The organism is Pseudochelatococcus lubricantis (genome assembly GCF_011762225.1).
Taxonomy (GTDB): domain Bacteria; phylum Pseudomonadota; class Alphaproteobacteria; order Rhizobiales; family Beijerinckiaceae; genus Pseudochelatococcus; species Pseudochelatococcus lubricantis.
The window spans coordinates 576243-632898 of the sequence record NZ_JAASQI010000001.1 but is presented as its reverse complement, the minus strand read 5'-3'; the positions used below and the strand labels follow the sequence as shown (position 1 = coordinate 632898).

The 56656-nt window shown below is 67.7% G+C and carries 49 protein-coding genes (2 of these 49 only partly in view); 23 read left to right on the top strand and 26 right to left on the bottom strand.

The features are described from left to right. Positions 1-467 carry the 3' portion of an ABC transporter ATP-binding protein gene (locus FHS82_RS02735; RefSeq protein ID WP_166948432.1) on the top strand. It extends 250 nt beyond the left edge of the window, so 467 of the gene's 717 nt are visible here — the last part of the coding sequence; its start codon lies beyond the left edge, outside the window; its stop codon occupies positions 465-467. A gap of 24 nt (positions 468-491) precedes the next feature. Then, positions 492-1604, top strand: coding sequence for an NAD(P)/FAD-dependent oxidoreductase (locus tag FHS82_RS02730; RefSeq protein ID WP_166948430.1), 1113 nt, complete (start codon positions 492-494; stop codon positions 1602-1604). Between the two features lie 340 nt (positions 1605-1944). On the opposite strand, the gene glmS is transcribed toward FHS82_RS02730, so the two are convergent. Further along, positions 1945-3771 (bottom strand): glutamine--fructose-6-phosphate transaminase (isomerizing), encoded by a 1827-nt coding sequence (glmS, locus tag FHS82_RS02725; RefSeq protein ID WP_166948428.1) that lies wholly within the window; start codon positions 3769-3771, stop codon positions 1945-1947. Between the two features lie 84 nt (positions 3772-3855). Next, positions 3856-5262 carry a bifunctional UDP-N-acetylglucosamine diphosphorylase/glucosamine-1-phosphate N-acetyltransferase GlmU gene (glmU, locus tag FHS82_RS02720; RefSeq protein WP_166948426.1) on the bottom strand — a complete coding sequence of 469 codons (1407 nt, stop codon included), beginning with the start codon at positions 5260-5262 and terminating at the stop codon, positions 3856-3858. A gap of 673 nt (positions 5263-5935) precedes the next feature. Here glmU and FHS82_RS02715 point away from each other — a divergent pair. Then, a complete protein-coding gene (locus tag FHS82_RS02715; protein WP_166948424.1) occupies positions 5936-7630 on the top strand; it encodes an OpgD/OpgG family glucan biosynthesis protein in 1695 nt (564 codons plus the stop codon). Positions 7631-7673: 43 nt separating this feature from the next. After that, the gene (gene mdoH / locus FHS82_RS02710) at positions 7674-9899 is read left to right on the top strand and encodes a glucans biosynthesis glucosyltransferase MdoH (RefSeq protein ID WP_246224983.1); all 2226 of its coding nucleotides are present in this window, start codon (positions 7674-7676) and stop codon (positions 9897-9899) included. Between the two features lie 98 nt (positions 9900-9997). Here the strand turns inward: mdoH and FHS82_RS02705 are convergent, their stop codons facing one another. Further along, on the bottom strand, positions 9998-10579 hold the full coding sequence (locus tag FHS82_RS02705) for a L,D-transpeptidase (RefSeq protein ID WP_166948422.1): 582 nt from the start codon (positions 10577-10579) through the stop codon (positions 9998-10000). A 600-nt stretch (positions 10580-11179) separates the two neighbouring features. On the opposite strand from FHS82_RS02705, the gene FHS82_RS02700 reads away from it, so the two are divergent. Beyond that, complete coding sequence (locus FHS82_RS02700) at positions 11180-12391, top strand: NADP-dependent isocitrate dehydrogenase (RefSeq protein WP_166948419.1); 1212 nt, start codon at positions 11180-11182, stop codon at positions 12389-12391. A 306-nt stretch (positions 12392-12697) separates the two neighbouring features. Here FHS82_RS02700 and FHS82_RS02695 read toward each other — a convergent pair whose 3' ends face one another. Continuing rightward, on the bottom strand, positions 12698-12850 hold the full coding sequence (locus tag FHS82_RS02695; protein ID WP_166948417.1) for a hypothetical protein: 153 nt from the start codon (positions 12848-12850) through the stop codon (positions 12698-12700). A gap of 493 nt (positions 12851-13343) precedes the next feature. On the opposite strand from FHS82_RS02695, the gene nudC reads away from it, so the two are divergent. From nudC to der, 3 genes are all read left to right on the top strand, one after another. Next, a complete protein-coding gene (gene nudC, locus FHS82_RS02690) occupies positions 13344-14324 on the top strand; it encodes an NAD(+) diphosphatase (protein ID WP_166948415.1) in 981 nt (326 codons plus the stop codon). A 119-nt stretch (positions 14325-14443) separates the two neighbouring features. Continuing rightward, a complete protein-coding gene (locus FHS82_RS02685; RefSeq protein ID WP_166948413.1) occupies positions 14444-15121 on the top strand; it encodes a tetratricopeptide repeat protein in 678 nt (225 codons plus the stop codon). 38 nt (positions 15122-15159) lie between these two features. After that, on the top strand, positions 15160-16521 hold the full coding sequence (gene der, locus FHS82_RS02680) for a ribosome biogenesis GTPase Der (protein WP_166948411.1): 1362 nt from the start codon (positions 15160-15162) through the stop codon (positions 16519-16521). A 249-nt stretch (positions 16522-16770) separates the two neighbouring features. Here der and FHS82_RS02675 read toward each other — a convergent pair whose 3' ends face one another. Genes FHS82_RS02675 through guaB form a run of 3 tightly spaced genes read right to left on the bottom strand, consistent with a single transcriptional unit; the run spans position 16771 to position 20125 of the window. Then, complete coding sequence (locus tag FHS82_RS02675; protein ID WP_166948409.1) at positions 16771-17253, bottom strand: shikimate kinase; 483 nt, start codon at positions 17251-17253, stop codon at positions 16771-16773. Between the two features lie 27 nt (positions 17254-17280). Then, positions 17281-18612 carry an RsmB/NOP family class I SAM-dependent RNA methyltransferase gene (locus tag FHS82_RS02670; RefSeq protein WP_166948407.1) on the bottom strand — a complete coding sequence of 444 codons (1332 nt, stop codon included), beginning with the start codon at positions 18610-18612 and terminating at the stop codon, positions 17281-17283. A 19-nt stretch (positions 18613-18631) separates the two neighbouring features. Further along, a complete protein-coding gene (gene guaB, locus FHS82_RS02665) occupies positions 18632-20125 on the bottom strand; it encodes an IMP dehydrogenase (protein WP_166948405.1) in 1494 nt (497 codons plus the stop codon). A 444-nt stretch (positions 20126-20569) separates the two neighbouring features. Here guaB and FHS82_RS02660 point away from each other — a divergent pair, with 444 nt between their 5' ends. Both FHS82_RS02660 and FHS82_RS02655 read left to right on the top strand, forming a co-directional pair. Continuing rightward, entirely contained in the window at positions 20570-22459 is a 1890-nt protein-coding gene (locus tag FHS82_RS02660) for a coiled-coil domain-containing protein (protein ID WP_166948403.1), read from the top strand. Positions 22460-22694: 235 nt separating this feature from the next. Beyond that, positions 22695-23363 carry a response regulator gene (locus FHS82_RS02655; RefSeq protein WP_166948401.1) on the top strand — a complete coding sequence of 223 codons (669 nt, stop codon included), beginning with the start codon at positions 22695-22697 and terminating at the stop codon, positions 23361-23363. 18 nt (positions 23364-23381) lie between these two features. Here FHS82_RS02655 and FHS82_RS02650 read toward each other — a convergent pair whose 3' ends face one another. Next, complete coding sequence (locus tag FHS82_RS02650; RefSeq protein ID WP_166948399.1) at positions 23382-24371, bottom strand: alpha/beta hydrolase; 990 nt, start codon at positions 24369-24371, stop codon at positions 23382-23384. 252 nt (positions 24372-24623) lie between these two features. Between FHS82_RS02650 and FHS82_RS02645 the strand changes: the two genes are divergently transcribed. Then, positions 24624-24899, top strand: a complete 276-nt coding sequence (locus FHS82_RS02645) for a DUF6460 domain-containing protein (RefSeq protein WP_166948397.1) — start codon at positions 24624-24626, stop codon at positions 24897-24899. Here FHS82_RS02645 and FHS82_RS02640 read toward each other — a convergent pair. Next, positions 24893-25633 (bottom strand): transporter substrate-binding domain-containing protein, encoded by a 741-nt coding sequence (locus FHS82_RS02640; protein WP_246224981.1) that lies wholly within the window; start codon positions 25631-25633, stop codon positions 24893-24895. The genes FHS82_RS02645 and FHS82_RS02640 overlap by 7 nt on opposite strands. Before the next feature lie 275 nt (positions 25634-25908). On the opposite strand from FHS82_RS02640, the gene FHS82_RS02635 reads away from it, so the two are divergent. Continuing rightward, a complete protein-coding gene (locus FHS82_RS02635) occupies positions 25909-27753 on the top strand; it encodes a glycosyltransferase (RefSeq protein ID WP_166948392.1) in 1845 nt (614 codons plus the stop codon). Here the strand turns inward: FHS82_RS02635 and FHS82_RS02630 are convergent. From FHS82_RS02630 to recO, 8 genes are all read right to left on the bottom strand, one after another. After that, entirely contained in the window at positions 27740-28333 is a 594-nt protein-coding gene (locus FHS82_RS02630; protein WP_166948390.1) for an SCO family protein, read from the bottom strand. The genes FHS82_RS02635 and FHS82_RS02630 overlap by 14 nt on opposite strands. Positions 28334-28542: 209 nt before the next feature. Beyond that, entirely contained in the window at positions 28543-29415 is an 873-nt protein-coding gene (locus FHS82_RS02625) for a metallophosphoesterase (RefSeq protein ID WP_166948388.1), read from the bottom strand. A gap of 91 nt (positions 29416-29506) precedes the next feature. Next, positions 29507-30772, bottom strand: coding sequence for an FtsX-like permease family protein (locus tag FHS82_RS02620; RefSeq protein WP_166948386.1), 1266 nt, complete (start codon positions 30770-30772; stop codon positions 29507-29509). After that, complete coding sequence (locus tag FHS82_RS02615; protein WP_166948383.1) at positions 30769-31506, bottom strand: ABC transporter ATP-binding protein; 738 nt, start codon at positions 31504-31506, stop codon at positions 30769-30771. The genes FHS82_RS02620 and FHS82_RS02615 overlap by 4 nt, the downstream gene beginning before the upstream one ends. After that, on the bottom strand, positions 31507-31995 hold the full coding sequence (locus FHS82_RS02610; protein WP_377700234.1) for a hypothetical protein: 489 nt from the start codon (positions 31993-31995) through the stop codon (positions 31507-31509). Positions 31996-32250: 255 nt separating this feature from the next. Continuing rightward, entirely contained in the window at positions 32251-33999 is a 1749-nt protein-coding gene (locus FHS82_RS02605; protein ID WP_166948381.1) for an alkaline phosphatase, read from the bottom strand. Positions 34000-34280: 281 nt separating this feature from the next. Continuing rightward, positions 34281-36539 (bottom strand): DNA topoisomerase IV subunit A, encoded by a 2259-nt coding sequence (gene parC / locus FHS82_RS02600; RefSeq protein WP_166948379.1) that lies wholly within the window; start codon positions 36537-36539, stop codon positions 34281-34283. A gap of 100 nt (positions 36540-36639) precedes the next feature. Beyond that, positions 36640-37380: a DNA repair protein RecO gene (gene recO / locus FHS82_RS02595; RefSeq protein WP_166948377.1), complete on the bottom strand. Its 741-nt coding sequence runs from the start codon at positions 37378-37380 to the stop codon at positions 36640-36642. Positions 37381-37581: 201 nt separating this feature from the next. Between recO and FHS82_RS02590 the strand changes: the two genes are divergently transcribed. The 3 genes from FHS82_RS02590 to FHS82_RS02580 all read left to right on the top strand — a co-directional run bounded on the left by FHS82_RS02590 (position 37582) and on the right by FHS82_RS02580 (position 40519). Beyond that, positions 37582-38415 carry a BglII/BstYI family type II restriction endonuclease gene (locus tag FHS82_RS02590; RefSeq protein ID WP_343042494.1) on the top strand — a complete coding sequence of 278 codons (834 nt, stop codon included), beginning with the start codon at positions 37582-37584 and terminating at the stop codon, positions 38413-38415. Continuing rightward, a complete protein-coding gene (locus FHS82_RS02585; RefSeq protein ID WP_166948372.1) occupies positions 38412-39062 on the top strand; it encodes an MT-A70 family methyltransferase in 651 nt (216 codons plus the stop codon). Before FHS82_RS02590 ends, FHS82_RS02585 begins: the two co-directional genes overlap by 4 nt. A gap of 185 nt (positions 39063-39247) precedes the next feature. Further along, positions 39248-40519 carry a TIGR03862 family flavoprotein gene (locus FHS82_RS02580; RefSeq protein WP_343042485.1) on the top strand — a complete coding sequence of 424 codons (1272 nt, stop codon included), beginning with the start codon at positions 39248-39250 and terminating at the stop codon, positions 40517-40519. Here FHS82_RS02580 and chpT read toward each other — a convergent pair. Next, positions 40497-41147: a histidine phosphotransferase ChpT gene (gene chpT, locus FHS82_RS02575; protein ID WP_166948370.1), complete on the bottom strand. Its 651-nt coding sequence runs from the start codon at positions 41145-41147 to the stop codon at positions 40497-40499. The genes FHS82_RS02580 and chpT overlap by 23 nt on opposite strands. 237 nt (positions 41148-41384) lie before the next feature. Between chpT and FHS82_RS02570 the strand changes: the two genes are divergently transcribed. The 3 genes from FHS82_RS02570 to FHS82_RS02560 all read left to right on the top strand — a co-directional run bounded on the left by FHS82_RS02570 (position 41385) and on the right by FHS82_RS02560 (position 43722). Further along, positions 41385-42293 carry a 3'(2'),5'-bisphosphate nucleotidase CysQ family protein gene (locus tag FHS82_RS02570; protein WP_166948368.1) on the top strand — a complete coding sequence of 303 codons (909 nt, stop codon included), beginning with the start codon at positions 41385-41387 and terminating at the stop codon, positions 42291-42293. 115 nt (positions 42294-42408) lie between these two features. Next, positions 42409-43071 (top strand): DUF1134 domain-containing protein, encoded by a 663-nt coding sequence (locus FHS82_RS02565; protein ID WP_166948366.1) that lies wholly within the window; start codon positions 42409-42411, stop codon positions 43069-43071. 48 nt (positions 43072-43119) lie between these two features. Further along, the gene (locus FHS82_RS02560; protein ID WP_166948364.1) at positions 43120-43722 is read left to right on the top strand and encodes a hypothetical protein; all 603 of its coding nucleotides are present in this window, start codon (positions 43120-43122) and stop codon (positions 43720-43722) included. Between the two features lie 11 nt (positions 43723-43733). Here the strand turns inward: FHS82_RS02560 and FHS82_RS02555 are convergent, their stop codons facing one another. Then, on the bottom strand, positions 43734-44141 hold the full coding sequence (locus FHS82_RS02555; RefSeq protein ID WP_166948362.1) for a methylglyoxal synthase: 408 nt from the start codon (positions 44139-44141) through the stop codon (positions 43734-43736). 358 nt (positions 44142-44499) lie between these two features. Here FHS82_RS02555 and FHS82_RS02550 point away from each other — a divergent pair, with 358 nt between their 5' ends. Further along, complete coding sequence (locus FHS82_RS02550; RefSeq protein ID WP_166948360.1) at positions 44500-45546, top strand: CorA family divalent cation transporter; 1047 nt, start codon at positions 44500-44502, stop codon at positions 45544-45546. A 23-nt stretch (positions 45547-45569) separates the two neighbouring features. Here FHS82_RS02550 and cmk read toward each other — a convergent pair whose 3' ends face one another. Next, a complete protein-coding gene (gene cmk / locus FHS82_RS02545) occupies positions 45570-46214 on the bottom strand; it encodes a (d)CMP kinase (RefSeq protein ID WP_166948358.1) in 645 nt (214 codons plus the stop codon). After that, the gene (gene aroA / locus FHS82_RS02540; protein ID WP_166948356.1) at positions 46211-47587 is read right to left on the bottom strand and encodes a 3-phosphoshikimate 1-carboxyvinyltransferase; all 1377 of its coding nucleotides are present in this window, start codon (positions 47585-47587) and stop codon (positions 46211-46213) included. Before aroA ends, cmk begins: the two co-directional genes overlap by 4 nt. A gap of 189 nt (positions 47588-47776) precedes the next feature. Between aroA and FHS82_RS02535 the strand changes: the two genes are divergently transcribed. The 4 genes from FHS82_RS02535 to FHS82_RS02520 are packed head-to-tail and all read left to right on the top strand — an operon-like array spanning position 47777 to position 51122. Beyond that, a complete protein-coding gene (locus FHS82_RS02535) occupies positions 47777-49009 on the top strand; it encodes an argininosuccinate synthase (RefSeq protein ID WP_166948354.1) in 1233 nt (410 codons plus the stop codon). 4 nt (positions 49010-49013) lie between these two features. After that, entirely contained in the window at positions 49014-49889 is an 876-nt protein-coding gene (ygfZ, locus tag FHS82_RS02530) for a CAF17-like 4Fe-4S cluster assembly/insertion protein YgfZ (RefSeq protein WP_166948352.1), read from the top strand. Continuing rightward, a complete protein-coding gene (locus tag FHS82_RS02525) occupies positions 49882-50511 on the top strand; it encodes a DNA-3-methyladenine glycosylase I (protein WP_166948350.1) in 630 nt (209 codons plus the stop codon). Before ygfZ ends, FHS82_RS02525 begins: the two co-directional genes overlap by 8 nt. Continuing rightward, complete coding sequence (locus FHS82_RS02520) at positions 50478-51122, top strand: HD domain-containing protein (protein ID WP_377700233.1); 645 nt, start codon at positions 50478-50480, stop codon at positions 51120-51122. Before FHS82_RS02525 ends, FHS82_RS02520 begins: the two co-directional genes overlap by 34 nt. Here the strand turns inward: FHS82_RS02520 and FHS82_RS02515 are convergent. From FHS82_RS02515 to FHS82_RS02495, 5 genes are all read right to left on the bottom strand, one after another. Continuing rightward, positions 51100-51954, bottom strand: coding sequence for a TrmH family RNA methyltransferase (locus FHS82_RS02515; protein WP_166948348.1), 855 nt, complete (start codon positions 51952-51954; stop codon positions 51100-51102). The genes FHS82_RS02520 and FHS82_RS02515 overlap by 23 nt on opposite strands. After that, entirely contained in the window at positions 51954-53765 is a 1812-nt protein-coding gene (locus FHS82_RS02510) for an ABC-F family ATP-binding cassette domain-containing protein (RefSeq protein ID WP_166948346.1), read from the bottom strand. Before FHS82_RS02510 ends, FHS82_RS02515 begins: the two co-directional genes overlap by 1 nt. A 46-nt stretch (positions 53766-53811) precedes the next feature. Beyond that, positions 53812-54465 carry a DUF1254 domain-containing protein gene (locus tag FHS82_RS02505; protein ID WP_166948343.1) on the bottom strand — a complete coding sequence of 218 codons (654 nt, stop codon included), beginning with the start codon at positions 54463-54465 and terminating at the stop codon, positions 53812-53814. A gap of 24 nt (positions 54466-54489) precedes the next feature. After that, complete coding sequence (locus tag FHS82_RS21015) at positions 54490-55068, bottom strand: DUF1214 domain-containing protein (RefSeq protein ID WP_343042484.1); 579 nt, start codon at positions 55066-55068, stop codon at positions 54490-54492. 111 nt (positions 55069-55179) lie between these two features. Beyond that, positions 55180-56656 carry the 3' portion of a PBP1A family penicillin-binding protein gene (locus FHS82_RS02495; protein WP_166948328.1) on the bottom strand. It continues 794 nt past the right edge of the window, so only the last 1477 of its 2271 coding nucleotides appear in the window; its start codon lies off the right edge, out of view; its stop codon occupies positions 55180-55182.

The following is a 56656-nucleotide window of genomic DNA, read 5'->3' as shown; positions in this document are numbered from 1 at the left end:
GGCGCAGCATCTTCCGCACCCTCAGCGTGGAAGAAAACCTCGCCCTCGGCGGGATGGGGCGCGGTGATCGGGCGGGCGTCCAGCGCGACGTCGAGGGGGTGCTCGATACCTTTCCGGTCCTGCGCGCACGCTACAAGGGCATCGCCGGCCACCTGTCCGGCGGCGAACAGCAGCAGCTCGCCATCGCCCGCGCCATTCTGCAGCAACCCTCGCTCATCATGATCGACGAGCCGTCGCTGGGCCTCGCCCCCCTCATCATCGACCAGGTCTACGAGAGCCTGCGGCAGCTCAACAAGGAAAGCGGCCTGACGCTGCTGATCGTCGAGCAGTCGACGGCTCGTATCCTCGATCTTGCGACACATATCTACATCCTGCGTAACGGCCAGGTGGTCCTGAACGCCCGCGTCGACGAAATCGGCAGCGACGAGGCCCTGGAACAGGCCTATTTCGGCTACACTGCTGCGTGACGGCCGGATGAACAGGGGAAGCCGATGGAGCATGTAGACTGCGTTGTGATCGGCGCCGGTGTGGTGGGGCTGGCCGTGGCGCGCGCCATGGCCGCCGCGGGACGCGAGACCGTTGTTCTCGAACGCAACGACGCCTTCGGGACCGAAACGAGTTCGCGCAATTCGGAAGTCATCCACGCCGGGCTCTATTACACTCCCGGAAGCCTGAAGGCGCGGCTATGCGTGCGCGGTCGCGACATGCTCTATGCGTTCGCGGCCAGCCACGGCGTCGCGCACAGCCGCTGCGGCAAGCTCATCGTGGCGACCGATCTTGCCCAGCAGCCGGTGCTGGACGAAATCCTGCACCGCGCGGCCGCCTGCGGCGTCAACGATCTGCATCGCCTGAGCGCGGAGGAGACGCACGAAATCGAGCCCGAGGTGCATTGCGTCTCGGCGCTGATGTCACCGTCGACGGGCATTATCGACAGCCACGGCTACATGCTGGCCCTGCTGGGCGAGGCCGAGGCGCTCGGCGCCATGCTCAGCCTCAACACCGAGGCCACCGCCATCCGCGCCACCCCGGCAGGTTTCGAAGTCGACACCGTGAACACGGCCACCGGGGACGGCTTCACGCTGGCGACGCGCCTGCTGATCAACGCCGCCGGCTGCGCGGCGCCCCGTGTGGCGGGGCGGATCGCGGGCCTGTCTTCCGCCCATGTGCCGAAAGCCTACTTTGCGCGCGGCACCTATTACGCCCTTCCCGGGCGCCCTGTGTTCTCGCATCTCGTCTATCCGGTGCCGGAACCCGGCGGCCTCGGCGTACATCTCACGCTGGACCTCGGCGGCGGCATGCGTTTCGGTCCGGATGTCGAATGGATCGAGGAGGTGGATTACAGCGTCGACGGCGGGCGCAAGGCGCATTTCGAGCGCGAGATCCGCAAATACTGGCCGGCGCTGCCAGCCGATGCGCTGGAGGCCACCTTCTCCGGCGTGCGCCCCAAGATATCGGGACCCGGCGAGCCCGCAGCCGATTTCCGCATCGACGGAGCGGCAACGCACGGCCTGCCGGGGCTGGTGAACCTCTTCGGCATCGAAAGCCCCGGTCTCACCGCCTCCCTCGCGATCGCCGAGTATGTCGCAGCCGAGCTTGCGGAGTGAGCGCGGCCAAGACCGTGCCCCCCTCCTCCGGCACGCATGCCGGCTATAGCATTTCGACATTTCATTGAAACGCAGAAATGCTATAAGTTTTTGATATTACGCGCTTTCTTAACGCAAACCGGTATCCACTTTGCTTGAAAACGCTTTAGAGCGCGTTCCGATCAAATGGAATCATTTGATCGATCAGAATTCGCTCAAAATCAAAGAGTTAGATCATGTCAGCGTTTCGGTGAAATGCTGACATGATCTAAGGCAGACGATAGGGGCAGCCCGGTGTCCGTGCCGTTTGGATGTGCATCGAGCTTACCAAGAAACAGAATCCGTTTTTCGGTTTGATGCGCTATTCCACCGTCACGGATTTCGCCAGATTGCGCGGCTGGTCGACGTCCTTCCCCATTACGCGGGCCGTGTGGTAGGACAGAAGCTGCACCGGCAGCGCATAGAGCAGCGGCACAACGGCCGGGTGCACCTCCGGCATCACGACAGCCGTTTCGCCGGCAAGGCCAGCCTCCCCGGCCGCATGCGCATCGCCGATCAGGATGATGCGGCCGCCGCGCGCGGCGACTTCCTGTACGTTGGAGACCGTCTTCTCGAAAACCTTGTCGCGCGGCGCCAGCACGATGACCGGCATCGCCTCGTCGATGAGCGCGATGGGACCGTGCTTCAGTTCGCCCGCGGCATAGCCCTCGGCGTGGATATAGGACAGTTCCTTCAGCTTCAGCGCGCCTTCGAGCGCCAGCGCATAGGACAGGCCGCGCCCGAGATAGAGCACATCGCGGGCCTTCGCCAGGTCGCGCGCCACCTGCTCGACCTGCGTCTCGCGCGCCAGCACCTTCGTCATATGGGAGGGCACGCCGACGAGCGCGTCGACAAGTTCCTGCTCCTCCTGCGCCGAAAGAACGCCGCGCGCGCGGCCGGCGTGGATGGCGAGCGCCAGCAACACCGCGAGCTGGCAGGTGAAAGCCTTCGTCGAGGCTACGCCGATCTCGGGGCCCGCCAGCGTCGGCGCCACCACGTCGCTTTCGCGCGCGATGGTGGAGGTCGCGACGTTCACCACGGCGAGCGCCGGCCAGCCGGCCGCTTTCGCATAGCGCAGGGAGGCAAGCGTATCCGCCGTTTCGCCCGATTGCGAGATGAACAGTGCGAGCCCGCGCCCGGTCAGCGGCGGTTCGCGATAGCGGAACTCGGAGGCGACGTCGATCTCGACCGGCAGGCGGGCAAGCTGCTCGAACCAGTATTTGGCGATAATGCCGGCATAATAGGCCGTACCGCAGGCGGCGATCGCCAGCCGGTCGATGGCCGCGAAGTCGATCGCCACCTCCTCCGGCAAACGCACCGTGCCCGTCGCGAGGTCGACATAATGGGCGACGGTGCGGCCCACCACTTCCGGCTGCTCGTGAATTTCCTTCGCCATGAAATGGCTGTAGTTGCCCTTGTCCGCGAGCAGCGTGCCGGCGGGAATCAGGCTGACAGGGCGTGTCACCTCCCGGTTGCCGGCGTCGTAGACGGTGACGGCGGACCGCGACAGCACGGCCCAGTCGCCGTCTTCCAGATAGGCGATGCGGTCCGTGAAGGGCGCGAGCGCCAGCGCGTCCGATCCCAGATAGTTCTCGCCGTCGCCGAAGCCGATGGCGAGCGGGGCGCCCTGCCGGGCGCCGATCAGCAGATCCTCCTCGCCCGCGAAGAGGAAGGCCAGCGCGAAGGCGCCCTTGAGGCGCGGAAGCGTCTCGCACACCGCCTCGACAGGCGAAAGCCCCCGCTCCAGCGCATGGTCAACCAGCAGCGCGACGACCTCGGTGTCCGTCTGCGTATGGAACACGGCGCCCTCGCGGGCAAGCGCGTCGCGCAGTTCGCGGAAGTTCTCGATGATGCCGTTGTGCACCACGGCCACGCGGCCGGTGGCGTGCGGATGGGCGTTGATCTCGGTCGGGCGGCCGTGCGTCGCCCAGCGGGTGTGGCCGATGCCGACATGGCCATGGAGCGGATGCTCGGCGAGCCGCGCTTCCAGATTGCGCAGCTTGCCCTCCGCCCGCACGCGCGTCAGCACCCCGTCCTCAAGTGTGGCGACGCCGGCCGAATCGTAACCCCGATATTCCAGCCGCTTCAGCGCATCGACGAGAGCCGTCGCAACTGCCGACTTACCAAGAATAGCGATGATGCCGCACATGCACACTTCCAATCGTTGCCAGTGAATCGCGGCACATGTTTAGCCGAACCGCAGCGGACAGCCCAAATCACGTTAGATGACCGTTTATGACTTGCCGGTTTTCACGGCGGCGCGGAACTCGCGCAGTCTCGCCGCCCAGCCCTCCTTGACCACCTGCTGCGCGCGCCCCAGGGCCAGCGCGTCGGCGGGCACATCGCGCGTCACCACGGAGCCCGAACCGGTGTAGGCACCGTCGCCGATGCTGACGGGCGCGACCAGCGACGAGTTCGAGCCGATGAACGCCCCGCTGCCGATCAGCGTGCGGTGCTTGCTGTAGCCATCGTAGTTGCAGGTGATCGTGCCGGCGCCGATGTTGGTGCCCGCACCGATCTCGGCATCGCCCAGATAGGAGAGATGGCCGGCCTTGACGCCCTCGCCGAGCTTCGCGTTCTTGATCTCGACGAAATTGCCGACATGCGCGCCCGTGCCGACGTCCGCGCCGGGACGCAGCCGCGCGAACGGCCCGACATCCGCGCCCGAGCGCACCACCGCGCCGGCAAGATGCGAGAAGGCATGCACCACGGCTCCTTCCTCGACAGTGACGCCAGGGCCGAAGACCACATGCGGCTCCACGACAACATCGCGCCCCAGCGCCGTGTCCCAGGAAAAGAACACGGTTTCCGGCGCCACGAGAGTGACGCCGGCCCGGAACGCCGCGAGCCGCAGGCGATTCTGGATGACGGCTTCCGCCGCGGCGAGTTGCGCGCGATCGTTGATGCCGAGGAGTTCCTCCTCCCCGGCGACCAGCGCCTTCGCATGCAGGCCGGCGGCGCGGGCATGCGCCACCACGTCGGTGAGGTAGTATTCGCCCTTCGCGTTCGCGTTGTCGATCTTCTCCAGCAGGGGAAGCGCGTGCGCGCCGGCGATGGCCATGATGCCGCCGTTGCAGAGGCGGATGGCGCGCTCGGCCTCGCTTGCATCCCGATGCTCGCGGATGGCGACGAGTTCGCCGTCCTCGATCAGCAGGCGTCCGTAGCCCGTCGGGTCCTTCGCCTCGAAGCCGAGTACGACGACCGAGGCGCCCTTTGTCAGCACGGCCCGCAGGCGGTCGAAGGTCTGCGGTTCGACAAGCGGCGTGTCGCCGAAGGCGATGATGACGTCGTCAGCCCCGGCTTCGAGCGCGGCGCGCGCCGCCAGCGCGGCATGGGCGGTGCCGAGCCGCTCCTGCTGGATGTGGATGGTGGCTCCGGGTGCGGTGCTGCGCACCTCGGCCGCGACGTCCTCGCGCCCCGGCCCGACGACCACGGCGACCGATTCCACGCCCGCCGCCCTGACGGAGTCCAGAACGTGGGAGACGATCGGACGGTTGGCGATCCTGTGCAGGATCTTGGGAAGGCGCGAAAGCATGCGCGTGCCCTCGCCCGCCGCCAGCACCACCGCAAGCGCGCGGCGGCCTTGCGCCGGAAACGAAGCGCCGGAAGCGGCGGAGAAGGTAGCGTGATCTGCAGACATAGACCGCTCCGATGGTTCAGGAAGCTGAGGCTCCCGTCGCCGGCACGGGCCCGGTCGCCCGCAGCGGCTCAATAACGGCGGACGTTAACGTGCAGAGGTTAATGAACAAAGGAAAAATGACGCGGCGAATACGACGTAAAAAAGACCGCCGCCGTGACGGATGTGGCGCGCCGCGCAGAAGCCGGTCCGGTTTTCGCGCACCCGCGCCCGCCCTTTCCCGGCCGGTGGCGGGCCGCGATGCAGCTTCTTTTAACGACTTTGAAAATAAACATAAACGGGCCTCACATGGAGTGATTCAGACGTGCTACAAAGCGCCCGGCACGTTTCAATCCAGCAGAAATCGCGATGTTGTGTCATCCTTCAGGTCTTGCGCGTTTTTACGGTCGCGGCGGCGACAACCCCGGCGGGAAGGGCGCCAACAAGCGTTGCCGGGGGCGTCCCGGCGCGGCAAGGGCGGCGCGTTGCCTGCCGGTCTCTGTGCCACAACACGAAAAACTGTTGCAGCCCGCCCCCAAATCGCCACCAGACCCGGCTAAACAAGGCCTTCTGATGCGATGTTTCAGGATATGCTGCTTTTCAGGATATGATTTTCCCGCAAATCTCCCACGAAGCCGGATTTTTCGAGATATTCAAGTGCGACATGCCGAGGTGCGACATGCTGAAGAGTGCTGCAATGGCTGGTGAGACCGCCTCTGCCGGAAAAACCGCGCCGATTCCGGCGGCGGACGACAGCCGCGCGTTCTCCGTCAGCCGCCGTGCCGCGCTGGCGCTCGGGCTTGCCGCTGCCGGCGCGACGGTCACGGGTCTGGGCCCGGCGCGCGCGCAGGAGCCCTCCTTTCTGGAAGCCGCGCTGGCGACGGTCGGCGACGGGGAGACGTTCGATCCCGCCAGGCTGCTGGAGATCGCGCGCCTGCTCGCCAAGCGCCCCTACACCGACAGCCCGTCGGAACTGCCGGACGATTTCAGCAACCTGACTTACGACCAGTATATCGGCATCCGCGCGAAGCCCGGTTCCTATCTCTGGCACGGCGAAGGGCGCGGCTTCACGGTCGAGCCGCTGCACCGCGGCTTCATCTTCGCCAGCCCGGTGCGGCTCTACGCCGTCGACGACGGCGCGATCCGGCGCGTCCGCTATGCCCGCGACCTGTTCGATTTCGGCAAGCCGGCCACCGCCGGACAGCCGGCGCCGGGAGCGGGCGGGACGCCACCGGCCGCTGCGGCACAGGCCGCCAACGCACCCGCAGCACCAGCTGAAGAGCCGCTCGATTTCTCCGGCTTCCGCATGTATACCGACGTTCCCGGCGAGGCGCCGCAGGAAGTCGCCATCTTCCAGGGCGCGACGTTCTTCCGCGCCAAGGCACGCGGGCAGAACTACGGCGTGCACGCGCACACGCTCATGCTGCGCCCCGCGGACGCCAAGGGCGAGGAACTGCCGCAGTTCCGCGCCTTCTGGATCGAGCGCCCGCTCGCGGGCTCGGGCGTGCTCGTCATCCACGCCCTGCTCGATTCGGAAAGCGTCGCCGGCGTCGTGCGCTTCACCTTCCGCACCGGCGACACGGCGATCACCGATGTCGAGGCCACGCTCATTCCGCGCGCGCGCCTTGATCATATCGGCATCGGCGGCTCGACCGCCAATTTCCTGTTCGGCCCCATCCGTCAGTCGACCGTTCCGGATACGCGCGTCGCGGTCCACGACATCGGCGGCCTGCAAATCCACAATGGACGGTCGGAATGGCTGTGGCGGCCGGTCGACAACCCGCAGACGCTGCAGATATCCGCCTTCCTCGACGTGAGTCCCAAGGGCTTCGGCCTGCTGCAGCGCGGGCGCGATTTTGGCGCCTATGAGGACGATGTGCAGCATTTCGAGCGTCGCCCCAGCCTGTGGGTGGAGCCGTTGCAGGAATGGGGCGAGGGCGCGGTGCAACTCATCGAGGTGCCCACCACGTCGGAAGGCACGCCCAACATCATCTCCTACTGGCGGCCGACGCAGGCCATCGAGGCCGGCACCGAGGCCCGCTTCTCGTGGCGCCTGTTCTGGTGCTGGTCCCTGCCCGAGCGGCCCAACCTGGCGCTGGTGCGCGGCACGCGCATCGGCGCGCTGCCGGGCAGCCGCGTGCGCCGCTTCGCCGTCTCCTTCGTGGGGGATGAGCTTGCGCGGCCGGACATCGGCACCGCGGTGAAGGTGTCGCTGTCCGCCTCGCGCGGAACAGTTGGCAACACGCGGGTGTGGACCTATCCCGAGCGCAAGCTGGTGCGGGTTCTGTTCGATCTCGATCCCGGCAACGAAGCGAGCAGCGAATTGCGGCTGGAACTGACGGCCGCCGAAAAGCCGGTGAGCGAAAGCTGGCTTTTCCGATGGACGCCATGAAATGCCAAACGCCATGAACGACAGCGCCACGAACGATAGCGCCATGAGTGACAGCGCCATGCACGACAAGACGCCCGTCCCCCCTCCCCCCGGCGGCGTCCCCGCGACGGAGGAAGCGATCTGGCCGCCGGCGACGCCGGAAGAGCACCGGCTCGACATGCCGGTGCAATCGCTGCGTCACTGGCGGCGGGACGAAGAACGCCAGCCGGTGGGGCAGCAGCACCGCCGAATCGGCAGCTGGATCGCGCGGATCGTCATCTTCGGCGGGGCGCTGCTACTCACGGCCTATGGCGCGTGGCAGATGTACCAGGTCGTGTCCGTCAGCCGCACCACGGTGCTGCAGTGGGTGCTGCTGGTGCTTTTCACCATCAACTTCTCGTGGATCGCGCTTGCCTTCACCAGCGCCATCGTGGGCTTCGCCGTGCTGCTACGTCGCCCGCAGGAGGGTCCGCTGCCCACCGCCCTGCGGGAACGCACGGCCGTGGTGATGCCGATCTACAACGAGACGCCCTCGCAGGTGTTCGCCGCCGTCGCCGCGATCCGCGAATCGGTGGAGGAGACGGGCCTCGGCCGTCATTTCGATTATTTCATCGTCTCCGACACCACCAATCCCGATATCTGGATCGCGGAGGAGCGCATGTTCCTCGCGCTGCGCGAGCAGGCCGGCGAGGACGCGCGCATCTATTACCGGCGCAGGCCGAAGAACACGCACCGCAAGGCGGGCAACATCGCCGATTTCGTCACGCGCTGGGGCGGCGCCTATGCCCACATGGTGGTGCTGGACGCCGACAGCCTGATGACCGGCGGCGCGATCGTGCGCCTTACCGCCGCGATGGAGGCTGACCCGGACGCCGGCATCATCCAGAGCCTTCCGCTCATCATCAACCGCAATACGCTGTTCGCGCGCATCCAGCAGTTCGCCGGCCGCATCTATGGCCCGGTCATCGCCAAGGGGCTCGCCGTGTGGTCGGGGCGGGACGGCAACTACTGGGGCCACAACGCCATCATCCGCACGGCGGCTTTCGCCGCCCATTGCGGCCTGCCGGACCTGAAGGGCAAGCCGCCTTTCGGCGGACATATCCTCAGCCACGATTTCGTCGAGGCGGCGCTGATCCGGCGCGCGGGCTGGTCCGTCTACATGCTGCCGGAGATTTCGGGCAGCTACGAGGAAAGCCCGCCGTCGCTGATCGACGTCGCGGCGCGCGACCGGCGCTGGTGCCAGGGCAATCTCCAGCACAGCCGGGTTATCGGCGCGGCCGGTCTGAAGCTCGCCACGCGCCAGCACTTCGCCACCGGCATCATATCCTATCTCTCCTCGCCCTTCTGGCTGACGCAGCTCCTCGTCGGTATCCTGCTCGTGCTGCAGACGCACTACGTGAGGCCGGAATACTTCACCCGCGATTTCTCGCTGTTCCCCGTCTGGCCGCGCTTCGACTCCGAGCGCGCGCTGGCGCTGTTCGCGCTCACGATGGGCATCCTGCTCGCGCCCAAGTTCCTTGGCTTCCTGCTCGCGCTGCTCGACCGCAGCATGCGGCGCGCTTCCGGCGGCGGCGTGCTGCTGTTCCTGTCGATGCTGTTCGAGGTGTTGATGTCGGCGCTGCTGGCGCCGATCATGATGGTGATCCAGTCCGGCGCGGTGACGCAGATTCTGGCCGGGCGCGACACCGGCTGGCAGCCGCAGCGGCGCGACGACGGCTCCATCCCCTTCCGCGACATCGTCCGCCGCCACCGTTGGCATGTGCTGCTCGGCGTGGCGACCGGCATCTCGGCCTTCATGATCGCGCCGTCGCTGTTCGCGTGGATGTCGCCCACCATCCTGGGCCTCGTGCTGGCGATCCCGATCTCGTGGGCGAGCGGCAAGCTCGCCATCGGGCTTGCACTGCGGCGCGCGGGTCTGCTGATGATTCCGGAGGAAACATCTCGGCCCCGCATCGCGACGCGGGCGCAGGAGATCGCGGAAGAGTTCGCGGCGCTGGGCTATGACGACGCCGACAGCCTCGCCGTGCTGCATGAGGACGCGCAGGCGCGCTCGTGGCACGAAAGCCTGCTGCCGCCCGCACGCACGCGCAGGCGCGGCGAATTCGACACGGACCGGACGCTGGCGCAGGCCAAGCTTGTTGACGCCGAGTCGCTCGCCGATGTGCGCGCCTGGCTCTCGCCGAAGGAGCGCACGGTGCTCTACACCGACCGCGCGCTGCTCGACCTGCTGGCGCGCCTGCCGACCGCCCGGGAGGACGAGGCCGGCGCGCGGGACAGGAAGGCCGCCTGAGCCGCGCGGTCACGCCGGCGGATGCATGAAAAGGAGCGGCGATTCGAGAAAACGCCATCCCGACGCCGGAACGGACTGACGCCGTTCCGGCCGCGCGGTCAGCGCTGCACCACGACCGTGGTGCCGACCTTGACGCGCTTGTAGAGGTCGATGACGTCCTGGTTCATCATGCGGATGCAGCCGGACGAAACCGCTTGGCCGATCGTCTCCGGCTCGTTCGAGCCGTGGATGCGATAGAGCGTGGAGCCCAAATAAAGCGCGCGGGCGCCAAGCGGATTGTCGGGACCGCCGGGCATGAACCTCGGCAGGTCGGGACGGCGCTTGCGCATCTGCGGCGGCGGCGTCCAGCCCGGCCACTCGGCCTTGCGGGTGACGACCTGCTTGCCGCCCCACTGGAAGCCCTGACGGCCGACGCCGATACCGTATTTCAGCGCCTTCCCACCCGGCTGCACCAGATAGAGGCGGCGTTCCTGCGTCGCGACAATGATCGTGCCCGGCTTGTGCGGCCCCTGGTAATCCACCGTTTCGCGCGGAATGGGCGACGCGCGCGGGCCGAAGTTCTCCGGCTCCGGCAGGATTTCCCGCGTCAGCGGGTCGATCTGGTAGGCGGCGGCAGGCGTAACCGCGGGCATGACGCCAAAGGCGGCGCACAGCCCGGCAACAGCGGCAATAAGGCGCATGATGAGTAGTCCCGATTTCCCAACCCCGACGCGATGCGGACAGAATTTCCGCCAACGTCAGCCACTTGCATGTGTGAACCGAATCATACGCGGGCGCAAGGGCGTCCCCCCGCATAACCGCCAGTCCAGCGGGCCGCGAAGGCCCCACGACCCGCAAGCAGCGTATGCCACCTGAGCCAACCATCTGATACAACACAAGAATCTCGCGTTTACCATTTTGTGCAACATGTGTCGCTTGTCCTGCGTCACACTTTCACTAAACCGTGAGGGTTCCAGTGTGCCGCTTGAGGCGGAAAGGTGCGATGCCGCGCGTCTGACGCGGGTGGATGCGGCCAGGGCGGGAGGCGGGACAGCGCGCCGCTGGAAAGCACGGCGAGACATTGCCGGCCGAATCGACACGAATCGTGATGAACGGCCCCGCGCAACCTGCCCCGCGCCCACACCCCCGTTCAAAATCTCGATTTTGTCACTGTTTCATCGCCGCCACACGTGACATTCCACTGCGAAAGTGCGTATAGGCAGTCTGCCGGTGTGGGTTGCGCACGGGGACCCGCGCCGAGGCCCCCCTACGCTGTTGTCCCGTGCGAGGTGAAAAGACCCATGAGCAAGATCAAGGTGGCGAACCCGGTCGTCGAACTCGACGGCGACGAAATGACCCGGATCATCTGGAAGCTTATCAAGGACAAGCTGATCCACCCCTATCTCGACATCGACCTGAAGTACTACGACCTGGGCATCGAGCACCGTGATGCCACCGAGGATCGGGTCACCGTCGAGGCCGCCGAGGCGATCAAGCAATACGGCGTGGGCGTGAAATGCGCCACCATCACCCCCGACGAGGCGCGGGTGAAGGAATTCAACCTCAAGCAGATGTGGAAATCGCCGAACGGCACCATCCGCAATATTCTCGGCGGCGTCATCTTCCGCGAGCCGATCATCGCCCGCAACGTGCCGCGCCTCGTGCCCGGCTGGACGCAGCCGATCATCATCGGCCGCCACGCCTACGGCGACCAGTACCGTGCGCAGGACTTCCGCGTGCCCGGCCCCGGCAAGCTCACCATCACCTTTGTCGGCGACAACGGCGAGAAGATCGAGCGCGAGGTGTTCAACTTCAAGAGCTCCGGCATCGCGCAGGCGATGTACAACGTCGACGACTCGATCCGTGACTTCGCCCGCGCCTCCCTCAACTACGGCCTGTCGCGCAAGTATCCGGTGTATCTCTCCACGAAGAACACCATTCTGAAGGCCTATGACGGGCGCTTCAAGGACATCTTCCAGGAGATCTACGAAACCGAATTCAAGGCGGACTTCGAGAAGGCCGGCATCCACTACGAGCACCGCCTGATCGACGACATGGTCGCTTCCTCGCTGAAGTGGTCCGGCGGCTATGTCTGGGCCTGCAAGAACTACGACGGCGACGTGCAGTCCGACACCGTGGCGCAGGGCTTCGGCTCGCTCGGCCTGATGACCTCCGTGCTGCTGACGCCCGACGGCAAGATCGTGGAATCGGAAGCCGCCCACGGCACCGTGACCCGCCACTACCGCGAGCACCAGAAGGGCAAGGAGACCTCCACCAACTCCATCGCCTCGATCTTCGCCTGGACGCGCGGCCTGGCCCATCGGGCCAAGCTCGACGACAACGCGGAGCTGAAGAACTTCGTCGAGACTCTTGAGAAGGTCGTGATCGACACGGTCGAATCCGGCTCCATGACCAAGGACCTGGCCCTGCTCGTCGGCGCGGACCAGAAGTGGTTGTCGACGACCGGCTTCCTCGACAAGGTCGACGAAAACCTGCAGAAGGCTATCGGCTGATTGCGGCAACGGCCTTCCGGGACAGCCCCGGAAGGCTTTGGCGCCCGGACCGACGGATGGATGGATCGCGCAGGCGCCCCATCGGGAAGCCGGTCCCATCCGCAGCCGTCCCATAAACGATTACGGCACCGCCCTGCCGGGAAGCCTTCCCGCTGGTGCGATGCCGCGATCGATACATATGGAGCGGCGGACAGCCAATCGAAGCCGTATCGCCGCACCGTCTGTTTATGCCTGATCCCTTCCCGAAAGCGGGCAACGCTTTCCGGGATCACGCCTGCGTATCCGTGCGCTGCCGGGTTCCGACAGTCAGCGCGTGAAAAAGGCCGTCATCCATACTCCCATCACGGGGAGAAAGACGAGGACGAGCATCAATACGAGCAGCCACGCGACGGAACGATCGGCGCGGGTTTCTTCGTAGCTTGCAGCCGCCAGGCTGCGATTGATCTTCGCAGAGGTCATTGGCTCACCTTCCTGTCGATACGGCCGTCAACGGCCGTATCCGGGTGAGCCTGTCAGAAATCAGGCTGCCCAGAAGGCCGCAGACGGCGAACGCGATCGACTTATACTGTCGCTGGGCATGGTTTGATTTCCGATGGGATTCGTCTCGCGCAACACACGCGATGACGAAATGTATGGACGGTAAATGCGACTAACTGAGGGCGACGTCAAGGGGAAAATTCGGCCTATCCGCCCATCGGGAATGAATTGTGCGCATAGCTGCCATTCACACCGGAAACGACAGCCGGATCAACCGGGTAGCAGGCGTTCCGGAAGCCCTTCAATCGGTGCTGGAATCTGTCCTGTCTACGTTGAAACAGGACAGATTCCAGGTTCCTTATCCTGAGCGAATTCTGATCGGAACGCGCTCTGGCGTCGGGCGGAAAGCGGCTTTACGATCGCTCGTCCCGGCCGCGGCCGCAACCGATTCTCTCCCTCCGATGCAGGAAACGCAATGACGCGCGATGCCAACGCCGAGCCGGAAATCCGGCCCTTCACCGCGCGCGAACTCTCGGCGCACACGGCCTTCGCCCGCAACCGCCTGAACCGGCACTCGGAGAGGCGGGAGATCGAGTCGGAACTCGCGGCGCTGCGCGTCGACCCTCGCACGCGCGTCTTCCTCATCGTCGGCGACGCGCCCCTGCTGAAGACGGAGGGCGGTTCGGAACGGGCGCGCTTCACCTTCGCGCAGGCCGCGGAGATCGGGCAGGAGCAGGAGAGCGCCTATCTTGGCACCCTCGACGACACGCCGCTGTTCGCGCTGCTTTTTCCCGAAACAGCGACGGAGGCGTTTTCCGGACGCGGCGACGTCGCGCCCGTCGGCCTGCGCGCCATTGCGGCCGAGGGGCTGCTGCCCGCCGACGAACTCGGCCCGCTGGGCGAGGCGAAGGCGCTCATGGACTGGCACCGCCGTCACCGCTTTTGCGCCAACTGCGGCGCGCCGACCGTTACCTTCACCGGCGGTTTCCGGCGCGACTGCCCGTCCTGCGAGGCACAGCATTTCCCGCGCGTCGACCCTGTGGTCATCATGCTGGTGACGGATGGCGACCGCTGCCTGCTCGGCCGGCAGCCGCGCTTCGCGCCCGGCATGTATTCCGCGTTGGCGGGCTTCGTGGAGCAGGGCGAGACCGTTGAGGACGCCGTGCGCCGCGAGGTGATGGAGGAAGCGGGCGTGCCCGTGGGGACCGTGCGCTACCTCGCGTCGCAGCCGTGGCCCTTTCCCTCCTCGTTGATGATCGGCTGTGTGGCGCGTGCGCTGGCGACCACCATCGTCGTCGACCGGCTGGAGCTTGAGGATGCGCGCTGGTTCACGCGCGAGGAGGCCCGCCTGATGCTGGCGGACGGGCATCCGGACGGGCTGACGGCGCCTCGCCCCATGGCCATCGCCCACCACCTGTTGCGGGCCTTTGTCGAGGCGGAAGGCGACATCGTATAGGATAATGCCGGGAAACCGGCGATCTCGCTTTCCCGGCAGGGCTGTGATAATGGTCCGGCTTCATCCTTCCCGCCCGCGCCGGCGCAGCCGGGCCACCGTTGCCCATCACAGTTAGGCCAATGACCGACATTTTCCGCGAAATCGATGAAGACCTGCGCCGCGATCGCTATTCGCAGCTTTTCCGTCGGGTGGCCCCGCTCCTGATCGCCGTTGTGGTGCTGGTCGTCGTGGGTGTGGGCGGCTGGCAGGCGTGGCGCTGGTTCGACAGGCAATCCGCCGAGGACACCGGCGCGCGCTTCGAGGAAGCCTTGCAGGCGGCGCGCGAGGGCAAGACAGCGGACGCGGAGCATGCCCTTTCCACCATCGCCGCGGACGGACCGGCGGGCTACCAGCTACTGGCGCGCCTGCGCCTTGCCGCCATCACCGGCGCGAAAGACCCGGCGGCGGGTGCCGCCGCCTTTACGGCCATCGCGGACGATGGCAAGGTCGATGCTGTGTGGCGCGATCTCGCCCGGCTGCGCGCCACCCTGCTGCAGATCGACAAGCTCTCGCCGGATGAGGCGCAGGCTGCGCTGCAGCCGCTCGCGGCACCCGGCCAGCCCTGGCGGCTGACGGCGCTGGAGACGCTTGGCCTCGTGGCGCTGCGTGCCGGCAAGCTGGAAGACGCAGGACGCTGGTTCGACCAGATTCTGACCGACCCGGCCGCGACGCAGGGCGTGCGCCAGCGCGTGCAGGAGATTTATCTGGCACTCGTCGCGGGCGGCCCGTCGGCCACCGGCAGCGAAACCACCAACTGATTGATTTTTGGAAATATTCTGTTTTGTCCGGAGCATCCATGACCCCCACGGTCGCCATCATCGGCCGTCCCAACGTCGGCAAGTCGACGCTCTTCAACCGGCTGGTGGGGCGCAAGCTCGCACTCGTCGACGACCGGCCCGGCGTCACGCGCGACAGGCGGGAGGGCGAGGCGACGCTCGGCCATCTCACCTTCCCGGTGTTCGACACGGCAGGGCTTGAGGAGGCGGATGACGGCACGCTCGCGGGACGCATGCGCCAGCAGACGGAAACAGCGATCGCTGACAGCGACATCGTCCTGTTCGTGATCGACGCGCGCGTCGGCGTCACCCCCGCCGACAGACAGTTCGCGGAGCTGGTGCGCCGCTCCGGCAAGCCGGTCATCCTCATCGCGAACAAGGCGGAGGGCAAGATCGGCCTCGACGGCGCCTATGAGGCGTTTTCGCTCGGCCTCGGCGACCCAGTCCCCTTTTCCGCCGAACACGGCGAGGGCACGGCCGACCTGCTCGAAGCGCTGATGCCCTATTTTCCCGACCCCGACGACGAGGCGGAGGAGGAGAACGGCCCCGACGAACAGGGCAACCTGCGCCGGCCGCTCAGGATCGCCATCTGCGGGCGGCCGAATGCCGGCAAGTCCACGCTGATCAACCAGATGATCGGCGAGGAACGCCTGCTGACCGGCCCGGAGGCGGGGATCACGCGCGATTCCATCGCGCTCGACTGGCAATGGCGCGGCCATGACATCAAGCTCTACGACACGGCGGGCATGCGCAAGCGCGCGCGCATCGATGACAAACTGGAGAAACTGTCAGTCGCCGACGGGTTGCGCGCCATTCGTTTCGCCGAGGTGGTGGTCGTCCTGCTCGACGCCACCATTCCGTTCGAGAAGCAGGACCTGACTATCGTGGACCTGATCGAAAAGGAAGGCCGCGCGGTCATCATCGGCCTCAACAAGTGGGACCTCGTCTCCGACCAGCACGGCCTGCTGAAGGAACTGCGCGAGGAAGCCGCCCGCCTTTTGGCGCAGGTCAGGGGCGTGTCGATCATCCCGCTCTCCGGCCTCACGGGACGGGGTATCGACCCGTTGATGGAAGCGGTGATGGACGCCTACCGCATCTGGAACGAGCGCATTTCCACCGCGCGCCTCAACAAATGGCTCGCCGACATGCTGGAAGGCCACCCGCCGCCGGCCGTCTCCGGCCGGCGCATCAAGATCCGCTACATCACGCAGGTAAAGAGCCGTCCGCCGCATTTCGCCCTGTTCGGCAACCAGCTCGGCGAACTGCCGCGCTCCTACACGCGCTACCTCGTCAACGGCCTGCGCGAAACCTTCGGCCTCAAGGGCACCCCCATCAGACTGGCGCTGCGCTCAGGGGACAATCCGTACGACAGGAAGAAGTGATATAGTGCTGTGCGCCAATCGCTTCAGACGCCGACAATATGGCAATCGTCCATAACGAACGAAGCAAGCTCACCGCTGCGGGAAGCCTGAGATAACGGATATCTGGATTGTCGCTTGTCTCGTCATTCTCGCGATGGGTTACGCGGCGACGAAGCTGGACGGCGATCCGCGCACGTGCGTCCCGGCGAGTAGTAGGGCGAGAACCGGGCGGCATCCGCCGCGTGGCGGCTCACGCGCTGCGACAGGGCGTCAACGGATGGCGGCGACGAGCGCCTCCAGCGCCGCCGCCGGCTGCAGACTTCCCGTATCGACCGTAGCGTCTGCAAAGGTGCGCTCGCCATAACCTTCGCTGATCATCTCCGCGATACGCCGCCGTTCGCTCGCATCGAAACTTCGCCCGCGCGCGGGATGGACGATCTGCGCGCAGGTTGCCCGCAGATTGATGACCGACAGCACCACACCCGCATCGGCGAAGCACCGGCGGTAATAAATCCAGTTGATACAGCGTAGCGGATACGCGATCACGACGTGGTCGCCACGTATCAGTTCCGCCGTGGCGGCCTTGACGATCGCCCGGCTCGTGCGCAGGCTTGAGGCGTACCAGGGCCGGCCCGACAATGCATAGTCGTCGCCGTCGATGAAGGAGCCGCCCAGCGCCTGCGCGAGCGCGCGTCCCAGCGTGGTCTTGCCCGCGCCGATCGGCCCCGTCAGGAAGATAGCCCGCTTGACCATTCACTTGGCTACCGCCGGCATGCCGCCCTACCCTGCGGCGCCGGTTGTGCCGTTGCTCAGCACCGCCACGTAAAATCCGTCCGTCTCCGTCCTGTGCGGTGTCAGCAGCAGGCCGCCAGCCGCGGTTGCGCATGGCGCGAGGTCCGGCAATCCGGCCTGCCGGCAGACATCTTCCGCTGACAGAATCGAAAATTCGTCATGGCGCTCCAGAAAAGCCGTGATGGCGTCGTCGTTTTCCGCCGGCAGCAGCGAGCAGGTGACATAGGCGATGCGGCCGCCCGGCTTCACCAGCCCGGCCGCACGGTCGAGCACGACAGCCTGATCGTTCATGCGCTCCTTCAGCGCGCCGGGGCGCAGCCGCCATTTGGCGTCAGGATTGCGCCGCCATGTGCCCGTGCCGGTGCAGGGCGCGTCGACCAGCACGAGATCGGCGGAGGCGGCAAGATCGGCCAGCGGATCGGCAACTTCGGGGCGGCGCACCGGGTCGTAGCGTCCGCGCGGCACCCGCAACTGCACGTTGCGCGCGCCGGAACGCTCAAGCCGCGCATGGATGGCCGCGAGGCGCTGGGCGTCGATGTCGGTGGCATAGATCTGGCCACGGTTGTCCATCTGCGCCGCCAACGCCAGCGTCTTGCCGCCCGCGCCGGCGCAGAGGTCGATGACCTGTTCGCCGGGCGCTGCCAGCGTCAGGCGGCTCGCGAGCTGCGAGCCCTCGTCCTGCACTTCGAACAGGCCCTGGATGAACTCCGGCTCCGCCTGCAGCGCCGGGCCACGGCCATCGGCGTCGACGTGAAAGCGCAGCCCGTCGGGCGCCAGGGGCGTCGTCTGGGGGGAAAGGTGCGCCAGCGCTTCCGCCAGCGCCTCGCGCGAGGTTTTCAGCGTGTTGACGCGGATGTCGATGGGCGCGCGGTCGGCGAGCGCCTGCATTTCCGCGATCAGGTCGTCGCCGAATGCCCGCGTGAGCGGCTCCTCCAGCCAGTCGGGAAAGTCGCCGGCCGCCGGGGCCGACATGTCGGGCGGCGGTGCTTCGAGCCGCCCGCGCTCGTCGGCGGTCAGCGCCTCGGGTGCGAAGCGCTCGCCGGAGAACAGGCGGGCTATGTCATCCGCCTCAAGGCCGCGCCCGAGACGCAACATGCCGAGCACCACGGCGCGCGGGCTGTCGCCGCCAAGCAGGGACGCGGCCGACGCGCGCCGCCGCAAGGCGTCGTAGACGAGCGTGGCCACGGCCGCACGGTCCCTCGATCCGGCGAAGCGGTGGGTTTGCCCCCACTCGCGCAACGCATCGTTGACGGGGCGGCGGCGGACCTCAAGGTCCGCCAGAATCGCGATGGCGGCGGAAACGCGCGCGGCAGGTGTCATGGTCCGGTTCCCGTCCGCGTCAGCCGCGGGTCGGATAGTTGGGGCTCTCGCGGGTGATGGTCACGTCATGAACGTGGCTCTCGCGCAGGCCCGCGTTGGTGATCCGTACGAACTCCGCCTTTTCCTGCAGCTCGGGGACGGTGCGCGCCCCGACATAGCCCATAGCCGCCCGCAGGCCGCCGGCGAGCTGGTGCAGCACGGCCGCGACGCTGCCCTTGTAGGCGACCTGCCCCTCGATGCCCTCGGGCACGAGCTTCAGCGTATCCTTGATGTCCTGCTGGAAGTAGCGGTCGGCGGAACCGCGCGACATCGCGCCGACCGATCCCATGCCGCGATAGGACTTGTAGGAACGGCCCTGCCACAGGAAAACCTCGCCGGGCGTCTCGTCCGTGCCGGCAAGCAGCGAGCCGACCATGGCCGTGGATGCGCCAGCCGCCAACGCCTTGGCGAGATCGCCCGAGACCTTGATGCCGCCGTCGGCGATGATCGGGATACCCGCCGCATGCGCCACCTCGGCCGAGTCCATGATGGCGGTGAGCTGCGGCACCCCCACACCCGCCACGATACGGGTGGTGCAGATGGAGCCCGGCCCGATGCCGATCTTGACGGCATCCGCCCCCGCGTCGATCAGCGCCTGCGTACCGGCGGCGGTGGCGACGTTGCCGGCGATTACCTGCACGGCGTTCGACAGCTTCTTGACCTTGGCGACAGTGTCGAGCACGCGCTGGGAATGGCCGTGGGCGGTGTCCACGACGAGCAGGTCGCAGCCCGCGTCGATCAGCATCTCGCAACGCAGGAAACCTTCGTCGCCGGTCGTGGTCGCGGCGGCGACGCGCAGCCGGCCCTGGTCGTCCTTGGCCGCGCTGGGATAGGCGACCTGCTTCTCGATGTCCTTGACGGTGATGAGGCCGATGCAGCGATAGTGGCTGTCAACGACAATCAGCTTCTCGATGCGGAACTGATGCAGGAGCCGCTTGGCCTCCTCCTGCCCCACACCCTCGCGCACGGTGATCAGCCGGTCCTTGGTCATCAGTTCCGATACGCGCTGTTCCGGGCTGGTGGCGAAGCGCACGTCGCGGTTGGTAAGGATGCCGACGAGCTTGCCGTTGTGGCCGCCCGCGCCCCGCTCCACCACGGGAATGCCGGAGATGGCATGCGTCTTCATCAGCGTCAACGCATCGGAGAGCGTCTCATCCGGGTGGATGGTGACCGGGTTCACCACCATGCCGGATTCGTATTTCTTGACGAGGCGGACCTGATCGGCCTGCAGTTCGGGCGTGAGATTGCGGTGGATGACGCCGAGCCCGCCGCTTTGCGCCATGGCGATGGCCATGCGCGCCTCCGTCACCGTATCCATGGCGGAAGCGATGATCGGCAGGTTGAGCGAGATGGAACGGGTCAGCGCCGTCCTCAGGTCGACCTGCCCCGGCATCACCTCTGAATGCCCCGGCTGCAGGAGCACGTCGTCGAAGGTCAAAGCCTCACGGATGGTCTTTTCGCGGATAGCCGGCATCGCCAACCTTTCTGATTCGTATGGTTCAGCATGACCGCGAGGCCGGCACCTGTGCCGGGCGGACAGCGTACCGAGGGAAGCCGGACGCCGATCAGGCGGAAGCTGGGTTGGCGCTGACGTTTACCACGTTTTTCGGGGCAGCGTCGAGTCGCGATTTTTCCGATGCTGCCATCCCCCAAGTGCATAGCGGCGGCGCGGCAACACCGTTGTGACGATGCCCGCCCCCGGGCGTGGAAAAGGCAGCCGGCTTAACCGTCTGTTTACCGTGAGCGGCAAAAAGTCAGACGGTGGAGAACCGGTTACGGGGACCGACGTTTTCCGCGATTCGGGATCGCGGCGCGGGCTTCGGAACATGGGCCGGTCCAGCCGGATCGACACGCGCGCCGGCCAACCCGCCGGCGAGGACGGGTGCACCCCGATGCAGGAACTGGATGACGCCGGATCATGACGAGCCAAGCACAGCACGCCACGCCGCAATCCGCGCAGCAGCAGTCTTCGCAACAGTCCTGGAGCGTCAAGGGCATCGCCCCGCCGGTGCGCGAGGCGGTGAAGGAAGCCGCGCGCCGCTCCGGCATGACCATCGGCGAATGGCTCAGCCTCGTCATCACGCAGCAGGCCGACATGCAGCAGGCAGCCCGCCCGGCGGACCGGCCGAACCCGCGGGACGAGCGCTGGGCCGAGATCGCCGCCCATCTCTCGCGCCTCGCCCGGCGGGACACCGCGCGACATGACACGCCGCAGGCACCGCCGCACCCAGGAATACAGCAGGCTTTCCCCGCCTCCGCCATCGAGCGGCTGCTGCGGGACATCGCCGCCCGCAGCGAGCAGCGCAGCCGCGAGCAGGCAACGCGCCTCGCAGAGGCGCTCACCGGCCTTGCCCGCTATATGGCGAACGCCGAGGAACGGCGGCGGGAGGACGCTGTCCGCGCCGCCACGCAGCAGGAACAGGCGACAGCGGAACTCACGCGCACGCTGGCTGCCGTCGCGAAGCGCATCCGGCGCATCGAGCAGCAGACGGCGCATCGGCTGGAGCATCTGCCGAAGGACGTCACCGCGCCCCTGCAGGAGGCCGCCCTTCAGCAGACGCAGGCAATCGCCGCCATGGAGCTGCGCCTCGCGCACCAGATGCACGACATCCTGCGCCAGTTGCAGGAAGGCCGCGACACACGCGACGCGACGCCCGAGGCCGGGCAGATCGAGGTTGAGGATCGGCTGGCCCGCGCCATCGTCGACATCCGCTCGCGGCAGGTCGAACTGGCGCGGCTTGAGGCGGGCGAGGACGACGGCGCCCCGCAGCAGGCCATCATCGAGCGGCTCGAAGGGCTGTCGCGCAAGCTGGACGCGGCGCTGCGCCCGGCGACCGAGGCGTTGCAGCAGCCGGAGCTGGGCGAAGTGCTGGCGCGGCTCGACCGTATCGATTCCCGGCTGGAAGAGGATCGCCCGCCGCTGGAACTGGCACGCATCGAGGACATGGTGCGCAGCCTCTCGGAAAACGTCGAGCGTCTGCACCTCGCCGGCGCCCCCGACAACGGCGGCGAGCGGGAACTGCACGACGCCACCTCGACGGGCGTGGTCGACAGGCTGGCCGAACAGATCAGCCATCTCGCCCAGCGCCTCGACGACGTCGCCCGCCACACGCGGGAGAGCACCGCCGCAGACGGCGCGCAGCCCGTCCACGACGGGCGGCTGCAAGCGCTGGAGACCAGCATCGGCGCGCTGTCGGCGCAATTGCGCGGGCTGCCGCAGGCCGACGACGCCTCGCTGGAGCGCATGGCCCGCGTCGCGGCACGGGAGGCGCTCGCCGCCCTCTCCGCCCGGGACGACGCGCCCGACCAGCGCACGCGGGAACTGCGGGAGCGGGAGTTGCGTGCGTCGGATACGCTGGACGCCGTGCACAGCACGTTGGAACGCATCGTCGACCGGCTCGCACTGCTCGAAGAAGATCTGCGCGCGCGCGGGCTGCGCGGCAAGGGCACTGAGGAGCCGGAGCGCCGCGCCGCGCAGGCGCTTGCCCGCGCCGGCGCCACTGGAGGGCCCGGGCCGGAAACGCCGCCCGCGGACGGCCCCGAGAACCTGCTGGCGCGCGAGACGACGGGCTTGACCGAGAACGTGGGCTTCACCGCGAGCTTCATCGCCGCCGCCCGGCGCGCGGCCATGGCGGGCGCGGACGAGACGCGCAGCCAGGGCGCCGAGGGCGGTGATGCCGCCTCCGACGATGCTGCGACGGCCTCGCGGCGGCGCTCGCTGATGATCGGCCTCGGAGCGCTCATCGCGGCCACTGGCGCCGCGCAGATCAGCGCAGCGCTCATGCATGGCGCCGCGCGCCTGTCGTGAACACGCGGGCAGGCACGGCGGACGACCGGCCCCGACGCCGCCGACATGGTTGTCCGGCAACGAATTGACGCCGATCATGCTTCTGTCATCGACATCTCTGCTAATAATTTAATATAGTTCTCGACAATGGGCGCACGGCCTTGCACAAGCCATCGTCGCGGGGGGACGCCGTCGTTCGCAAGATTGTCGGCTTTTCCGTGGAAGGCATAACCATAAACATATCGGGGGAAGGTCCTTGAGTGCTGGATCATCGGCACGGATCGTCATAGCGGACGATCATCCATTGTTCCGGGGCGCCCTGCGTCAGGCGGTGGAAGCCGTCGTCTCCAACGTGGCGATCTCCGAAAGCGGCACCTTCGAGGCGCTCCTCGATGCCCTGGCGCACAGCGGGCCCGTGGATCTCGCGCTGCTCGACCTCACCATGCCCGACGTGCAGGGCTTCTCCGGGCTCATATACCTGCGCGCGCAATATCCCGACGTGCCGGTCGCCATCGTTTCCGCCAACGACGATCCGGCCGTCATCCGCCGTTCGATCGACTTCGGTGCCTCGGGCTTCATTCCGAAGTCGCTCGACGTGCGTACCATGGGCGAGGCGCTGCAGGCCATCCTCGCCGGCCAGACATGGACGCCGCCCGACGTCGATCTCTCGCAGCCGCCGGACCGCGAGACGAACGAACTCGTACGCCGGCTCTCCAGCCTCACGCCCCAGCAGGTGCGGGTGCTGATGATGCTCTCGGAAGGCCTGCTGAACAAGCAGATCGCCTACGAACTCATGGTCTCGGAGGCGACCGTCAAGGCGCACGTCTCCGCGATCCTGCAGAAGCTCGGCGTCGAAAGCCGCACGCAGGCGGTGATCGCCGCCGCGCGCATCGCCTCCGCCGCGGGCTCGACGAGCGCCGCCTGACCGGCGGACACCTCTCCGCTACAGGAAAGTCGCGAGGAACGCCTCGGAGCGCGCCAGCGCCCTGTCCGCAAGCGTGCCGGGGAAGACGACGAAGACATGCGCGCCGCCCGTCCACACGGCGAGTTCGGCCCGGTTGCCGGCCGCGACCCAGCGCGTGTGCAGGAAGAGCGTGTCGTCGACCAGCGGATCGCGGGTGCCCACGATCAGGTGCGCTGGCGGCAGGCCGGACAGGTCGGCATAAAGAGGAGAGATGTCCGGGTGGCGCGGGTCGTGTCCGCCGAGTTCCGGTCCGCCGAGGTAGCTTTCCACGAACTTTTCGATATCGCGGGTGTTGAGCACCAGCTTTTCCTCGCCCCAGTGCCGCACGCTCGGCGTGAGGCCGAGGTCGAAGCAGCCCGCCGTGAGGACGGCGCCACTGAAGGGCGACAGCCCATGCCTGTCGCGCAGCCGCAGCAGCGTGACGAGCGACAGGTGCGCGCCCGCCGATTCGCCGCCGATGAACAGCCGCTCGGCGCCGAAGAGGGCCGCACCCTCGCGCGCGAGCCAGAGCGCCGCCGCCTCGCAGTCGTCGGGACCGGCCGGATAGGGATGTTCGGGAGCGAGCCTGTATTCCACAGAGATGGCGACGAGCCCGAGGTTGTCGGCGAAGCGTTCCAGCCGCGCATCCTGCCCGTCGGCGGTGCCGAACGTCCATCCGCCGCCGTGAATGTGCAGGAAGGCGCCGCGCGCGCTATCGCGCGGCTCCACGATGCGCAGCGGAATGGCGCCGCGCGGGCCCGGGATCTCGACGGTGCGGGCACGCGGACTCAGGATCGGCGCGGGAAACGCCCCCCGTCCCTGCGCGCGCAGGTCGCGCACCTCCTGCGGCGGCAGGCTCCACTGGTCGGGCGCGGCGTTGATCAGGTCGACGATCGCCGTGTTCAGCTTCCTCGTCTCCGCGTCGATCCGCTCGGAATCGAACAGCGCCGCATCGAGCGCGGGCAGTTGGCATGGCACAGCCCCGGTCATCGTTTCCCCCGTGTTGCCTGCCGGCGCCGGCGGCGCCGGGAGCTTGAAATGCGTCGCTTGATATCGCGTGATTCGAATACAACGTTATGATAGCCCGGCGTGCCCGGCCAGCGCGAAACCGCACACGCCGGCTGCGGCCGGAGACCGTCCGATTTTTCTTCCGCTTTAAGGTATGCCGTGCTGCCGAATTATGACAAAACGGGGCAACCAGCCCCGAAGCCGACGACAGGCCCGTCCGACGGAGAGAATGTGATGTCAAATGGTTCCCTGAACCGCTTCCTTGGCGGCTCGCCCGGCGGTGTCCTCATCCGGCTGCTGTTCCTGTCGCTGATCGTCGGCGCGGTGATGTCGTGGTGGGGCGTGTCGCCGGTCGACCTTTACGAGGGCATCACCTCGCTGGTGCGCCAGTTGATCGACGAGGGCTTCGCCAGCCTGCGCAACGTGGGCATCTGGATCGGCTACGGTGCCATGATCGTGGTGCCGGTGTGGCTGCTGCTGCGCATCCTGCGCAGCGGCTCCGGTCAATAGAAGCTGACGGGAAAATGGCGCAGGTAGATTTCGGTATACGTGCCGTTTTCCCACAGCTTTCGTAGCGCGTAATCCAGTGCATCGCGCAATACGGTGTCGTCGTTTCGCACGATGAAGCCGACACCCTCGCCGAAAAAGCGGCTCTCCAGATAGGGGCCGCCGGCGAAAATGCAGCAGTCGCCCGCCGCCGCGCCGTTGAGCCACAGGGCCAGCGACATGCCGTCCGCGAACAGGTAGTCGACATCCCCCGCCTTCAGTGCCGCCTGCGCCGCCTGCAGGCTGGCGAACGGCACGCGCGCCGCCTGCGGGAAGAAGGCGGCGAGATAAGCCTCGTGCGCCGTCTCCCGCACCACCGCGACCTTGCGCCCGGTAAGCACCGCCGCCTGCAGTGGCCCGTCCGCCGGCCCTTCTGCAACTGCAGGGCGGCGTGTGACGAAGCGCGCAGGCGTGCGGTGATAAGACGCGGTGACGCTGAAGCGCTCATGTAGCGCCGGGCGGATCGGGATGGCGGCGGCCACGACATCGCCGCGGCGGTCGGCCAGCGAATCGAGTAGCGTGTCGAAGCGGCGCACCTGGATCGTGCAGCTCAGCTCAAGCAGCGCGCAGGCGGCCCGCGCCAGCTCCACCGAAAAGCCGGTCGGCTGGCCGCCCGGGCCAGTGAAATGCAACGGCGGAAATTCGTCGTCCGTGAGGAAGCGGACGACGCGCGCCCCGAGCAGATCCGGCTTCTGCATCCGTGCCTCCGCGCCCCAGAAACCGGGAACCGTCACGGTCGCCGCATCGGCGCGCGCGCACAGGCCAAGCCATGCTGCCGCAAACAGCAAAGCTGAAACATGACATATCTGTCGCAAAAAGATAAATGAATGCCGCATTGCGCCGACGATCTTATATCGAATGCATAACCGTGGAAACCGATGTTGACGCCTGACCCGACGATAAAACGCGCCTGCCCCGGCGGCCCGCCCGGCCGTCTCCCGCCGCCCGCCGTCGTGCGGTCAGGCGGCCCGCGATGAGCGGGGAACAGGCGCGGCCACCGGGCGATATTCCTGCCGACATCGCGTTTCTCGCCAGCCACGGCATTCCTCCCGCCCTCCTCGGCGATGCCGCGCGGTGGGCGCGCCATTGGCAGGTACCGGCATCCGAAGCGGTGCTTGCGCTCGAACTCATGCCTGAGGAAGCGCTCTACCGCGCCCTCGCGCGCGAACTCGGCCTGCCCTTCCTGCCGGAAGAGGTGCAGCTGGGGGCCGATGCCCACTATCCGGAGGCGCTGCACGCCGGCGCGCTGCCGCTCGCGCCGAACCGCCACGGGCTTCGCTACGCCATCGCGCCGGACGGGCGGGCCATCCGCATGCTGTTCCAGCACCGCTACCGGCTGAGCGGCCGGGGATTCGCGCTCACCACGCCACGCCGCCTCGCCCGGCTCGCCAGCGGCCGCTTCCAGCGCGAGATCGCCAGCGAGATTTCCGGCGGGTTGGCGGCGCGCATGCCCCAGTTCTCCGTCTTCCACGGCCTCGTCCGGCGCCAGCGCGCCGGCCTGCTGGTGTGCGCCGGCCTGTTGCTGACCGGGATGGCACTCTTCCCCGTTTCCGTCCTGCAGGGGCTGATGCTGGCCGCTGCCGTCGTCTTTCTGGCGATGGAAATGCAGCGGATCGCCTGTTGCCTGGAGAGGCCGCAATGGACGGCGCGAACGCTGCTGCCGCCGCTGCTCGCGGACGCGGAACTCCCCGTCTACACGGTCATCGTGGCGCTCTACCGCGAGACGCAGGTGGTGCCGCAGCTTCTGCACGCGCTGCGCTCGCTCGACTATCCACCCGCCAAGCTCGACATCAATCTCGTGCTGGAGGAAGACGATACGCAGACGCGCGAGGCGATCGAGGCCTGCGAGCCGCCGCCCCACCTCCGGGTTCTCGTCGCGCCCGCGGGCCGTCCGCGCACGAAGCCCCGCGCCCTCAACATGGCGCTGGCGACCGCGCGCGGCAGGCATGTCGTGGTCTACGACGCGGAAGACATCCCCGACCCGCGCCAGCTCAGGCTCGCGGCGACCCTGTTCCGCGCCTTTCCGGACGCCGCCTGCCTGCAGGCACACCTTGTGATAGACAACCCGCGCGACGGCCTGCTGCCGAGCCTGTTCGCGGCCGAATACGCCGCCTTGTTCGACGCCGTCAATCCGGGCCTCGCGGCCGGGCGGCTGCCAGTGCTGCTCGGCGGCACCTCCAACCATCTGCGCACGGCGGTCCTGCGCCGGATCGGCGGCTGGGACGCCTGGAACGTCACGGAAGACGCGGACCTCGGCATCCGTCTGGCGCGCTTCGGGTGGCGCGTCATGGACCTGCCCTCCGCCACGCGGGAGGAGGCGCCGATCACGGCCGGCGCCTGGATAAGGCAGCGCGCGCGGTGGCTGAAAGGGTGGATGCAGGTGTGCATCACCCATGCGCGCCATCCCCGCGCCGCCTGGCGCGAACTCGGGCCTGCCGGCTTCATCCTTGCCTCGACGTTGACCTTCGGCACGGTCCTCGGCGCGCTCGGCATGCCGCTGTTCATGCCCGCCTCGGCCTGGATGCTATGGAGCGCGTTCGGCACGACGCAGGCATGGCCGGACGCCATCGTCCTCGGCTTCTCGTCCGCCGTCTGGATAGGCGGCCTGCTGGCACTGATGCTGCCGATGGTCGTCGGGCTCCGGCGCCAACGCCGGCTGCGGCTGCTGTGGGTGACGCCGTTCCTGCCCGTCTATCTCCTGATGCTGTCGCTCGCCGCGTGGTGGGGGTTGCTCGAACTGCTCATCGCTCCCCACCACTGGCACAAGACACGGCACGGCCTCTCGCGCAGGCGCACGTCGCCCTTTACAGGCGGCTGATCAGCTCCTTGGCGGCGTCCTCAGGCGGGCGCTGCAGGTTGAACGCGCCGACGAAGCGCCCCTGCTTGTCCATCTGGTAGACGATTGCCGTGTGATCCATCGTGTAGTCTTCCGGCGCGTCGCCGGTCGGCACCTTCTTCGCGTAGACCTTGAACGCCTTGATGATGGCGTCGGTCTGCGCGCGGTCGCCGCTGAGGCCGAGGATGCGGTCGTCGAAGCTGGCGAGATAGTCCTTGAGAACCACGGACGTATCGCGCTCCGGATCGACGGTGACGAACAGCACGTGCGCGCCGTTCGCCCGGTCTCCCGCCGCGCGCAGCACCTCCGACACCTCGAACAGCGTCGTGGGGCAGATGTCGGGACAATGGGTGAAGCCGAAGAAGACCAGGGTTGGCGCGCCGAGGAAATCCTTCTCCGTCACCTGCCGGCCATTATGGTCGGTCATCGTGAACGCACCGCCGACCGCCGAGGGAGCCGGTGCGTCCGCGCCGCCGCGCAGCTGCAGCAGGATGGCGCTGCCGAGAATGAGCAGGCCGACGAGAAAGACGATCAGGGGCAGCGCCCGACGCACACCTGCCATTGCCATATCCCGAACCTCCCATGTCGTTCGCCAGATGAAGACGATTTCCGGTCGGATCGCCCTTCCGGTCCGTCTATTTGACGGAGCGCGATGCCTGTCGGCGCTCCCGGCTCCGCTTCGCCGCTGAGTAGCCGCCGGCGACGGCGCGCGCAAGCGGGATAACGCGATTGTGCAGGTCCGCACGCTGCGACATATGGCGGCGCACGGCCTTATGACACCGTATCGATCCAGTCGACGGGCACGGCATCGAAGCCCTTGCCCGGGATGCCGGTTTCCGTGACCGCCGCCTCGAACAGCGACAGCCGGTCATCGACGAAGCGGGCCATGCGCGCGCGGCCCGTGCTGTAGGAGCCGCCGTCGAGGTTGATGCGGTCGCGGGCGAGCTGCGCGTCGGCGCGCGTGACGACGTCGAGATGGCCCTGCAGGTGGCCGTGCGCAACGAACACGCCCTGATGGCCGCGCCGCCCCTCCTGCCGCGGCTCGAAACGGGCGAAGGTGTAGCGTATCCAGGCCCAGTGCAGGTCGTAGTCCAGCTTCGCGATGTCAACCTCGACCGGCGCGAGCAGGAACGCCGCGAGCGGGATGCGCGGGTTGACGCCGCCATGGACGAACAGCACGTTGCCCGATCGGAAATGCGGGCGCAGGCCGGCAAGCCACGCCAGCCGCCGTTCCCCCAGCGCATCGGCCAGCGCGAAGGGCGAGCCGATGCCGAGTTCCGCCAGAAAGCCCGGGCCGCCGTGCTGCATCCACAGCGCCCGGGCGCTGATGCAGCGGGGATCGTGCGCGGGCAGCATGGCGAGACGCAGCATTTGCTCGTGGTTGCCCCACAGGCCGACGACCTCGTCCGCCTGCACGCGCTCGCGCGCCGCGGCAGCGAGATCGAGCGTGGCAATGGACTGCGGCCCACGGTTGATGAGATCGCCGAGGAAAACCACGATGCGCCGTTTGCCGGGCAGGCGCGGCGTGCGCGCGATGCGCTCCAGCAGGTCGTCCAGCAGCGGCGCATGGCCATGGATGTCGCCGATGGCGAAAATCTCCGCATCCGGCGCGACGGAGAATGTCAAAGTGAGCGTGTGAGTCATCGAACCCGAACGTATAACGACGGAGCCTGCCGCCCCGCCGTTTATTATAGGCACAATCGATACCGCAAGCCGCCCGGAGGCAGCAATGCTGTCACGCCCTCAGCGCAGCCGCCGGCGGCTGGCGGTAGGCGAGCCACGCGGGGATGAGCGCGATCAGCGCGGCCACCAGCAGCAGCACGGCGGCGAAGCCGACGTCGCTTGCCTCCAGCGTCACCGGCAGCACGATGCCGCTCTGCACGGTGAAGAAAGAAGCTGCAACCTTCGCGCCCAGATAGCCCAGACCGACACCGAGAGCAACGCCGAGCCCGATCAGCAGCAACAGTTCCACCCACACCACGCCGAAGATCGCCGCGCGCGGCGCGCCGAGCGCCCTGAGCGCGCCGATCTGGCGGCGGCGCTGCGACAGATGCACCACCGACACCAGCACCACGGCCGCGCCGACGAGCGCCTGCGTGCCGATGGCAATGGCGGTCAGCACCAGCCGCGCGTCGCCGAGCGTCGCATAGAGGCGCGTCAGCACCTCCGCCGGGAACACGCCGACCGTCGTTTCCGCGCGGTACTCCTGCCGCAGCTGGTAGGCGGCGGCGATGGACTTCGGCTTGACGATGATTGCCGGAACGCCGGGAACGCCGGCAGACCACGGGGGGCCCAGATGGTCCGCCGCCGCGTGGTCCTGCGCACCGTCGTGATCGTGGTCGTGGTCGCCTGCGGCCGCGTGATCGCTTTCCGCATGCGCGCCCGCCGGCCCCATCCCGTGGATGCTCCAGACGGCCTCGATGGGGACGAGGATCGCCCGGTCCCACGGCGTGCCCGTCGGCGCGAGCCGCCCCACGATGGTGTAGGCCAGTTCGTCGTGGCTATGCCCACCCTCGCCCGGCAGGCCGTGAATCGGCTTGACCGTATCGCCCGGCTGGAGATCGACCAGGGCACCGGCCACAGCGTCCGTGCGCTTCTCGAAGACATGGCCCGCGAGCAACTGCCGGCGGCCCTTGTCGGTCAGGAACTCGTTCGTGGTACCCACGATGGGCGAGCCCTGGAACGAATCACCGAAGCCCACCGGCGCCGCCCAGTCGACACGCGGATCCTCGGCAAGCTTCTTCAGCACTTGCCCCGGCAGCAGTGTGAGCGGCGCCGCCTGCAGAAAGACGGAACTCAGCACCAGTTGCGTTTCGCTGCCGGCCGCGCCGATAACGACGTCAAAACGGTCCGCGGCGCGCGCGCTGCCAAGGCGCAACGCCCGCTCCTGGATGCCCACGGCGATGCCGAGCGCCGTCGCGAGGCCGATCAGCAGCACGATCACCAGCGATCCGGCCCACAGACGACGCAGGTCGGCCAGAATGAAACGGACGGGAATCATGATGTCACCTGCCCCTGCTGCGCGGTTGCGGCGGACGCGGCCGTGGGCGGCACCGCCGTCTGAGCCGTGTCCTCGACGATGCGCCCGGCAACGAGCCGCAGCCGCCGCTGCAACCGCGAGGCGAGACGCGGATCGTGGGTGACGGCGATCAGCGTGGCGTTTTCCTCGTCCGCCAGCTCCGTCAACAGATCACCCACCACCGCGCCGCTCGCCGCGTCGAGACTGGCAGTCGGTTCATCGGCGACCAGCACGGCCGGCTTGCCGAGCAGCGCACGCGCCACCGCCACGCGCTGCATCTCGCCGCGCGACATGGTCTCGATACGCTGGTCGTGCCGCTTCAGGCCCACGCGCTCCAGCAGCGCCGCCGCGCGGCCGCGCAATTCCGCGGGCACGGAAAAGACGCGGAAGCGCACCGGCAGCAGCACGTTCTCAATGGCGCTGAGGCCCGGAAACAGATGAAACTCCTGCATCACGAGGCCGACGTGCGTCGCACGCCACGCATCCCGCTGCGATTCAGTGAGGGGCACGAGATCGATATCGCCCCAGCGCACCGTGCCTTGATCGGGTTTCTCCAGCCCCGTGATGACGTTGATCAGCGTCGTCTTGCCGGAGCCCGACGGCCCCGTGATCACGACATTCTCGCCCGGCGCGATTTCAAGCCGCGGGATGTCGAGCACCGGCGCGTCGAGCCCGGGGAAGCTCACCCTGACGTCGGAAAGCTGGAGCGCGACCATCTATACGGACCTGAAGCGAGCGTCGGTGAGGCGCAACTGGCTGACGAAGCCGGTTTCCGGATCGATCCACGACCCGACTTCGAGCGTGCCGGTGACCTCGATGGTCTGGTTCGATTGCACGAAGGTCTGCTTGTCGCCGAGGTAGACAACAACGATGTCCTCCGGCCAGTCGGCGTCCGACGAGCAGAACGGGCACAGCGCCATCGGCATCTTGGTGAGCACGAAGAACTTGGACTCGGCCTTCAGCGGCGGCGCCATGAAGCCGCGCATGGAGACCTTCCGCCCCTTGAGTCGCTTGACCTGCTCCGAAAACTCCAGACCCAGCACGCTGAACTTGCCATAGAGCTGCTCGAACGTCAGCATATCGCCGCCCTGCGCGCGCACCGGGGCGACATGGCCCGCCAATGCAAGCGCGGCCGCGCCGCCCATGCCCGCGCGCACGATATCGCGGCGCGACACCGGCTCGCCTGTCCATGAGGAACGTTTCATTTCAGCCTCCGATATCCATCCCGCCCTTCCGGCGTCCGGAAGGTGGACACCTTCCCGGGCCAGAAATCGGACAAACACGAGGAAACGTCGATTCACTTTCCGTTTACTCGCAGCGGGAATCCGATAACGCCATAACGATATATCAGAACGCAGTTCCGTTTCATGACAATTATCACTTACGCGAAAACTGCCGGTATCTCAAAAACAGCACGTCCGGACGGCTTCCCGTCCGGACGAAATCTTCATATCGGATAATTACTGCTTGGCGCCGAGGGCGAGAGCGTCCACGACCACGCGATAGACGTCCGAGTTCTCCATGTAACCCTTGAGCTTCTCGGAGCCGGGGCCCTGCGACTGCAGCACCACGTCGTCGACCGCATGCACACCGGTATCGCCGCTGCGCGGGATGTTGCCGATGCGCAGGACGGCGCCGGGAACGTTCCGGTACTGCTCGTTGGCGATGTACTCGTCCTTCTCGTTCTTGATCGCGGGGACGAACGGGCCGTCGAGCTTCGGACGCCACGTCTCGTAGTAGTCCGGGAAGTTGTTAGAGAAGATGGCGAGGCGCTTGCTGACGTTGATGTCGTCAGGATAGGTGTCGCCGTCCTTGTCCTCGTAGTTCGGGAAGCCGGCGTCCTGGTAGGTGCCGACCTTCTCGCGCATGTCATCGCCCGGCTTGTTGTCGTCGATGGTGCCGACAACGCCCACGCCGTGGGTGTGGTCGGCGGTGACGATGACCAGCGTGTCGGGGTGCTTCTCGGCGAACTCACGCGCCACGCCGACAGCGTTGTCGAACTCGATCGTCTCGACAGCAGCGCGGTCCCAGTCGAGCGGATGCGACATCTTGTCGATGGAGGCGCCCTCGACCATCAGCACGAAGCCGTCCTCGTTCTTCGACAGCACGTCCAGCGCCGCCTTGGTCATGTCCACGAGACCGGGCTGGTTCGGGAACTTGTCGACGGTACCCCGCTTGAGGAACTGGCGGTCGAGCAGCACGTCCATGTTACCGGTGTGGAACAGGCCGAGGACCTTGCCGGAGTTGGTCTCGGCGGCCGACTTGATCAGGCTGTCGCGGTCCGTGGCGATCGAGTAGCCCTCGTCGCGGAACTTGGCGATGTAGTCGATGTCGTCCTTGCGCTTGGAGCCAGGCGTGCCCTGCGGCAGGAAGTAGGCCGAGCCGCCGCCGAGCAGAACGTCGGGCAGCACGGCGAAGTGCATGCCGACGATCTTGTCCTTGTCGGCGCGCTTGCGGGTGTTGGCGACGAGCGCGGCCGGCGTCGCGTCCTCCACCTCGGCGGTGGTGACGATGCCGAGCTTCTTGTTCGGGGCCGCGCGGCGCAGCGCCTGGCCGAGGGTTTCCTGCTTCGGATGCTCAAGCGAGTTCTTGGCGCGGCTGTCGTAGACGCCGAGCGCGTTCACGGCGGACTTGTGGCCGGTGAAGTAGGCGGAGGCCGTGTTCGCGCTATCGGCGGCGATCGAGTCCGTGCTCGACGTGCCGATGAAGGCGAGGTTCGGCAGGTAGTCCATGTTGAGCTTGGCGTTAGCCTTGCCCTGGGTGTTGCCGCGCGACATGATGCGGGCGGCCGTGCGGTGGGCGACGGACATGCCGTCGCCGATCAGGAAGATCACGTTCTTCGCGACAGGCTTGTCGGCGGTGCCGTACACTTCCCAAGTCACGGACTTCGCGGGCTGACCGGCGACGCTGGCCTCGATCTTGTAGGTGCCGGGCTTGGCGATGACGACGTCATTGAGACGGATCGCGGACGCATTGGCATCCTTTTCCTTCTCGGTGAACTCGGCCTTCTTGCCGAACACGGAGGCATGATCCTCACCGTTCACCAGGACCTTGACGTCGGCTTCCTTCACAACCTCGGGAAATTCGACCTTGAAGTCGAACTTCGAACCGGAAAGGATCGTCGCGCGATCGATCGGATAAATGGCTTGCGCGCCAGCGACGCCCGGCACGAGCGCCACGGCCGTCGCGACCAACCAATAGTGTCGCATGTTGCAATTTCCTTGTTAGACAGAAGTACTTCGCCCACCCCGCACAGACGCGGCCATACCCGGTCGCGGGATTGTCCGGACAGTAGGAACGCCCCATGTCAATGAGATGACCGAACATGAAAAAACGCGCCGCGACGCTCGCTGTACTTGCATAGATATGAAATAACGTTTCTAAATGCAATGTAATTACATTTCGTTTTCTTGCCGCACCACGCGAATACCCTCGCGCCCGTGGCGGAAAAACCCGCCAGCCGGCCGCCCTCCCCGCATGCCCGCTACGATTACCGGAACCTGTTGTTGCGCGGAAAGCCCTTCGGCGGCAGGCGCCCGCCATCGGCGCGGTTGCCGAGCCAGGCGCGGATTTCGGCCTCGGGCACCGTCCACGTGCGGCCTGAGGCGTCGGTCCATGTCAGTCCATCCGCAATACTGAAGACGCGCGCGTCGGAGATGCCACCGTCGCCATAGCGCTGCAGGCGCACGCCGCGCCCACGCGCCATCTCCGGCAACTGGACGACCGGGAACACCAGCAGCTTGCGGTTTTCGCCGACGACGGCAACGTGGTCGCCGTTCGCCGGCACACACAGACGCGCCCGGCCGGCGGCATCAAGGTTCAGCACCTGCTTGCCCTTGCGCGTGTTGGCGACGATGTCGTCCGCCGCCGCGATGAAGCCGCGTCCGTCAGAGGCCGCCAGCAGCAGCTTTTCGCCCGAAACGTAGGGGAAGGCGGCGACGATCGCGGCGTTCTCGTCTATATCCGCCATCAGTCGCAACGGATCGCCCACGCCGCGCCCGCCGGGCAACTTCGCCGCCTCGATGGTGAAGACGCGCCCGTCGTCGGTCAGCACCAGCAGCCGTGCCGTCGTCTCGGTGGGGAACGACAGGAAGAGCCTGTCGTCGCCTTTGAACTGCAGGCTCGACAGGTCAACGCCGTGGCCCTTCAGCGCCCTGATCCAGCCCTTGGCCGACAGCACAACGGTGATCGGCTCGCGCTCGACCATCGCCTCCGTGAGGTCGGCACCCGCCGCCTCCGGCGCCTCGGCGAAGGTGGTGCGCCGGCGCCCGAGCGCGGTTTCGGGGCCGAAGAGCTTGCGCACCTCGCGCACCTCCCCCGCCACCCTCTTCCACTGGCTTTCCTCGGAGGCCAGCAGCGCCTCGATGCCAGCGCGCTCCTCCGTCAGCTTATCATGCTCGCGGCGCAGCTCCATCTCCTCCAGCTTGCGCAGCGAACGCAGCCGCGTGTTGAGGATGGCCTCGGCCTGCACGTCGGTGAGCGAAAAGGCGGCGATGAGCGCGGGTTTCGCCTCATCCTCCTCACGGATGATCCTGATGACGCGGTCGAGATCGAGATAGATGATCAGCAGGCCGTCGAGGATTTCGAGGCGGCGCACGATCTCGCCAAGCCGGAAGCGGGAACGGCGCAGCAGTACGTCGCGCCGGTGGTCAAGCCATTCGCGCAGCACTTCCGCAAGGCTCAGCACTTTCGGAATCTGCCCCGCCGCCAGCACGTTGAGGTTGAGCGACAGGCGCGATTCGAGTTCGGTCAGCCGGAACAGCGATTCCATCATCAGCACGTCATCGACGGTCCGCACGCGCGGTTCGATGACGATGCGGATGTCCTCCGCCGATTCGTCGCGGATATCGGCGACCAGCGGCAGCTTCTTGGCGAGCAGCAGATCGGCGGCTTTCTCGATCAGCCGCCCCTTGGTCACGCCATAGGGAATCTCGGTGACAATCGCCGTCCACTGGCCGCGCGCTCCCTCCTCCCGCGTCCAGCGGGCGCGCACGCGGAAGCCGCCGCGTCCCGTGCGGTAGGCTTCGGCGATGGTCTCGCGGTCGTCCACGATGATGCCGCCCGTGGGCAAGTCCGGCCCCAGCACGAAGGTCAGCAGGGCGTCGGTGTCGGCGGCCGGATGCGTGATCAGATAGAGCGCCGCGTCGCACAGTTCGGCGGCGTTGTGGGGCGGGATGGAGGTGGCCATGCCGACCGCGATGCCCTGCGCGCCGTTCGCCATCAGGTTCGGAAAGGCCGCCGGCAGCACGACAGGCTCGCGGTTGGTCTCGTCGTAGGTGTCGCGGAAGTCGACCGCATCCTCATCGATGCCCTGCAGCAGAAGCTGCGCGACGGGTGTCAGCCGCGCCTCGGTGTAGCGCATGGCGGCGGCATTGTCGCCGTCGACATTGCCGAAGTTGCCCTGCCCCTCGATCAGCGGATAACGCTGGGCGAAATCCTGAGCGAGGCGCACCAGCGCGTCATAGATGGACTGGTCCCCGTGCGGATGGAACTGACCCATGACATCGCCGACGACGCGCGCGGATTTCTTGAAGGCCGCGCCCGGCTCAAGCCGCAGCAGCCGCATGCCGTGGAGGATGCGCCGGTGGACGGGTTTGAGGCCGTCGCGCGCGTCGGGCAGCGCGCGATGCATGATGGTGGAGAGCGCATAGGCAAGGTAGCGCTCTTCCAGCGCCTCGCGCAGGCCGACTTCCTCGATGCCGCCGTCATCGCGCCCGCCCGCCGGCGGCAAATCCGCTTTCTTGCCCATTGAACCCCTGAGAACTCCGCACCGAATCCCGTCTTATCGCGAACATATATCGAACGACACCGATCATCGCAAGCCGCCTTGCGTCGGACAGGCCCGTGCATCACGCGAGCAGCGACAGCAGGCGCGCCCGCGCGTCCGGCAGCGGTGCGTCGCGGGAGCCGTAGATGTGGCGCGCGAGGAAATGGCCGGTGAGCGCGAAGCCCGCCCGCACCGCCGCGTTGCCGGGATGGCCTGCACCCGCCATGAAGCCCCGCCCGTTGCCGGAATCGCGCAGGAAGGCCGGCAGCGCCAGCAGCCTGTCCTGGTATGGCTCGCCGGCCCGCGCCGACACTGCCCGCCCGGTTCGTGGCGATACATAGATGAGGTCCTGCGTCGCGCCCGTCACGGCGCATTGCGTGAGATCGAGACCGAAGCCGAATTCCGCGAGCAGGGCGAGTTCGAAGCGCACGAGCAGCACGGGGGCGATGCCGGCCTCGTCCAGGTGGTCGAGCACGACGAGTGCGGCGTCGTAGAGGGCAGGATGCGGATCGCGCTCGGGCAACAGGCGCAGCAGATCGGCGAGCAGGCCGAGACCGTTCAGCGCCAGCGGCGAATCGAGAAAGCGGGCGGCGCGCGACACGGTGCCCTCGACGCGGTACTGGCCGAGCTGGCCCTCGACGCGCCCGCGCCAGACGGCCTCGACCGAATTTCCCGTCTGCAGCACCGGCTGCATGCGCAACGAACGCCCGCCACGCAACAGCCCGCCGTGACGGCCGCGCGCGCGCGTCAGCAGATCGAGGATGACGCTCGTCTCCCCGTGCCGCCTGATGCCGAGTACAATGCCTTCGTCCTGCCATTGCATGGCTTTCCATAGCATGAATCGCGCGGGCAACGCACAGGCGGACAGTTGGCGCGGACCGGATCGGGGCACACGGACAGGCGGCGGCGAGAGGAAACCGGAAAGCTGTGAATCATGCCCCGGGTTGCTCGGTCCGGCCAGTCGTTCCGCTTGTGTTCTCACGGTTTTCTGTTACCAGTCAGTTGACGGGAGATGAGGTTGAGCGTGGTCGACGATATTGCCGCAGATGAATTGGCGGACGAAATCGCACTGGAAGACATCGCCCTTGCGGAAGTGGCGACGGCGCCGGGCGACGCGGCGGATCCGCAGGCGTTGGTCGACGCGATGGTTCCAGCGGACATCCGCACGAAATACGAGGTCTACAGCTACCGGAACGCTGCCGTCATCCTGAATCAGAGCCACAGGGCCGAGTACGGAGAACTGCTTGAGGCGCTGCGCGGCTTCAGCATCACGACGCAGATGATCCGCACCGCCGGCGGCAACGAATCCGATATTCCCAAGCTTTTCTCTCAGGTTCTGCGGCCGCTGAACTGGCACGAGACCGTCGTGCAGGGAGACCTGCTCGTCCGCCTGCTGTGGCGGGAGCAGAGCCGCAATACGAAAGCGGGCAGGCCCGTGTTCGAGCGCCGGCAGAAGGAGATAAGACGGGCCAACTTTCTGGACGGGCACAAGATAGACTACGTCAAGGGCAGGGTTGCATTCGATCTCGAATGGAACAGCAAGGATCAGACGTTCGATCGCGACCTCTACGCATTCAGCGCCTTCGCGCAATGCGGCGTGATCGATGCTGCCGTTCTGGTCACGCGCAGCCGCAGTCTGGATATGGTGTTCCGTCAGGTGGGGCCGGCGCTGAAAAAAGATGGGAACATAGAGACGAAGCGGAACGGCGACCCGCGCCCGACGATGGAAAAATACGGCGCGAGCACAACGTGGATGGGCAAACTCCTCTATCGCCTCAATGCCGGGCGCAATGGCGGCTGTCCTGTGCTCGCCATCGGCATCACGCCTGAGTGCGTCAGCGACTGGAGTGCGGAATGACAGGCTCCCCGAACCCCGTCGAGGAATTCCGGCAGCAGCTTGCCGGCCGCAAGTTTGCGACCATCCTCGCCGATCCACCGTGGCGATTCCAGAACCGGACCGGCAAGATGGCCCCGGAACACAAGCGCCTCAGTCGCTATGGCACCATGGAACTCGCCGAGATCGCGGCGTTGCCGGTCTCCGAAGCGGCTGCAAGCCCCGCGCATCTCTATCTGTGGGTGCCAAATGCTCTCCTGCCCGAGGGGCTTGCGGTCATGAAGGCGTGGGGCTTCGATTACAAGTCCAACCTCGTCTGGCACAAGGTGCGGAAGGATGGGGGCTCCGATGGCCGGGGTGTCGGGTTCTATTTTCGTAACGTGACGGAGCTGGTGCTGTTCGGCGTGCGGGGCAAGAACGCCCGGACGCAGGCTCCCGGCCGCAGGCAGGTCAATCTTTTCGCCGCGCAAAAGCGCGAGCACAGCCGCAAGCCGGACGAATTCTATGATATAATAGAGGCATGCAGCCCGGGTCCCTATCTCGAACTCTTCGCGCGCGGCACCCGCACGGGATGGATGGCGTGGGGCAATCAGGCCGGCGAGTACGACATCACCTGGGATACCTATGCCAATCACAGCCGGCGCGGCAATGTCGTCGCGGCGGCGGAATAGGGCGCGCTTCCTTGCCCTCAGGGCCGGGATTGCGCCTCGACAGCCAGAGAAAGCGAGGCGGCGATTCGCAAGAGGCCGCTTCACTCCATGCGGCGTTGTCTTGCGCCGCATCCGTCCGGAGAACGCCTTGTCATCGCATTTCACCATAACCATGAGCCCACCGGGCCGGCGCGGGACATTCTGCCGTGTCCGCCGATAACGAGACGAGACGAACCGTCGCCGTCGTCGGCGCGGGACCGGCGGGGTTGATGGCCGCCGGGGAACTGGCGCGCGCCGGTTGCGCGGTGACGGTCTACGAGCGCATGCCTTCCCCCGCCCGCAAGTTCCTGATGGCGGGACGCGGCGGGCTGAACCTCACGCACGCGGAGCCGCTCGACAAGTTTCTGCAGCGATACGGGCCGGCGCGCAACTGGCTGGAGCCCGCTATCCGCGCGTTTCCGCCCGGGCGCCTGCGCCGGTGGAGCGCTGATCTGGGCGAACCCACCTTCGAGGGATCGAGCCGGCGCATCTTTCCGCGCTCCTACAAGGCCACGCCGCTGCTGCGCGCCTGGCTGCGACAGCTGGAGCAGGCCGGCGTCGCCTTCTCCTTCCGCCATTGCTGGCTCGGTTTCGCGAACGGCGGCCTGCGCTTCGCCACGCCGGAGGGCGAGCGTGTCGTCTGCGCCGATGCCGCGCTGCTGGCGCTCGGCGGCGGATCGTGGCCGCGGCTCGGCTCTGACGGCGGCTGGGTGGAGGTGCTGCGCGGCGAGGGCATCGATGTCGCGGAGCTGCGCCCTGCGAATTGCGGCTTCACCGTCGCGTGGTCGGACGTGTTTCGAGCCCGTGCCGAGGGCGAGCCGCTGAAGCGCATTGCGCTACACGCGGAAGGGCTGACCGCCAACGGCGAAGCGATGATCACCGCGACCGGCATCGAGGGCGGTGCCGTCTATGCGCTGTCGACGGTACTGCGAGAGGCCATCGCCCGCGACGGCGAAGCAACGCTCACGATCGACCTGCAAACCGGCATGAACGAGTCGGAACTGGCGTGGCGGCTGGAGCGGGCGCGGTCCGGCCAGTCGGCAGCGACCACCCTGCGCAAGGTCGCCGGCCTGTCGCCAGCGGCGGCGCTGCTGGTGCGCGAGCCCGGCCCGCTGCCGACGACCGCGCGGGAACTCGCGGCGCTCGTCAAGGGCGTGCCTATCCGCCTCACCGGCACGCAGCCGCTGGCACGGGCCATTTCGTCGGCAGGCGGCATCCACAGGGCGGAGATCGACGACAACTACATGCTGCGCAAGAGACCCGGCGTGTTCGCGGCCGGCGAGATGCTCGACTGGGAGGCCCCCACCGGCGGCTACCTGCTGCAGGCCACCTTCGCCACCGGCCACGCGGCCGCGGCGGGCATCCTGCGCTATCTGGAAAGCGGGAGCGGCGAACCTCCGCCGCCGGCTGTGCCGCTCAGCTCAGGGGATCAGCGCTGATGGTGACGATGTCGCCGTCGATGGTGAAGCTCACGCCAAGCCCCGCCGCATTCGCCACGAGCCCGGTATAGAAGGCCTGGATGCCGTGCGCGTCCACCTCGCCCGTGGCGGAGCGCCCGGCGACGAGTTCCTGAGCGTTGACGGGAATGCGCGCCTGCGGCCCCTGCGCCGTGACGCGCAGACGGGTCTCCGCCGGCGCCGCGCCGAAATCGGCGTCGACCGTGATGCGCCCGCCGCGCGGAATGGCATTGGTCGCTACCAGGATGAGGTTGAGCAGCAGCTTAACCTTGTTTTTCGGCAGCAGCCGCCGTTCCGCGTTCCACACCAGCGACAGTTTGTCGTCGTGGATGAAGCCCTTGGCGACCTGCTCGGCGTCGCCCAGATCGATCTCCGCGCCGGCGGAACCGGCCGCGCCGAAGGCCAGGCGTGCAAACTGAAGGCGAGCGGAGGCCTGGCGCGCGCTCTTCTTGATGAGGTCGAGCGCGAACTCCTTCATGGAGGCGTCGTCCTCGTCCTCCAGTACTTCGAGGCCGTTGACGATGGCGCCCACCGGGCTGATGACGTCGTGACACACCCGGCTGCACAGCAAGGCGGCGAGGTCGAGTGCGTCGAGGGAGACAGAAGTCATGAGTGCTCCGCGGGCGAAAATCTGTTTCTATCCTGATGTGGCCTTGGCGCGCTGCGGCCGTTTTCCTGCGATCGGCGACACCTTGCGAAAAAAATCTGTTACACGGTGCCGCCGGGCTTGAAAAGCGGCTACACTGCACGCTAACCAAATCAGGTTAACAGATCGTCAGGTCAAGCGGCAGCCGCATCGCGCGACCCACAGGCCGGACCGGGCGGCGACACGCCCCGAGGAACCATCATGCCGACGCCTCCAGACCCGCGCGATTTCCCCCCGGACGGCGCGGCGGGCGATTATCGCCGGTGGCACGAGCCCGCCATCCGCGACCGGCTGGCGGAGCATCTGGGCGAAATCGTCCGCCTCGCCGGCGGCCTGATTCTGGAGGCGGTGGCGCGCGGCTTCGGCGTCTACCGCAAGACGGACGGGTCGAGCTACACGGACGCCGACGTCGAGGCGGAACGCTATATCCTCGACACGCTCGCCGTGCATTTTCCAAACGTACCCGTGATCGCCGAGGAACAGACGGCGGCGCGCGCCGAAGCAGGCGAGACGGCCGGCGATATAACGGCGGACAGGGCGTTCTTCCTCGTCGACCCGCTCGACGGCACGCGCGATTTCACCAGCGGCGGCCTCGAATACACGGTCAACGTCGCGGCGATCGTCAACGGCGTGCCCGTGGCGGGCGCGGTGTACGCGCCGGCGAGCGGCCTGCTGTGGATCGGTGGCGCGCACGCTGCCGCCACGAAGCGCACACCCTATGAGCCGCGCCCGACCGTGGCGGACTGGCGGACCATTCACACACGCAAGGCGCCGCCGGCCGGCCTGACCGCGCTCGCGAGCCGCCGCCACGGCGATGAGCACACGGAAGAATTTCTGGCCCGCCTGCCCGTATGCGAGCGCGTCTCGGCATCTTCGTCCGTCAAGTTCTGCGTCATCGCGCAGGGTGAGGCGGACGTCTACCCGCGCTTCGGCCGCACCATGGAGTGGGACACGGCGGCGGGAGACGCAGTGCTGCGCGCCGCTGGCGGCACCGTGGTCGATCCGGCCGGCGCACCGCTGACCTACGGGCGCGCGCGGGACGGCCACGTTAACGGACCGTTCATCGCCTGGGGCGATCCTGCTGCTGTCGGCGCCTTTTGCCGCCCGTGAGGAGGCGTGCGACGGCGATTGCCTCGCGACAGCCATTGTTGGCATAGATACTGCGCCAACCTTCACACGTCGGCCCAACAGTGCCGACCGGCGATGCCTCAGGAGGAACGGGTGCATGGATTCGTCACCGCGTGATACGAAACAACCGCAGCTCACACGGCGCAGAATGCTGGCTCTTTCGGCAGGCAGCGGACTGGCCGCGCTGCTGTCGGCAGGCCCGCAAGGCGCCCTGGCCCAGCAACCGCCGCCGCCCGGCTTCGAGCCGGCGCCCGCCTCGGGCGACACGTTCAACGTAGAGGAAATCGTCGACTCGGGACACCGCTTCTTCGGCTCCACCTCACGTGGCCTGGCGCTCGCGGTGCAGAACGTCTTCGAGCGCTGGGGCAAGCCCAACGGCTACATCCTGGGGCAGGAGGCGGCGGGCGCCTTCTTCGGCGGCCTGCGCTACGGCGAAGGGCGCGTCTACACGCGCAACATGGGTGAGCGCGTCGTGTTCTGGCAGGGGCCTTCGCTCGGCTTCGATTTCGGCGGGGCGGGCAACAGGACGATGATCCTCATCTATCACCTGCCTAACGTCGAGATCATGTTCCAGCGCTTCGCCGGCATCGATGGCTCGGCCTATCTGGTGGCGGGCTTCGCGGTTTCCGCGCTCGCGGGCCGAGGCGAAGGGACGCGGGATGTCGTTCTGGTGCCGATCCGCACCGGCGTGGGGCTTAAACTGGGTGTCAATATCGGCTACCTGAAATTCACTCCCCAATCCACGTGGAATCCGTTCTGATCGGGCTCTCCGATCCCGAATCATTATCCGAACAGGCGAGGCGCTGACGTGTTCGAAACCGTCCTGATCTTTGCGGCCGGATTCCTGGCCGCCAGCGTCCTGGCGCTGATGATCCTGCCGGGCGTCAACGCGCGCGCGGGCCGTCTCGCCCGGCGCCGGCTGGCGGCGCAGTTCCCGATCTCGATCGATGAACTCACCGCGCAGATGGACTATGTGCGGGCCGAAGGCGCCATCGCCGTGCGAAAGGTGGAGCGTCAGCTCGAAAAGGAGCGCGCCGCCCACGCGCAGGACCGGGCAGGGTCGGGCACCGTCGAGGCCGCACTGCGCCAGCAGATGATGGCCGACGCTTCCGCCCTCGCAAGCCTCCGCCGGGAGCACGATGCATCGACGCAGGAAAACGTGCGGCTCACGGCGGAACTCGACGCGATGACCGAAGACCGCGACGCACGGCGCATCGCCATCGCCGGCCTTGAGACGCGGCTCGCGAGCCTCACGGCCGGCAGCGCCGCGCAGGAAAACGCGCTGCTGCGCAAGCGCATCACGGAGGTGGCGGAGCGGATTGCCGTGCTGACCGGAACGGAAGACGCGCCTGCCCCGCCGGTCGAGGCCGACACGCCGGACGTGCCGCGGAAAAAGGCATCCGCAGGTTGAACCGCCGGCGCCTATCCCGCCGCCTCGCCGGCGGCCTTCCCGCCGCGCAAGACGGCCGCGAGAACCATTTCCGCCGTGGCGCGGTTCAGCGCCATCGGCACGTCGTAGACAAGCGCGAGGCGCATCAGCGCCTTCACGTCGACATCGTGCGGCAGGGGCGAGAGCGGATCGACGAAGAAGATCAACACGTCGATCGCGTTCTCGGCGATCATCGCGCCGATCTGCTGGTCGCCGCCGTAGGGGCCGCTCTTCAGCCGTGTGATATCGAGTTCGGGACAGCGTTCCATGATTCGCAAGCCGGTCGTGCCGGTCGCGAACAGCGCGCATTGGCCCAGAAAGACGCGATGGCGCTCCGCGAAGGAGGCGAGTTCGTCCTTGCGCGCATCGTGGGCGACGAGCGCCAGCCTGATTGCAGTCATCCTTCGTTTCCCCTGAACCCTCTGTCGGGACAAACGGCCGGGCGCGCCGCTCTTTTCGGGTATACAGCACCCGCGTAGGCCCGGCATAGACCATTTCCACGTTTCGTTGAAATGCGAAAACGGCCTATGTGTTTGCTTTTTAACAACTTACGACGCAAGAACGGCGTCCGCTTTTGCTGAAATTGCTTCAGCCCCCATCGCCGAGCGGAGCAGACGGTGCGCAGCCGGGTAAAGCACGTTTATCATATCCGTCATTCGTATGTCGGCTATTGCGCCGACAACAGAACCGGACGGCTCCGCGGGAGTGTCCCGGACGATCAGACGGATTCGCCCTGACAGGCGATGCGGAAGGCAAACCATGCAGCAGACACCACTGGCCACGATCATCAGCGACACGCGCGATACCATGTGGCTGTGCCGCTTCGACGGCAACGGCCAGGCGCATTGGGACGGCATCAGGGAAGAGGATCCGCCGGCGCTGGCCCTCGACACGCTCCTCTGCCCCGCCGACGAGGACGGCACGCGCGGCTTCGTCTGGATTCACGTCGATCTCGTCGATACGCGGGCGCGAAACTGGATCGGCGGGCTGCCCTTCGTGCCGGAGCCGTTGCGCCAGCGTTTCATCACCAGCACTGGCCGCCGATCCGTGGCCTGCCAGGACGGCGTGCTGAACTTCAGCCTGCCCGACAGCGCGCTGAACTTCGATACGCCGACCGACGAAATGACGTTCCTGCAATGCCTCGTGGGCGCGGATTTCATCATCACCGGGCGGCGGCGGAAAGTCGCGGCCGTCGCGGAGGTCGTCGCCGCGACAGACAAGGGCCAGCACTTCGCCACGCCGGTCATCCTCCTCGGCGCGCTCGTCGGCCAGATCACGCAGCGGCTGGAGGCGGCGAGCGCCGCCGCCTCCGACGAGCTGGACGACATCGAGGACCACGTGCTGAGCGAGCGGATGAAGGCCAACACCACCCAGTTGCTCGGTCCCCTGCGCCGCGCCATGGCGCGCGTCCATCGCCAGACGCTGATCCTGCGGCAGACGGTTTTCCAGGTCGAGTGCGCGGAAACGGCGATGCCGCCCGACGACCGGCGCAGGGCGCTGCATGTCTATGTGGAACGGCTCGACGTCCTCGATCATGACACGGTCTCGGAACAGGGCCGCGCCAAGATACTCCAGGATGAAATCTCGACCCGCATCGCCAACGAATCGAACCGCAGCCTCTATATCGTCACCATGATGACGACCTTCTTCATGCCGCCCGCGCTGATCGCCGGCATCTTCGGCATGAACGTCGCCAACCTGCCGCTGACGGAAACGCGCGGCGGCTTCTGGTGGAGCGTACTGCTCCTGCTGCTCAGCATCGCCGGCACCTATTACATCCTGCGGCGGTTCGTCGGGAGCCGGTGAGAGTGGCGCGCCTCCGGATCGTTTCACTGAAACGATGAAATGATCCGGTGCCTCTTGCCCTCGATGATGGCGAGCGCCGACGCCACAACGCCCGCCACGTCGAGCGCCGACGTATCGATCACCACGGCATCGTCCGCCTTTACGAGCGGAGCGGCGTCGCGCTGCGAATCGCGGGCATCGCGTTGGCGGATGTCCAGGAGGATCGCGGCTTCGTCGACGGGCTCGCCGCGTCCCGCGAGTTCCAGCGCCCGCCGCCGCGCCCGCACCTCGGGGGTCGCGGTCACGAACAGCTTGATGTCCGCCCCCGGGCAGATCACCGTGCCAATGTCGCGCCCGTCGAGCACTGCGCCGCCCGGCTGCTCGGCGAAGGCGCGCTGCAGGGCGAGCAGCGCCGCGCGCACGGGCGGATGCGCGGCGACGACGGATGCCGCCTCACCCATCTCACGGCCGCGCAGGCGCTCGTCATCGATCAGGCCCGGCTCGAAACTCAGGGCGAACCCCGCCGCGGCGTCGACGTCGTCAAGACGCGCGCCTTCGTCCAGCATCTGCCGCGCGACGCCGCGATAGAGCATGCCGGTGTCGAGATGCGGCAGGCCGAAATGCGCGGCGAGCCTTTTCGCGAGCGTCCCCTTGCCCGAGGCGGCCGGACCATCGATGGCGATGATCATGCGCCGGCTCCCCCACCCTGCAGTCCGGCGTCGATGTCGCCGCCGAGTTCGCGCATCAGCGGCACGAAGGTCGGGAAGCTGGTGGCGATCATGGTGCCGTCGTCGACGCGCATGCCCGCGCGCGCGGCGAGCCCCAGCACCAGGAACGCCATGGCGATGCGATGATCGAGATGCGTCGCCGCCGTGCCGCCGCCACGCACCTCGCCGTTGCCGCCGGTGACGATAAGATCGTCGCCCTCGATGCGCACGCCGACGCCCGCCGCCGCCAGCCCGTCCGCGACGGCTTGCAGGCGGTCCGATTCCTTCACGCGCAGCTCGTGCAGGCCGCGCATGCGCGTCTCGCCCGAAGCGAAGGCGGCCGCCACGGCCAGCACCGGATATTCGTCGATCATGGAAGGCGCGCGTTCGGCCGGCACATCGACGCCCCGCAGGGTGCCCGCGCGCACGCGCAGGTCCGCGACGGTCTCGCCACCTTCCTCTCGCGCGTTCAGCTCCTCGATATCCGCCCCCATCTCGCGCAGGGTGGCGAACAGGCCGGTGCGCAGCGGGTTGACCATCACGTTGTCGAGCACAATGTCGGAGCCCGGCACGATGAGCGCCGCAACCAGCGGGAAGGCGGCGGAGGATGGATCGGCAGGCACGGCGATGGGCGCCGCGCGCAGTTCCGGCTGGCCGGTGAGCGTGATGCGCCTGCCGTGTTGGCCGTGCGGCTCCACGACGACCTCCGCGCCGAAGTGGCGCAACAGGCGCTCCGTGTGATCGCGCGAGGCTTCCTGCTCGATCACCGTGGTCTTGCCGGGCGCGTTGAGCCCCGCGAGCAGCACGGCCGACTTGATCTGGGCGGAGGGCACCGGCGTTTCATAGACGATCGGCGCCGTCTCGCGCGGGCCGCGAATCGTCAACGGCAGCCGCCCGCCCTCGGCCTCCGACACGACCTCGGCCCCCATGCGCACCAGCGGATCGACGATGCGCCGCATCGGCCGCTTGCGCAACGAGGCGTCTCCGTCGAAGGTCGCGGTGATCGGATGGCTGGCGGCGACGCCCATGGTGAGCCGAGAACCCGTGCCCGCATTGCCGAAGTCGAGCACACCCGCGGGCTGCTGCAGGCCGCCGATGCCGACGCCCACGACCCGCCATTCGCCCTCGCCCAGCCGCTCCGCGACACCGCCGAGCGCGCGCACCGCATCCGCCGTGCGCAGCACGTCCTCGCCTTCGAGCAGGCCGGTCACGCTGGTCTCGCCGATGGCGAGCAGGCCGAACAGCAGCGCCCGGTGCGAGATCGACTTGTCGCCGGGAATGCGCGCGCGGCCCGCGAGCGGGCCGGAGGGACGGGCGGCGAGAGGCGCGGGGGCGGCATGCGGTGCGGCGGACATGAGCGGCTTTCCTTCCGGCGGACTGGTTCTCGCAGCCTCCTAGCAGAGACCGCCGCAAAGGTCATCTTTGAAGTGGAGGGTTGCGCGCGGCGCCGGTGTTACTATAGTCGCCGGATCGCAATGAGGGCCGGAATCCGGCAACGACAATAAAACCCCCCGGCGAGGGTCGCCCGCCGCATGGACCAGACAATGACAGACAAGCGTGTGAAGAAAGTTGTGCTCGCCTATTCGGGCGGCCTCGATACCTCCATCATCCTCAAGTGGCTGCAGACCAACTATCAGGCGGAAGTGGTGACCTTCACCGCCGATCTCGGCCAGGGCGAGGAGCTTGAGCCCGCCCGCCAGAAGGCGCTGTTGCTCGGCATCAAGCCCGAGAACATCTTCATCGAGGATCTGCGCGAGGAATTCGTGCGCGACTATGTCTTCCCGATGTTCCGCGCGAACGCCCAGTACGAGGGGCTCTATCTGCTCGGCACCTCCATCGCCCGTCCGCTGATCGCGAAGAAGCAGATCGAGATCGCCGAGAAGACCGGCGCCGACGCCGTCTCCCACGGCGCCACCGGCAAGGGCAACGACCAGGTGCGCTTCGAACTCGGCTACTATGCGCTGAAGCCGGACGTCACCGTGATCGCACCCTGGCGCGAGTGGGACCTTACCTCGCGCACGAAGCTCGTCGAATTCGCCGAGCAGAACCAGATTCCGATCGCCAAGGACAAGCGCGGCGACGCGCCCTTCTCCGTGGACGCCAACCTGCTGCACACCTCCTCCGAGGGGAAGGTGCTGGAGGACCCGGCCGAGGAAGTGCCGGAATACGTGTTCTCGCGCACCGTCTCGCCCGAGGCCGCGCCCGATCACCCGACCTACATCACCGTCGATTTCGAGAAGGGCGACGCCGTCGCCATCGACGGTGAGAAGCTGTCGCCGGCAAGCCTGCTGACGAAGCTCAACGAACTGGGCCGCATCAACGGCGTCGGCCGCCTCGACCTCGTCGAGAACCGCTTCGTCGGCATGAAGTCGCGCGGCATGTACGAGACGCCCGGCGGCACCATCCTGTGGTACGCCCACCGCGCCATCGAGCAGATCACGCTCGACCGCGGTGCCGCGCACCTCAAGGACGAGCTGATGCCGAAGTATGCCGAGCTTATCTACAACGGCTTCTGGTTCTCGCCGGAGCGCGAACTGCTGCAGAAGCTCATCGATGCCAGCCAGGAATTCGTCACCGGCCGGGTGCGGCTCAAGCTCTACAAGGGCGGCGTGCATATCGTGGGCCGCGAGAGCCCGTTCTCTCTCTACGATCAGGACCTCGTCACCTTCGAGGACGGCGCCGTCGCGTACGACCACCGCGATGCGCAGGGCTTCATCCGCCTCAACGCGCTGCGTCTGCGCACGCTGGCGCAGCGCCGGCGCAAACTCGGACTCTGATCCCATGCCGAAGACTTTCCTTGCGGACAGGGGCGTGGTGAAGGTGGTGGGCGAGGAAGCCCGCCATTTTCTCCAGAACCTCGTCACCAGCCACGTCGAGAATCTGGCGCCCGGCGAGGCGCGCTGGTTCGGGCTGCTGACGCCGCAGGGCAAGATCCTGTTCGACGGCCTCGCCGTCGCCATGCCGGACGAGCGCGGCGGCGGCTTCCTGCTCGACGTCGCGCGCGATCAGGCCGAGACGCTGGCCAGACGGCTGAATTTCTACAAGTTGCGTGCGAAGGTCATCGTCGAGGATCTGTCGGAGACATTGGGCGTCGGCGTCGTCTGGGGCGACGACGCGCCGCCGGCGGGGCTCGGCATCGCCTTCACCGACCCGCGGCTGGCGGAACTCGGCACGCGGATCGTCGCGGAGCGCGAGCGCGTCGCGGCGCTGGGCGATGACGCGGCGGCGTGGCACGCGCACCGCGTGCGGCTCGGCGTGCCGGAGGGCGGAAAGGACTTCCCGTGGGGCGATGCCTTTCCGCACGAGGTGCTGATGGACCAGTTGCAGGGCGTCGCCTTCGACAAGGGCTGCTACGTGGGGCAGGAGGTCGTCTCGCGCATGCACCACCGCAAGACGGCGCGCACGCGCATCGTGCCCGTCACGTTCGAGGGCGCCGGCCCCGCCGAAGGGGCTGACGTGCTGACGGGCGGCAAGGTTTCCGGCCGCGTCGGCACGGCCATCCCGGGCCGGGCGCTGGCGAGCCTGCGCCTCGACAGGGCGGCGGAGGCCATCGCCGCCGGCGAGCCGGTGACGGCGGACGGCGTCGCGCTGACCCTCGACAAGCCCGCCTTCATCCGCTTCCCCTTCCCCGGCGAGGAAGAGCCCCCGCATGACTGACCTGCCCGCCAGCGATTTCGTGAAGCTGCACCCGGACGGCAGGAGCCGCTGCCTCTGGCCGGGCGAGGACCCGCTCTACGTCGCCTACCACGACGAGGAATGGGGCGTGCCGGAATACGACGACCGGGCGCTGTTCGAAAAGCTCATTCTGGACGGCTTTCAGGCGGGCCTGTCGTGGATCACCATCCTGCGCAAGCGTGACAACTTCCGCGCCGCCTTCGCCGATTTCGATCCCGGAACGATCGCGCGCTTCGACGCCGCGAAGGTCGAGGCGCTGATGCAGGACGCCGGCATCGTGCGCAACCGCGCCAAGATCAACGGCACAGTCGAGAGCGCGCGCGTCTGGCTGGCGATCCAGGAGCGCGGTTCCTTCAGCGATTTCCTGTGGGATTTCGTCGACGGCCGCCCGCGCATCAATCATTTCCGCAATCGCGCGGACGTGCCGGCGGAGACGGAACAGTCGCAGAAGATGGCGAAGGCGCTGAAGCAGGCCGGTTTCAAATTCTGCGGCCCGACCATCACCTATGCCTTCATGCAGGCGGTCGGCATGGTGAACGACCACATGGTCGATTGCTGCCGCCATGCCGAATGCGCCGCTCTCGCCCTTCCGCCTCGCTGCTGACCATGGCCGCCCGCCCCTCCAGGACGCCGCGCGTATGGCAGCGGATGCTGTCCGGCCGCCGGCTCGACCTGATCGATCCCTCCCCGCTCGACGTCGAGATCGAGGATATCGCCCACGGCCTTGCCCGCGTCGCGCGCTGGAACGGGCAGACAAAGGGCGCGCATATCTTCTCCGTCGCCCAGCACACGCTGCTGGTGGAACTGTTCGCCGATGCCGCCGCCGACCCGGCGCTGACCCGTGAGGCGCGGCTGGCCGTGCTGTTGCACGACGGCGCGGAATACGTGGTCGGTGACATCATCTCGCCCTTCAAGGCCGTGCTCGGTGACAGCTACCGCGACGTCGAGAAGCGGCTGCTCGCAGCCATCCACATCCGCTTCGGCCTGCCGCCGCAGCCGTCGCCGGCGCTGGCGGGGGCCATCAAGCGCGCGGACCGGGCAGCCGCCTTCTACGAGGCGACGCGGCTGGCCGGCTTCGATCTCGATGAGGCGCGCGGCTTCTTCGGCAAGATCGTGCCGCTGCCACGGGGCGGCGAGGATTTCCTGCAGCCGTGGGACGCGGAAACCGCCAAGGCGCGCTTCCTCGCTCACTTCAACGCGGCGCTGAACGGCTGACCGGGTGGTGCAGGGCCAAGTGGTGCAGGGCGAGGTGGTGCAAGGCGATGCCGCTCGTGGTCGCGACATTGAGCGAATCGAACGCACCGTGCATCGGGATCGAGACCGTGCGGCAGCGTGCCAGCACGTCGTCGGGCAGACCGGGCCCCTCGGTGCCGAGCAGCAGCGCGGCGCGCGCCGGCGGCGTGAGCGCCGACAGTTCTTCCCTCCCACGCGGGCTGAAGGCCAGCACAGCGAACCCGGCGCCTTCCAGAACATCGACCAGCGCGTGGGCGGAGGCGGCGCGGAAGAACGGCACGCAGAGCGCCCCGCCCACCGACACGCGGATCGCCTTGCGATAAAGCGGGTCGCAACTCGTCCCGTCGAGCAGAACCGCATCTGCGCCGAAGGCGGCCGCGTTGCGGAAGATGCCGCCGACGTTGTCGTGGTTCGCAAGCCCCACGAGCCCGACCGCGAGCGCCCGTTCCGGCAGGCGGGAGAGAAACGCCCCTGCTTCCCCGGGCTCGCCACGCCGCCCCACCGCGAGAATGCCCCGATGGATGGGGAAGCCGGCAACGGCGTCCATCACCTCCCGGCTCGCCGTGTAGAGCGGCACGCCGTCCGGCAGGCGCGCCAGCAGACCGGCGAGCAGCGGCAGGCGCTTGTCCAGGATGAACAGCGATTCGATGGCGTGCAGCCTCTGGCGCAGCAACACGGCGAGAACCGTTTCGCCCTCCGCGACGAAGCGCCGGCCACGGCCAACGAGATCGCGCTCGCGGATGTCCGTGTAAGCGGCGATGCGGGGATCGTCCGGCCGGTCGATGCGGATGGCGGCGGGAACGGCCTCCGGCATCAGCCTTCCAGTTCCTCGCGCAGCAGTTCGAGCCGCAGCCATTCCTCCTCGCAATTGGCGCGCTCCTGCTCGGCGCGGGCCAGCAGCGTGTTGGCCTTCTCGAACTTGGCGGGCTCGCGGGTGTAGAGTTCGGGATCGGCGAGCAGCGCCTGCAATTTGGCGATATCTCGCTCCAGCGCCGCGATGCGCTCGGGCAGTGTGTCGAGCGCGTGCTTTTCCTTGAAGGTGAGCTTGCGCTTCCTCTCCGCCTCGGGCGCCACGGGTGCCGGGGCCTTCGACTTTTCGGCCGCGGGCCTGCTGTCGGCCTTGCGCGCCGTCACCCCCTCGCCGCGCTGGGCGAGCATGTCGGTGTAGCCGCCCGCGTAAACCTGCCAGCGCCCGTTGCCCTCGGCCACCGCCACGGCGTTGACGGTGCGGTCGAGGAAATCGCGGTCGTGGCTGACGAGGATGACCGTGCCGGGATAGTCGGCGATCATCTCCTCCAGCAGGTCGAGGGTTTCTAGGTCGAGGTCGTTGGTGGGCTCGTCGAGCACCAGGAAGTTCGATGGCAGCGCCAGCGCGCGCGCCAGCGTGAGCCGCCCCCGCTCGCCGCCGGACAGCACGGAAACAGGCGTGTTGAGCTGGTCCGGCGAGAACAGGAAGTCCTTCATGTAGCTGGCGACGTGCTTCACCACGCCGCCCACCGTCACCGTGTCGGTGCCGCCGCCGGTGAGCGCGTCCTTCAGGGTCGTCTCGGGCGCAAGGGTGGCGCGGCGCTGGTCGAGGAAGGCCATCTGCAGGTTCGCGCCGAGCTTGACGGAGCCGCTGTCGGGCGCGAGGTCGCCTGTGAGCATGTTGAGCAGCGTCGTCTTGCCCGCACCGTTCGGCCCCACGATGCCGATACGGTCGTGGCGCAGGATGCGGATGGAGAAATCATCCACGATCACACGGTCGCCAAAGCGCTTGCCGATGTTCTTCGCCTCGACGACGAGCTTGCCGGACGTCTCGCCCTCCGTCACCGTCATGGTGACGGAGCCTGCCGCGCGGCGGTGCTCGCGGAATGCCTTGCGCATGTCCTGCAGTTCGCGCACGCGGCGCATGTTGCGCTTGCGCCGGGCGGTGACGCCGTAGCGCATCCAGTCCGCCTCGGCGGCGATGCGGCGGGCCAGCTTGTGGTGCTCGACCTCTTCCTGCTCCAGCACGGCGTCGCGCCACTCCTCGAAAGCGGCGAAGCCCCTGTCGAGGCGGCGCGCGACGCCCCGGTCGAGCCAGACGGTGGCGCGCGAGAGGTTTTCGAGGAAGCGCCTATCGTGGCTGATCAGCACCAGCGCTGACTTCATGGCGCGGATCTCGCTTTCCAGCCATTCGATGGCCGGCAGGTCGAGGTGGTTGGTCGGCTCGTCGAGCAGCAGGATGTCGGGTTCGGGCGCCAGCGCCCGCGCCAGCGCCGCCCGCCGCGCCTCGCCGCCGGAGAGGTTCGACGGCTCCTCCGCACCCGTGAGGCCGAGCTGTTCCAGCAGATAGGCGGCGCGATAGGTGTCGTCGCCCGGCGCGAGTCCGGCCTCGACATAGGCAAGCGTGCTCCCGAAGCCGGACAGGTCCGGCTCCTGCGGCAGGTAGCGCACGGTGGAGCCCGGCTGCACGAAGCGCGTGCCGGAGTCGGCCTGCACGAACCCGGCCGCGATCTTGAGCAGCGTGGATTTGCCGGAGCCGTTGCGGCCGACGAGGCACAGGCGTTCGCCTTCCGACACGGAGAGTTCCGCGCCTTCGAGCAAGGGCGTGCCGCCGAACGTGAGGCGAATATCCTGAAGGAGAAGCAGAGGTGGAGCCATGCGCCTCCATACCCCGGATCGCGGCGGTTTGCCAGAGGCGCGCGCGTCAGGGCGCCGCTTCCTCGCAGCGAAGCGACGCAGCCGTCTCGCGCGCCTTTTCCCGCAGGCTCGGCAGCGGCGCCAGCACGCGATAGACGGCGAGGCCCGTGGTCGTCGCGATGCCCCGGTTCACCGGCGCGACGAAACGCACCTCGGCGCCGGCCTCGCCCGGGTCGTCAGCGGCCTGCTCGGGCGTGAGCACCAGCAGTACCAGCTCGCCGTCCTGCGCGATTTCGTCCGTCACCGCATAAAGCACGCCGCCGCCCTGCCCGTGCAGCGAAAGGCCGGCGAATCCGTCGCCGGCACGGGCGCTGATCCGCTGCGGGCCGCGCGTCAGGTCGAAGCGGCAATAGGTGGTGACGAAAGCGGGGTCGGGCCACGGCGGCACGAAGCCGCCAGCGCCGATTTCCCCCGTCTGCGCGGATGGCACATCCGGCGCCAACTCGCGCGACAGACGGCTGACGGCGTCGCTCGATCCCACCAGCGGGATGGCGAACACGGTCACGATGTGAACGAGCCCGCCAAGCGCGAGACCGAGCGCCAGCGCATAAAGCATCGTGCTCGTCAGCCACGCCACCGCCCGCCGCAAGCGCCCGCCGCGCGCCGACCGGCGCGCCGGGCCGCCCGGGATGTTGGGCTTGAGGACTCTGGTGCTCTTCATGCGCGCGCTTTCATCGTCACGATCTCACGGGCAGGCCAGCCTGTCGATGGCGAGCAGCGCCGCCGCCTCCACGGCGCCAGTGATCGCGGCAAGCGGTGCGCTGTAGAGGCGCAGCATGAGGGAAAAGCGCTGCGTCTGCGGCAGCATCAGCCAGTTGCCCGGCTCGACCGCGCGCGAGAGCAGGATTTCCGCCGTGCCGTCCGGGCGGCGCAGCAACTCGTAGGAGGTGAAGCCGTTGCGGCCGGTGTCGTTGGCCGGCAAACGGCCGTCGGCATCGTAGACCGTCAGCGTCCACGCCCGCGAGGGCGGCAGGGCGCCGCGCATGGAATAGGTGCAGGCGCCGTCGAGCGCCCGCCCTTCGCTGTCATGAGTCGCGGTGAGGGCAAGCCCCTCGCCCGCGCCGAGCGGCAGCGCCCCTGTGCGCGCCACGATCGCCCGCGCATAGGGATCGATGGCCGGCGAGCCGACGTCCGGCCACGCCGTCCACGGCCCCACCTGCACCCCGCCGAGCGGCGGCTCGCCGCGCGTCAGATACCAGGCCGAGCCGAGACCGGTCGCGGCGGCGATGAAAAGGGCGGTGAGGATGGCGAGAATGACGCGCACGGAATCAACGCAAGCCCAAGGAGCGCGCGCCGCCACGGAACCGCCCGGCCGCCGCGCGTGTCAGGCCGTCCCGCCCCGTGGCGCCCCTTGTGGCGCCTCTCATGGCAGCCGTCATGGCGCCGCCTCGCCCGCCTGTGCCGGCACCGCGACGTTGCGCGCCGCGAGGTGAAGCGCCTCGGGCGCCTCCGCGGCCGCGGCCGTTCCCGCCCCCGCGCGCGGAATCGCTGCATCGCCCTGCGCGGCCGCCTTCGCCGTGCCGCCGGGCAGGGTCGCGGATGCCTCGTGGAAAAGCGTGTTCATGCCCTGCAGCAGCTCATAGGACTGCCGGGAAAGGTTGATCGGCGCGCCGGCTTCGTCTTCCGCCGCCTCCGCCGCGCTCGCGGTCGCGGCCGCCGGGACCATGTCGACACCGGGAATCGGTCGCAGCGTCAGCCCGCGATGGGCGCGCACCATCATCATCTGCCATATCTGCGCCGGCAGCGTGCCCCCGGTCATGCGGTTCGCGGGCTTGTAGTCGTCGTTGCCGAGCCAGACACTTGCCACCAGATTGCCGGTGAAGCCCACGAACCAGCCGTCGCGGTAGGCGTTCGTCGTCCCGGTCTTGCCCGCGACGGGAACGCCCTCGATGCGCGCACGCCGGCCCGTGCCGGCTTCCACCACCTTGTTCATCATGAAGTTCATACCAGCCGCGACCTCCGGCGTCAGCACGCGCGCGGGCTCACCCGCGTCGCGGTCGTGCCGCCAGATCACGTCGCCGTGGCCGTTGCGGATTTCCACCGCCGCATAGGGCTTCGCGCGCAGGCCGCCGTTGGCGAACACGGCGAAGCCCGCCGCCATGTCGAGCACCCGCACGCCTTCCGCGCCGATGGGCAGCGGCGCGGTGTTGCGCAGCTCCGTGGTGATGCCCATGGCGTGGCTCATCTCGATCACGCGCGCGAGGCCGTTGCGGGCGTTGCCCTTGCCCATCATCAGGGTGAGCCGCACGGGCGTCGTGTTGATGGAGCGCTGCAGCGCGGCCGTCAGCGTCATGCGGCCGGCATAGCCGCGGCTGTAGTTGTTGGGGCACCAGTTGCCGATGCAGGTCGGGCCGTCGACGATGGTGCTGTCCGGCGTGACGAGGCCGTCCATCATCGCGCCCGCGTAGACGAAGGGCTTGAAGGAGGAGCCCGGCTGGCGCAGCGCATGCGTGGCGCGGTTGAACTGGCTTTCGCCATAGTCGCGCCCGCCCACCATGGCGCGCGCCGCGCCATCGGGATCGAGCACCGCGATAGCCCCCTGCTTCACGCCCCAGCGCTTGCCGTCCTGGCGCAGGCCCTCCTCCAGCGAGGTCTCCGCGAGATGCTGGACGGACATGTCGAGCGGCGTCTTGACGATGAGCACCCGTTCGCCCCGCAGCGCGCCTTCCTGCGCCATGGCGCGGATTTCGTCGAAAGCCCAGTCGAGATAATAGTCGGGGCTCGCGTCCCGCTCTCGGTCCACCGGCGTCGCCGGGTTGCGCCGCGCGATTTCGGCCTGCCCGTCGCTGATGAAGCCGGCGTTGACCATGGCGCCGAGCACGTCCGAAGCGCGGGCGCGGGCGGTCGGCAGG

Bases quoted from the DNA above. Each gene is read 5' to 3' on its own strand.
- FHS82_RS02730 (WP_166948430.1), top strand. From the start codon at position 492: ATGGAGCATGTAGACTGCGTTGTGATCGGCGCCGGTGTGGTGGGGCTG.
- glmS (WP_166948428.1), bottom strand. From the start codon at position 3,771: ATGTGCGGCATCATCGCTATTCTTGGTAAGTCGGCAGTTGCGACGGCT.
- glmU (WP_166948426.1), bottom strand. From the start codon at position 5,262: ATGTCTGCAGATCACGCTACCTTCTCCGCCGCTTCCGGCGCTTCGTTT.
- FHS82_RS02715 (WP_166948424.1), top strand. From the start codon at position 5,936: ATGGCTGGTGAGACCGCCTCTGCCGGAAAAACCGCGCCGATTCCGGCG.
- mdoH (WP_246224983.1), top strand. From the start codon at position 7,674: ATGAGTGACAGCGCCATGCACGACAAGACGCCCGTCCCCCCTCCCCCC.
- FHS82_RS02705 (WP_166948422.1), bottom strand. From the start codon at position 10,579: ATGCGCCTTATTGCCGCTGTTGCCGGGCTGTGCGCCGCCTTTGGCGTC.
- FHS82_RS02700 (WP_166948419.1), top strand. From the start codon at position 11,180: ATGAGCAAGATCAAGGTGGCGAACCCGGTCGTCGAACTCGACGGCGAC.
- FHS82_RS02695 (WP_166948417.1), bottom strand. From the start codon at position 12,850: ATGACCTCTGCGAAGATCAATCGCAGCCTGGCGGCTGCAAGCTACGAA.
- nudC (WP_166948415.1), top strand. From the start codon at position 13,344: ATGACGCGCGATGCCAACGCCGAGCCGGAAATCCGGCCCTTCACCGCG.
- FHS82_RS02685 (WP_166948413.1), top strand. From the start codon at position 14,444: ATGACCGACATTTTCCGCGAAATCGATGAAGACCTGCGCCGCGATCGC.
- der (WP_166948411.1), top strand. From the start codon at position 15,160: ATGACCCCCACGGTCGCCATCATCGGCCGTCCCAACGTCGGCAAGTCG.
- FHS82_RS02675 (WP_166948409.1), bottom strand. From the start codon at position 17,253: ATGGTCAAGCGGGCTATCTTCCTGACGGGGCCGATCGGCGCGGGCAAG.
- FHS82_RS02670 (WP_166948407.1), bottom strand. From the start codon at position 18,612: ATGACACCTGCCGCGCGCGTTTCCGCCGCCATCGCGATTCTGGCGGAC.
- guaB (WP_166948405.1), bottom strand. From the start codon at position 20,125: ATGCCGGCTATCCGCGAAAAGACCATCCGTGAGGCTTTGACCTTCGAC.
- FHS82_RS02660 (WP_166948403.1), top strand. From the start codon at position 20,570: ATGACGAGCCAAGCACAGCACGCCACGCCGCAATCCGCGCAGCAGCAG.
- FHS82_RS02650 (WP_166948399.1), bottom strand. From the start codon at position 24,371: ATGACCGGGGCTGTGCCATGCCAACTGCCCGCGCTCGATGCGGCGCTG.
- FHS82_RS02645 (WP_166948397.1), top strand. From the start codon at position 24,624: ATGTCAAATGGTTCCCTGAACCGCTTCCTTGGCGGCTCGCCCGGCGGT.
- FHS82_RS02640 (WP_246224981.1), bottom strand. From the start codon at position 25,633: ATGCAGAAGCCGGATCTGCTCGGGGCGCGCGTCGTCCGCTTCCTCACG.
- FHS82_RS02635 (WP_166948392.1), top strand. From the start codon at position 25,909: ATGAGCGGGGAACAGGCGCGGCCACCGGGCGATATTCCTGCCGACATC.
- FHS82_RS02630 (WP_166948390.1), bottom strand. From the start codon at position 28,333: ATGGCAGGTGTGCGTCGGGCGCTGCCCCTGATCGTCTTTCTCGTCGGC.
- FHS82_RS02625 (WP_166948388.1), bottom strand. From the start codon at position 29,415: ATGACTCACACGCTCACTTTGACATTCTCCGTCGCGCCGGATGCGGAG.
- FHS82_RS02620 (WP_166948386.1), bottom strand. From the start codon at position 30,772: ATGATTCCCGTCCGTTTCATTCTGGCCGACCTGCGTCGTCTGTGGGCC.
- FHS82_RS02615 (WP_166948383.1), bottom strand. From the start codon at position 31,506: ATGGTCGCGCTCCAGCTTTCCGACGTCAGGGTGAGCTTCCCCGGGCTC.
- FHS82_RS02610 (WP_377700234.1), bottom strand. From the start codon at position 31,995: ATGAAACGTTCCTCATGGACAGGCGAGCCGGTGTCGCGCCGCGATATC.
- FHS82_RS02605 (WP_166948381.1), bottom strand. From the start codon at position 33,999: ATGCGACACTATTGGTTGGTCGCGACGGCCGTGGCGCTCGTGCCGGGC.
- parC (WP_166948379.1), bottom strand. From the start codon at position 36,539: ATGGGCAAGAAAGCGGATTTGCCGCCGGCGGGCGGGCGCGATGACGGC.
- recO (WP_166948377.1), bottom strand. From the start codon at position 37,380: ATGCAATGGCAGGACGAAGGCATTGTACTCGGCATCAGGCGGCACGGG.
- FHS82_RS02585 (WP_166948372.1), top strand. From the start codon at position 38,412: ATGACAGGCTCCCCGAACCCCGTCGAGGAATTCCGGCAGCAGCTTGCC.
- chpT (WP_166948370.1), bottom strand. From the start codon at position 41,147: ATGACTTCTGTCTCCCTCGACGCACTCGACCTCGCCGCCTTGCTGTGC.
- FHS82_RS02570 (WP_166948368.1), top strand. From the start codon at position 41,385: ATGCCGACGCCTCCAGACCCGCGCGATTTCCCCCCGGACGGCGCGGCG.
- FHS82_RS02565 (WP_166948366.1), top strand. From the start codon at position 42,409: ATGGATTCGTCACCGCGTGATACGAAACAACCGCAGCTCACACGGCGC.
- FHS82_RS02555 (WP_166948362.1), bottom strand. From the start codon at position 44,141: ATGACTGCAATCAGGCTGGCGCTCGTCGCCCACGATGCGCGCAAGGAC.
- FHS82_RS02550 (WP_166948360.1), top strand. From the start codon at position 44,500: ATGCAGCAGACACCACTGGCCACGATCATCAGCGACACGCGCGATACC.
- cmk (WP_166948358.1), bottom strand. From the start codon at position 46,214: ATGATCATCGCCATCGATGGTCCGGCCGCCTCGGGCAAGGGGACGCTC.
- aroA (WP_166948356.1), bottom strand. From the start codon at position 47,587: ATGTCCGCCGCACCGCATGCCGCCCCCGCGCCTCTCGCCGCCCGTCCC.
- FHS82_RS02535 (WP_166948354.1), top strand. From the start codon at position 47,777: ATGACAGACAAGCGTGTGAAGAAAGTTGTGCTCGCCTATTCGGGCGGC.
- ygfZ (WP_166948352.1), top strand. From the start codon at position 49,014: ATGCCGAAGACTTTCCTTGCGGACAGGGGCGTGGTGAAGGTGGTGGGC.
- FHS82_RS02525 (WP_166948350.1), top strand. From the start codon at position 49,882: ATGACTGACCTGCCCGCCAGCGATTTCGTGAAGCTGCACCCGGACGGC.
- FHS82_RS02520 (WP_377700233.1), top strand. From the start codon at position 50,478: ATGCGCCGCTCTCGCCCTTCCGCCTCGCTGCTGACCATGGCCGCCCGC.
- FHS82_RS02515 (WP_166948348.1), bottom strand. From the start codon at position 51,954: ATGCCGGAGGCCGTTCCCGCCGCCATCCGCATCGACCGGCCGGACGAT.
- FHS82_RS02510 (WP_166948346.1), bottom strand. From the start codon at position 53,765: ATGGCTCCACCTCTGCTTCTCCTTCAGGATATTCGCCTCACGTTCGGC.
- FHS82_RS02505 (WP_166948343.1), bottom strand. From the start codon at position 54,465: ATGAAGAGCACCAGAGTCCTCAAGCCCAACATCCCGGGCGGCCCGGCG.